Below are 56099 nucleotides of genomic sequence, written 5' to 3'. Positions count from 1 at the left end.
GGTGCGGATGGTCGCGCGGCTTTCCCAGGTGTCGGCGAAGGATTGGTAGTCGGCGGCATTCATGCGTTCACCTCCGCCACTGGTTCGCTCATGCTCAGGCGCAAGCCGTCCCACAGGGCGATACGGCTTTCCACGGCGGCGATGGCGCTGGCATACACGTCTTCTTGACGTTGCGGATCGCCATCGACCAGTCGCGCCAGCAGTTGTTCTGCGGCCGGGCCGTGGTCTTCGGAATCGACTTCGATGTGCCGCTCCAGGTAGTAACGGAAGGTTGGTGCCTGTTCAATGCCGATGCCCCAATCGTCGAGAATGCGCTGGAACATCTGCGGAATGACGCTCTCACGGCCATGCAGAAACGCCGCCGCAACGCTGTGGCCCGGCGCGTGCAGTGCGGTGTGCAAGGTGTGGCGCACGAATTGCGCGGCGGCCGGGTCGACGTCTACGCTTTGCAGCGCCACTTCAAAACTCACGCCTTCCTGCTGCAACGCCACGAAGCGCTCGACCGCGACTGTGCTGGCACCCACTTCGCGCATCGCATCCAGGTACAACTCGAAATGGCTGTAATGACCGTGAGGCGGGCGGTCATCGGATTCTTCACCCAGCACGATTTCATTGATCAACCTTGCAGCCTGCGGATCTCTTGGTGGCAGCCAGGGCAATTGAACGCACGTCAGTTCCTGTTGCAGGCGCTTGGTCAGCGACATGAAATCCCACACGGCAAAAACATGGGTTTCCATGAAGCGTTGGAGTACCGAAAGCGAATGTATTTCAGCGAAAATCGGATGAGCGCTAAGCGCTGCTTTCTTCTGATCAAGACGGTCTTTAGTCGATTTCATGTCGGGCCTATAAGTTGTCTGCAATAACGTGAAGTCAATAAGTAGCGGGAACATTTAGTTTGTCGAAGGTGAACGAATACCTCGAATGAACTGGGCGGCTCTGGTGTTGTTAAATTGTTTAGTAACGGCGTTGCAGCCTGTAATCATTGATGGCGAAGAAAAACTAATACACGAACAAAGCAATGAGCAAGTTAATTTTCGACTAATTTAAAGTCCAGTTTTTCACGGCGCGACAAGTTCCAATAAAACTTTTAACTTGAGTTTTATTCAGGCGTAGTTGCTCCTTCCGGCTTATATAAGTCGAAATTGGAATAAAGAGCGAATGCCTCACTCGAGCAACTTTCTTAGGGAGATCAGTAGTGTGATTTTAGGGGGTGGAAGTTGGCCGGGACGCCGATGCTTCCTTTCCCGTGGCAAGACTCCTTCCGTAGGTTCTTGATGCGGGGACTGCACCGCTCATGCGGTGTATCGCCCGTTTATTAGTTAGTGGCAGACCAAGAGTGAGCGTAAATCGAGGCAGCCGCTATCTCCGGCGCGGCATACGGTCGGTGCGTTGATCCAGCTCGGGGGAAAAGGCAGGCGTGCGCGGTCGCGGCAAGCGCCGACGAGCAGGTCAATCTGCTCGTTCAGGCCTGCAGCCACGAATTATTTCGAGGGTTTCCGGCTTTTTGCTTCCGGGCTTGCAAGGTAGCGGGTAATGACCTCGACGCCGCGATTGAGGTGATGTTCGAGCAGCTGGATCGTGAGCTCGACGTCTCGGTCTTGCGCCGCACGCAACAAAGCCCGGTGATCGTCCTGGGACAGTTGGCCCAAGCCCATGGCTTCCAGGTTAAAGCGCAAAAAGCGTTCTTCTTCGTTCAACCCGTCTTCGATCAGCCTCAACAGCCGGCGATTAGGCGCTTTGCTATAGAGCACCATGTGGAAGAGACGGTTGAGTCGGCCGATCTCGGTGTAATCGTGTTGCGTTTCCAGTTCGTCGATGTAGCGGGCTGCCTGCTCGAAATCTTCCTCAGTGAGCAAAGGGATCGACCGGCGCAGTGCTTCGGATTCCAGGAGGATCCGCAACTCGTACGTTTCAGCGGCATCTCCCTGAACCAGCGGCGCGACTACCGCACCTTTATGGGCGACCACATTGAGCAGTGTTTGCGCTTCGAGTTGGCGCAACGCTTCACGCACCGGCATGCGGCTGACCCCGAACAGGTCGGCCAGGTCTTGCTGCCGCAGGGCGGTACCGCAAGGAATTCGACCGTCGAGAATGGCGGCGCGCAGGGTTTCTTCGATGACCGAGCGAGCCAGGTGAGCGGGAATCGGCCCGTTGACCTTGATACTGCTGAGAGGGTTGGGCTTTTGTGTCACTACAACGCACCCTGATTGACTGAAGAAATTTGGATCCAAGAGGACACTAGTGACTGCCCGGCAGGTTGTCAAACGCGCCTGAAGGAGCGGCTTACACCTCAAAGTCTAGCGCGCTGCGGGTGATCTCACTGTGCCATTGTCTTTTAACCGGCTAACCTTCACCATCAATCGATTCCACCTGCCTGACTGGAAATCTCCCATTGGCGGTACGTTTCGCGATCCCTCGGACTTTGCGCTGGCTGTGCTGCGCGTTGCTGCTGGCCGGTACCTTGCCGGGCGGCCTGCATGCCGATTGGGATTTTTCCCAGATCAGCCGTAAGGCGCAGGCATTGTACGGGCCATTGGGCGCAGGGCAGCAGCGCATTGATGCCTGGCAGCATTTGCTGGCCACGCAGAAGCAGCTCAGCGAGCTGGAGCAGCTCAATGTGGTCAACCTGTTCTTCAATAAACAGGTGCGCTACGAAGAGGACATCGATCTGTGGCACCAGGTCGACTACTGGGAAACCCCGATTGAAGCCTTGTGGAAAGGCGCCGGTGACTGCGAAGACTACGCCATCGCCAAGTATTTCAGCCTGCGCCACCTCGGCGTTTCCAGCGATAAACTGCGCATCACGTACGTCAAGGCTTTGAGTCTGAACCGCGCCCACATGGTGCTGACGTATTACGCCAGCGCGGAAGCCGTGCCGCTGGTGCTCGACAGTTTGATCGACACAATCAAACCTGCGAGCCAACGAACCGATCTGCTGCCGGTCTACGCTTTTAATGCCGAAGGGGTTTGGTTGCCGGGCGCCAAGGGCAACAAGAAGGTCAGTGACACCAAACGCTTGTCCCGGTGGCAGGATGTGTTGAAAAAAATGCAGGCGGAAGGTTTTCCGATCGAGACGATTAACTAGGAGCACGCGCTCAGATGTCCTTGTTCAAACAACTGTTGCTCGCAATCTGTCTGTTCCTGGTGGTCGCCTTCACTGGCAGCTTCATGGTCAGCCTCGAGAGCTCCCGCACCCAGTACGTCAACCAGTTGCGCTCCCACGCGCAGGACGCCGCGACGGCGCTGGCGCTGTCGTTGACGCCGAACATCGACGACCCGGCGATGGTCGAATTGCTCGTCAGCTCGATTTTCGACAGCGGTTATTACGCGAGCATCCGCGTGGTAGACCTGTCGAACGACAAGACGCTGGTCGAGCGCAGCGGCATTCCTGCGGTGAACAATGTGCCCGACTGGTTCGTCAAACTGATCGGCCTCGAGCCGGCGGGCGGCGACGCGATTGTCAGCCGTGGCTGGGAACAGGCGGCTCGGGTCGAAGTGGTCAGCCATCCAATGTTTGCGCTGGCCAAGTTGTGGCAGAGCGCCTTGGGCAGCCTCGGCTGGTTGTTGCTGTGCGGCGCGGTGAGTGCGGCACTGGGCGCGATGCTGCTGCGCCGGCAGTTGAAACCGTTGGACTACATGGTCCAGCAATCCCACGCCATTGCCCGCCGCGAATTCCTCAGCCTGCCCGACCTGCCGCGCACCCCGGAATTACGCCGCGTGGTGCAGGCCATGAACCAGATGGTCGAGAAGCTTAAGGCGCTGTTTCAGGAACAGGCCGAGCGCAGTGAAAAATTGCGTGACGAGTCCTATCAGGACAGCTTGACCGGGTTGGCCAACCGACGTTATTTCGAGATGCAGCTGAATGCGCGGGTGAGCAATCCGGAACAGGCGAGTTCGGGTTATCTGTTGCTGTTGCGGGTCAAGGACCTCGCAGGTTTGAACCAGCGCCTGGGCGGTCAACACACCGACAATTTATTGATCGCGGTCGGTGAACAACTGTCCCGCGAGTGCGCCAAACACCCTGAAACGCTGAACCTGGTCACGCGGATCCGCGGTGGCGAGTTCGCCGTGCTGGCACCAGGATTGGTCCACGCTGAAGCGCTGCAACTGGCGCACAACCTCGACACATCCCTGACCAGCCTGCATGCAACCGGCGCCACCGATGTGGCTGCCGTGGCGTACATCGGGCTGGTGCCATTCGTGTTTGGCGACTCTGCGCAGGCGGTGCTCGGCCTGGCGGATCAGGCGCTGGCGCAAGCGGAAGGCCAGGGCGATACGCGGTGGGTGTGCCTGGATCGCATGGCGTCGACGAACGTCGGCGATGATCATCATGCCTGGCACAACCTGCTTGATCAGGCGCTGAATCAGCGGCGCTTCGAGCTGTATTTCCAGGCGGTCGTGGCCAGTCACGACCCGACGCTGGTGCTGCATTACAAAGTGCTGTCGCGCCTGATCGACGATCAAGGCCAAGCGATTCCTGCGGGACGCTTCCTGCCGTGGCTTGAGCGTTTCGGCTGGGCGGCGCGGCTCGATCGCCTGATGCTGGAGCGGGTGCTCGAGCAAATGGCTGGCCATGAAGCATCGCTTGCGCTGAACCTGTCGTCGGCGACACTGGCCAATCCGCAGGCACTGGGCAAAGTCTTCGATATTTTGCGCACGCACTCCAACCTCGGCCCGCGCCTGACCCTGGAAATCGGCGAGGAACAACTGCCCGAGCAAGCGAAGCTGGAAGACCTGACGCGGCGCCTGCGGGAAATCGGCTTCTCGCTGAGCCTGCAACATTTTGGCGGGCGTTTCAGCATGATCGGCAACCTGGCGCGGCTCGGGTTGGCGTATTTGAAGATAGACGGCGTGTACATCCGCGCGATTGATCAGGAGAGTGACAAGCGCCTGTTTATCGAGGCGATACAGCGGGCGGCGCACAGCATTGATCTGCCGCTGATTGCCGAGCGGGTCGAGACCGAAGGCGAATTGTCGGTCATTCGCGAGATGGGGATTTATGGCGTGCAAGGGCGGTTGTTTGGGGAGCCGAAGCCTTGGCAGTGATCGTTGTTTAGCCTGTGACGCCGCCATCGCTGGCAAGCCAGCTCCCACAAGAATCATTGTCGATCACAAATAAACGATCGACCAGAAACCTGTGGGAGCCAGCTTGCCGGCGATGGCGTTTGAACAGACGACAAAAACCAAACGCCTAGATCAACCCCGCATCATCGTCATCCACCAAATGACTCAACCCCCCCAAAGCCTCCCGGGCCTGTGACCGGTCCATCAGCTTGGCTTGCGCCGCCGCCGGCAAATCGGTCACGCGGATCACACCCTTGTCGGTCAGCACCTGAATCAAGTCGTCGAGTACCCGGATCATGTCCAGGTCGCTCTGTTTCAGTTGCTTGAGCTGTTTGATCTGCTGCAATTGTTTGTGACTGGTTTCCATCACTTCATTGGCAAACCATTCCTGCAGGTCCGGGTGATCGGCGTCCAGCGTATCGCTGGCCCCGGTGAATGCCTCGGCTTCCACGCGCATCAATTGGCCGTCTGCATTGCGTTGCACGTAGAACATGGAGCATCCCTCACGAGTTGAGCAGCGTCATCCTGTCAGCAGCATAGGCGAAATAAGCCATATGGTTATTCGCTAACGGTATTTAAATTTCAATTCTTATATCTATAAAGTCAACTCACTGCGTACTTGCCGACCATTCGGCACGTCGCACGAAACGAACCAACACGGGACCTCCGTGAGTTTCTGATCGACGCGTGCACCCTCGAGCGTGCCGTGCGTGGGAGTGATTAATGTCTGTTGTCTCTGCAAGCCAAAGCGTCGCGCCGCAAATTTTCGACATCCGCCCCTTCAGTGGCGCCGTCGGGGCCGAAATCGTCGGTCTCGACTTATCCCGCCCGATCAATGATCAGGACTTCGCCCGCATCCACCGCGCGCACCTGGATCATCACGTGGTGGTGTTCCGCAACCAGCGCATTACCCCTGAACAACAAATTGAATTCAGCCGCCGTTTCGGCGTGTTGCAGATCCACGTGCTCAAGCAGTTCCTGCTGGCCGGGCACCCGGAAATTCTCATCGTTTCCAACATCATTGAGAATGGCCAATCCATCGGCCTCGGTGACGCCGGCAAGTTCTGGCACTCCGACCTGTCCTATAAAGAGCTGCCAAGCCTGGGCTCGATGCTGCACGCTCAGGAATTGCCGTCCGAAGGCGGCGACACGCTGTTCGCCGACATGCACAAAGCCTGGGACAACCTGCCCGACGCGCTGCGCAAGGCCGTCGAAGGCCGCTCGGCGGCGCACTCCTACACGGCACGCTACAGCGAGACCAAATTCGAAGGCAACTGGCGCCCGACATTGACGCCGGAACAACTGGCGCAGGTCGCTGAAGTCGTTCATCCCATTGTGCGTACTCACCCGGAAAACGGCCGCAAGGCGATATTCGTCAGCGAAGGCTTTACGACCCGCATCGTCGGTTTACCGGACGACGAAAGCAAGCAACTGCTGGACGAACTCTACGCCCACAGCGTGTTGCCGCAAAACATCTACCGCCATCAGTGGCAGCCCCACGACCTGGTGTTCTGGGACAACCGCTCGCTGATCCACCTCGCCGCCGGATGCCCCAGCCATCTGCGCCGCAAGTTGTATCGCACCACCATCCAGGGCGACGCGCCTTTCTGATTTGTCGGAGAAACACCCATGTCCAGACGTCTTCCATTTGCCCCGCTGGCCGCGGCCATCGGCCTGGGTTTCAGCTTGCTCGCCGGCAGCCTGGCGGCGCCGACTGTGGCCCACGCCGAAGGTGAAATCCGTATCGCCGAACAATTCGGCATCGTTTATCTGTTGCTCAACGTGGTGCGCGATCAGAACCTGATCGAGAAGTACGGCAAACAGGAAGGCATCGACATCAAGGTTGACTGGACGCAGCTGTCCGGCGGCGCGGCGGTCAACGATGCGTTGCTCTCCGGTTCCATCGACATTGCCGGTGCCGGCGTCGGCCCGCTGCTGACTATCTGGGACCGTACCCACGGTAAACAAAACGTCAAAGCCGTCGCCTCCCTCGGCAATTTCCCGTACTACCTGGTGAGCAACAATCCCAAGGTCAAAACCATTGCCGACTTCACCGAGAAGGACCGCATTGCGGTGCCGGCGGTGGGCGTTTCGGTGCAGTCGCGCTTCCTGCAATACGCCGCTGCCAAGCAGTGGGGCGACAAGGAATTCGATCGCCTCGACAAGTACACCATTGCGCTCCCGCACCCGGACGCTACGGCGGCGCTGATTGCCGGCGGCACCGAGCTGACCGGGCACTTCTCAAATCCGCCGTTCCAGGATCAGGCGTTGGCCAACCCAAACGTACACGTGGTGCTCAACACGTACGACCTGCTCGGCCCGAACTCGCCGACGGTGCTGTTCGCCACCGAGAAATTCCGCAACGACAACCCGAAAACCTACAAGGCATTCGTCGAAGCGCTGACCGAAGCCGCGCAGTTTGCGCAGAACGATAAAGGCGCCGCCGCTGACACGTATATCCGCGTGACCAAGGCAAAAATCGACCGCGCCGAGTTGCTGAAAATCATCGACAACCCGCAGTTCGAATTCAGCGTCACGCCGAAAAATACCTACCCGCTCGCCGAGTTCCTCTACCGCGTCGGCGCGATCAAAAACAAACCGGACTCGTGGAAGGATTATTTCTTCCAGGATGCCAAACCGCTGCAAGGGAGCTGACCGACATGAATGCCCCTTTGCAAGGCCACACGGTCAGCAAACCGAACGCAGCAACCCAGGCGTTGCTGTCGGTCGACAATGTCAGCCTCGAATACCGCACGCCGCAGCGTGTGGTGCGAGCCACCCACCAAGTCAGTTTTGAAATCGATCCGGCGGACCGTTTTGTTTTGCTCGGGCCGTCCGGTTGCGGCAAGTCGACGTTGCTCAAGGCCGCCGCCGGATTCATCCAGCCGGTCGAAGGAGAAATCCGCCTGCTCGGCCAGCGTGTTGACGCGCCAGGGCCGGACCGGATCGTGGTGTTCCAGGAGTTCGATCAGCTGCCACCGTGGAAAACCGTCAAACAGAACGTGATGTTTCCGCTGCTGGCATCAAAAACCCTCAAGCGCAAAGAGGCCGAAGAACGCGCGCTGCACTACCTCGAAAAAGTCGGGCTGACGGCGTTTGCCGATGCGTATCCGCACACCTTGTCCGGCGGCATGAAAGCCCGGGTCGCCATTGCTCGCGCGTTGGCGATGCAGCCGAAAATCCTGCTGATGGACGAACCCTTCGCCGCCCTCGACGCGCTGACCCGACGCAAGATGCAGGAAGAATTGCTGCTGCTCTGGGAAGAGGTGCGCTTCACCCTGCTGTTCGTCACGCACTCCATCGAAGAAGCGCTGGTGGTGGGCAATCGCATCCTGTTGTTGTCGCCGCATCCGGGTCGGGTGCGCGCCGAAGTCCACAGCCATCAATATGATCTGCACAGTCTCGGCGGCGTGGCGTTTCAGGAATCGGCGCGGCGGATTCATCGCTTGCTGTTCGATGAAGGTCAGTCGCCGGAAACCGAGCGCGAGCTGGATTTCGCCGACATTCGCATCGCTTACTGAGCCGTTGAGAGGAGAGCCCCGATGAGCCAGTTATCATCCGCGCGTGAAGAATTTGAAACCGATTTGCAGCCGCTCACCAGCGTGCCGCTGGAACGTGAATTACCGCTCGGGCAGCGTCTGTGGCAACAGGGCTGGGTGCGCAAAAGCCTGATTCTGATTTTGCTCGCGGTGCTGTGGGAAGTGGTGGCGCGCATTCAGAACAACGACTTGCTGCTGCCGAGTTTTCTGCAAACCAGCAGCGCGCTTTACGACGGCCTGCTTAGCGGCGAATTGCTGAGCAAGGTGTGGATCTCTCTGGTGGTGCTGCTCAAGGGTTACCTGATTGGCATCGTTTTGGCATTCGCGCTGACCACCTTGGCAGTGTCAACGCAGTTCGGTCGCGATCTGCTGAGCACGTTGACCTCGATGTTCAACCCACTGCCGGCGATTGCCCTGCTGCCACTGGCGTTGTTGTGGTTTGGCCTGGGGCAGAACAGCCTTATTTTCGTGCTGGTGCATTCGGTGCTGTGGGCCTTGGCGTTGAACACCTATGCCGGGTTCCTCGGCGTCTCGGAAACCCTGCGCATGGCCGGGCGCAATTACGGGCTGAAGGGCATGCGCTTTGTGCTGTTCATCCTGATTCCGGCCGCACTGCCGTCGATTCTTGCCGGGCTGAAAATCGGCTGGGCGTTTGCCTGGCGTACGTTGATCGCGGCTGAATTGGTATTTGGCGCCACCAGTGGCAAGGGTGGGTTGGGCTGGTACATCTTTCAGAATCGTAATGAGCTGTACACCGACAAAGTGTTTGCCGGGTTGGCAGTGGTGATCCTGATCGGGTTGCTGGTGGAGAACCTGGTGTTCGACACGTTGGAGCGGATGACGGTGAAGCGGTGGGGGATGCAGCGCTAGTTCAGATAAATCGCGTGCATCTTTTGATCTGTTAGCATTGCGTCTGAATCAATCCAGTTCAGTCACGAGTGCTCAGCATGCAACTCCCGGACATGAATCTTCTGGTCGCCCTCGATGCCTTGCTCGACGAAGGCAGCGTGGTGGGTGCCGCGCGGCGAATGAACCTCAGTCCGGCGGCCATGAGTCGCACGCTAACGCGCATCCGCGAGGCAATCGGCGATCCGATTCTGGTGCGCGCCGGCCGCGGCCTGGTGCCAACGCCCAAGGCGCTGGCGCTGCGCGAGCAGGTGCGGGATGTGGTGGAGCAGGCCGCGTTGCTGTTCCGCTCCGCCGATGAAGTGGAGCTGGGCAGTTTGCGTCGACGCTTCAGCATTCGCGCCAATGATTTCTTTGTCGGCGTCTACGGCGGCAAGCTGTTCGCCGCCATGGAGCGCCTGGCACCGCACTGCGAATTGCGCTTTGTCCCGGAGGGCGATGGCGATGACGAAGCGTTGCGTGAAGGCCGCATCGATTTAAACGTGAGCAACAATCGGCCGGTGATGCCGGAAGTCAAAGTGCAGAACCTTTTCTCCACACACTTCGTCGGACTGGCTCGTGAAGATCACCCTTTGTTTGACCAGGAAATCACCGCCGAGCGCTACGCCGGGTTTTCCCATATCAGCATGTCTCGGCGCGGGATCGCTCGGGGGCCGATCGATGCCGCGCTCAACGCTCTGGGGCTGGAACGGCGGGTGGCGGTGATTGCGCCGAGTTTCCATGCGGCGATGTTCGCCTTGCCCGATTCCGACCTGATTCTACCGGTGCCCAAGGAAGCATTGCTGAGCGTGGGGCGACTGGGCTTGAAACTGCGTTCGTTCACGCTGCCGATCCCCTTGCCGACCCTGATGCTGACCCAAGCCTGGCACCCGCGATTCGACAAGGACCCGGCCCATCGTTGGATGCGCGAGACGCTCAAGGCGTGTTGCGATGAGACCTGGCAGGCCGCGCAACCTTTGCTCTGATAGTTGCGTTATACGCACTTATAAAATGTAAATAAGTTGATTTTCGTCAGGTATCACACTTTTTAAAATGTTCCGGTATTCAATCCCGGAGCTTGCACTTCATGACTTCCCTCACGGTCCCGGCACCTCTCGCCGCGGCCAGCCCAATCGCCGTGACACCACCGGTCTTCGGCCCGCGGATCATCATCGGTCTGGTGGGCGTGTTGCTGGCGGTGCTGGTGTCGGGCCTTAACGAAATGGTGACCAAAGTCGCCCTGGCCGATATTCGCGGTGCCTTCTCCATCGGCTACGACGAAGGCACCTGGCTGGTCGCGTGTTACGCGGCGACGTCGGTGGCGGCGGCGGCCTTCGCGCCGTGGTGCGCGGTGACCTTGTCGTTGCGGCGCTTCACCCTCTGCGCGATCAGCGTGTTTACTTTGCTGGGCGTGCTGTGCCCATTTGCCCCGAACTACGAAAGCCTGTTGCTGATGCGCACCGTGCAAGGTCTGGCGGGTGGCGCGTTGCCGCCGATGCTGATGACCGTCGCGCTGCGTTTTTTGCCGGCGAACGTGAAGGTGTATGGCCTCGCCGGTTATGCCCTGACGGCAACATTCGGCCCCGGCCTCGGCACGCCGCTGGCCGGGTTGTGGACCGAGCATGTCGGCTGGCAATGGACCTTCTGGCAAATCATCGCGCCGTGCCTGATCGCCATGGCGGCGGTGGCTTACGGCATACCTCAGGACCCATTGCGTCTGGAGCGTTTCAAGCACTTCAACTGGCGCGGACTGCTGTTGGGTTTCCCGGCGATCTGCATGCTGGTGATCGGCATCTTGCAGGGCAATCGCCTGGACTGGTTCGAGTCGAGCCTGATCTGCGGCTTGCTTGGCGGCGGGATGCTGTTGCTGGTGCTGTTCCTGATCAACGAGTGGTCGCAACCGATCCCGTTTTTCAAGATGCAGATGCTCGGCATCCGCAACCTGTCGTTCGCCTTGCTGACCCTCGCTGGCGTACTGGTGATCCTGCTGGCGGTGATCATTATTCCGTCCAGTTACCTCGCGCAGGTCCAGGGTTATCGGCCGGTGCAGACTGCGCCGATCACGCTGCTGGCGGCGCTGCCACAGTTGATCGCGTTGCCGCTGGTGGCGGCGCTGTGCAACCTGCGATGGGTCGATTGCCGTTGGGTGCTGGGCATCGGCCTGAGCCTGCTGGCGCTGTCGTGCATCGGCGGTTCGCTGCTGACGTCGGAGTGGATTCGCGACGATTTCTACGTGCTGCAATTGCTGCAAATCTTCGGGCAACCGATGGCGGTGTTGCCGCTGTTGATGCTGGCGACCGGCAGCATCCACCCGATGGAAGGGCCGTTCGCCTCGGCGTGGTTCAACACCGTCAAGGGCCTGTCGGCGGTGATCGCCACCGGGCTGATCGACGCACTGACCACGGCGCGGCTGCACTTCCATTCGACCATGTTGGTGGACCGCCTCGGCAACTCGCCGCTGGCCGACAGCGACGTCCAGGGTCTTGCCCACCGCTTGCATGAGCAGGCCGTGGTGCTCACCGCATCGGACCTTTATCTGTGCATGAGCGGCATCGCCCTGGCGCTGATTCTGCTGATTTTCTGGCTGCCAACGCGGATCTTCCCGCCGCGTGCACCGACATGAATGCTCCACTGACACTGAAGGTTTTTATGACGACTCAATCAACGAAAAAAATGGCCGTGGGCATTGCTGCCCTGGTGGCGGTCGGCGTGCTGGTTTATCTGCTCGCGCCTGGAATGTTCGGCAAGCGCACGCAACAGACCACCAATGATGCCTTTGTCAGCGCCGACTTCACCTTGGTGGTACCGCGGGTGGCCGGGTTCATCAAGGACGTGCTGGTGGAAGACAATCAGCAGGTCAAGGCCGGGCAATTGCTGGCGCTGATCGATGACCGCGATTTGCGCGCCGCCGCCCAGGCTGCCGACGCCGAAACACTGGTGGCGCGGGCGCAGTTGCAAAACGCTCGCGCCACCCTTGAGCGCCAAGCTTCGATGATTGCTCAGGCACAAGCTTCGGTCGTCTCGGCCAAGGCTGAACTGGCGTTCGCCGAGCATGAATTGGCTCGCTACGATCACCTCGCCGGTGTCGGCGCGGGCACCGTGCAAAACGCTCAGCAGGCGCGCACGCGCATTGATCAGGCCAGCGCCCGGTTGGCCAACGTCACGGCGGTGCTGGCGGCGGAACGCAAGCAAGTGGAGATTCTGACGGCACAGCGTGACGCTGCCGACGGTGGCTTGAAACGCGCACAAGCGGCGCTGGAAATCGCCAGCTTCGAGCTGTCCTACACGCGCATCACCGCGCCGCAGGACGGCATGGTCGGCGAGCGTGCGGTGCGCGTCGGCGCGTATGTCGTACCGGGCAGCAAGCTGCTGGCGGTGGTGCCACTGACACAGGCGTATGTGGTCGCCAACTTTCAGGAGACCCAACTCACCAACGTACACGCGGGGCAGAGCGTGCAGGTGCGTGTCGACAGCCTTGGCGGCGCAGCGTTGCGCGGTCGCGTCGAAAGCATTGCGCCGGCCACCGGAGTGACCTTCGCCTCGATCAAGCCGGACAATGCGACCGGTAACTTCACCAAGGTGGTGCAACGGGTTCCGGTGAAAATTGTGCTGGAGCCGGGGCAGCCTTTGGCTGAGCGGTTGCGGGTGGGGATGTCAGTGGAGGCGCGGATTGATACGGCTGATACCGCTGAACATGAGGTTGCGCAGCGATGAAGAGCTTCGTTGACTGCTCGCGAGAACGCCGTCTGCCTCGACTGACATTCGGTGCCTTGTTTGTCGTGAGTCTGACCGCCTGCACCGTCGGCCCGGACTTCCTCAAACCCCAGGCCCAACAAATCGCCGAATGGTCGAAACCCGAAAAGGCCGCCACCAGCCAAGCCGTTACCGAGCCCATGGACGAGCGCTGGTGGGAGGTTTTCCACGACCCAAAACTCTCAGCCCTGACCCAGCGTGCACTGACCGACAACCTCGACCTGAAACTCGCCAGCAGCCGCCTGCAGCAAAGTCGCGCCGCACGCCAGGTGATCACCGCCGATCGCCTTCCGCATACCGCCGCCACGGGCAGCTACGGGCGTGAACGCAACAGCGGCAAAGGCTTGAGCGACCCTTCGGGTAAAAATGGCGACTCCGCTTTCAACTTGTGGGACGCGGGCTTCTCGGCTTCCTGGGAACTGGATTTCTGGGGTCGCGTGCGCCGCGAAACCGAAGCAGCCGACGCCACTCTCGAAGTCGCGGAAAACGACCAGCGCGGTGTGTTGCTGTCTGTTCTCGCCGAGACCGCCCAGGACTACATTCAGCTGCGCGGCGTGCAAAGTACGCGAGCGGTCACCGAGCAGAACCTCGACGTCGCCCGCCACAGCCTGAAACTGTCGCAGCTTCGTTTGGCGGACGGAGTGGCCACGGACCTGGATGTCGCCGAAGCTGCCGCGCAAGTTGCCGCCATCGAGTCGCGCTTGCCGGCCCTGCAGCAGCGTCAATTGCAGCTGATCAATGCCCTGAGCCTGCTGATGGGCGAACCGCCGCAAGCGTTGCACGCCGAGTTATCCACCGACGCTCCGGTGCCGCAAACCCCGCGTCAGGTCGCCATCGGCCTGCCGTCAGAACTGGCCGAACGTCGCCCGGACATTCGCCAGGCCGAAGCGCGTCTGCATGCCGCCACGGCGAACATCGGGGTGGCCAAGGGCGATTTCTATCCGCGCATCACCCTGTCGGGCAACCTCAGTTCACAAGCGATGCAGCTGAGCGATTTTGGCTCCTGGGGCTCGCGGGCATTCGGTATCGGTCCGCAGTTCAGCCTGCCGTTGTTCGACGGTGGTCGCCTGCGCGGTGTCCTGAATTTGCGCGAGGCGCAACAGCGGGAAGCCGCGATTGCCTACCAGCAAACCGTGCTGCGTGCCTGGCATGAAATCGACGATCAACTGACCGCCTACAACGCCACTCAGCTGCGCCGCGACAGCCTCGCCGAAGCCGTGCGCCAGAACCAGATTGCCCTGAGTACCGCGCAACAGCAGTACGTGGAAGGCGTGGTGGATTTCGTCAACGTTCTTACCGTGCAAGGCGAGTTGCTGGCGACACAACAGCAGTGGGTCGAGAGTTCGACCGGGGTATCGCTGGCGATGGTCGGGTTGTACAAGGCACTGGGCGATGGCTGGAGTCGGTCTATCCGCTGACGGCGAAGCGCTGAACACAGCGATCCTTGACCCTGCAAAAGGTCATTGGTCGTAAAGCCAGCATCGACGACGAACGTGCTCCGCCCTACAGTGATCAACAGGCTTGGTGATCAGGCTTGTTTCGGGGGGAACAATGGAGGCGCACAGAGAAACACCGCTTGGCGAAACCCAGGAGCCGCACGCGGCGCCCGGCGTCTGGGCGATTGTGCAGCGCTGGTTGCGATGGGCGCACACGCACTGGCTGTTGCCGATCCTGGCGCTGGCGGCGTTGGTGCGTTTTTACGACCTGACGGCGGCCGCCATCTGGGGCGACGAAGGCTCGAGCCTGCTGCTGAGTCAGTATTCACTGGCCGGCATTTGGGCGCACGCGGCCCATGACGTCCATCCACCGCTGTATTTCCTTTTGCTGCATGGCTGGATCGAGCTGTTCGGCGATGGCATTTTTTCGATCCGCAGCCTCAGTGCATTGCCCGGCATCGCCACGGTCTGGCTCGGCGTGTGGCTGATGGATTTGCTTGCCACTCGCCGGGCCGCGCTGCTGGCCGGTGTCCTGCTGGCGCTGCTGCCGACGGCGGTGCGCTACAGCCAGGAAGTGCGCATGTATTCGTTGCTGGGGCTGTGGCTGATCGGCGCCACGATTGCCCTGGTCTACTGGATCAGGCACCCGCAGCGCACGCGGTTTCTGGTGGTGTACGTGCTGTTGATGTGCGCCGCGTTCTACACCCATTACTTCACCGCGTTGTGCGTACTCTGCCACTGGGTGTACCTGGGATTGATCCGCGTACAGCCGGGTTATCGCTCGCGGCACATTCAACGCCCCGGCTGGTGGCTGGCGAACGTGGCGATTGTGGTGTTGTTCCTGCCTTGGGTGCCGAGCCTGATCGATCTGATCCAGCACATGGGTCAGCTCAAGGCCAATGGCGACGTGGGCTGGGAAACACCGGTGACGCTGGACTCGTTGCCTTCGATGATCTGGTCGTTGCTGACTCAGGACGATGGCGAAACCCTGCCGACGCTGCTGTTCATCGCCCTGCCGCTGGCGTTGCTGGCCATTGCCGGCGTGGCGCTGGCGCGCGATCGCAGTGTCTTTCGGGGCAGCGCGCTGCTGGTGATTTACACGGCATTGCCATTGTTGCTGGTGTTTGCGGTGTCGTTCATCACGCCGGTGTTCATCGAGCGTTACCTGACGGCGTATGCGCTGGGGTTGCCGATGGTGGTCGCGCTGGCGATAGACCGCCTGTATTCAGGCTTTCGGGTGCTGGCGGTGACGGTGCTGGTGCTGTTTGTCGGCGTTGAGCTGGTGGGGCTGAAGAATAACGCCTCGGCAGACGTCAATGATCAGATCAGCATCATGGTCGATTACGTCAATCAGCACTTCGCGAACGGTGACCGTATCGTCACCAGCGACATGCTCTGGTACCTCAGCTACGTCTATTACAACCGGGCCGACACCCAGCCATTGCTGTACACCCCACCGTTGACCAACGGTGTTTCGAGCCGGCCGAACGCCTATGGCTTCGGCACACTGGTCACCCAGGACACCTACCTCGACCGCCTCGACGACTTGCCCAGGAACACGGGGCGGGTCTGGCTGATCGGCACCGTTGGCGGGCCGGACGAGTTCGCGCCGTTGCCCGCCGGCTGGCAGCGCGTTGGCGAGACCCAGGCGGGGGGCGCCTATGCGCACCTGTTCGTGCGCTCCGGGGCGGCGTCGAAACCTTGATGACTCAAGGTTTCGACGACAAATCCGCCATGCCCTTGAGCAATTCGATGGGCAGCGGAAAGACGATGGTCGAGGTCTTGTCCCCGGCAATCGAACTCAGGGTCTGCATGTAGCGAAGTTGCATGGCGCCCGGTTGGCGACCGAGCATTTCGGCGGCCTGCATGAGTTTTTCCGAGGCCTGCAACTCGCCTTCGGCGTGGATCACCTTGGCCCGGCGTTCGCGTTCGGCTTCGGCCTGTTTGGCGATGGCTCGGACCATCGATTCGTTGAGGTCCACGTGCTTGATCTCGACGTTGGCGACCTTGATGCCCCAGGCGTCGGTCTGGGCGTCGAGCACTTGCTGGATGTCGATGTTCAGCCGTTCGCGCTCAGCCAGAAGTTCATCGAGTTCATGCTTGCCGAGCACCGCGCGCAAGGTGGTCTGCGCCAGTTGGCTGGTGGCCATGAGGAAATCCTCGACCTGGATGATCGCCTTTTGCGGGTCGAGCACGCGGAAGTACAGCACGGCGTTGACCTTGACCGAGACGTTGTCGCGAGTGATCACGTCTTGCGGCGGCACGTCGAGCACCACGGTACGCAGGTCGACGCGGACCATTTGCTGCACCACCGGAATCAGCAGGATCAGGCCGGGACCCTTGACCTGCCAGAAACGCCCGAGCTGGAACACCACCCCGCGCTCGTATTCACGCAGGATGCGAAAGGTCGATCCCGCCAGCGCAATCACCAACAGCAGCAGCGCGGCAAAACCCAGTTGCAGGCCCATGATTATTCTCCACCCGGTGCCGCGTCAGCCGCGGCCACTTGCAGCAGTAATCCCTTGCGTGCCACCACCCGAACCCGCTGTCCGGGTTGCAGCGGCGTGGCGCTAAGCACTTGCCATTGTTCGCCTTGCAGGTGCACCCAGCCGTTGCAGGCATTGCCGGGTTGCAGCGACATCACCGACGTCACGCTGCCCACGAGCCCGGCATCGCCACTGACGGTGTGACGCGGTCGGGTTTTCAGGGCGCGGATCAGCAGGAAAATCAGCAGCAGTGCGCTGATCAGTCCGAGGCCGATGATCAACGGCACCGGCACATCGGTGTTGCTCACGATCACCGCGCCGATCACAAACATCACAATCCCGCCCAACCCGATGACGCCGTAATTGGGCAGCGCGGCCTCGGCAATCAGAAACGCGATGCCGAAGGTGATCAACCAGAGCCCGAGGGGATTGGGAATCAGCACAACAGTGTCCGCCGCGAACGCCGATCCGCTCAACGCCAACAGCAAAACCACCGCCCAGCCACGAGAATTCACGTCACCCTCCTGTAGGAGCGAGCTCGCTCGCGATGAACCCGAGAGCACTACGCCAATCCAGACAACCCGCGCACCGCTGACGCCCATCACTCCCTACAGTCTAGTCGAGCCACGGGTTGTACGAGTTTTACCCAGTTGTCGACCGCTCTCCAGCCAGCAGATTTCCCACACAATCACCCCCGCGGGCCTAGACTTTCAATGAACAGAAAAGGTTTAACCATCGCCCGCTCAGCGTATTGGCGGACACCGAGGTGCAGCATGCGTATGGCAAGAACGATACAGAGCAGCCTGGAAAAGGCGCATTGCGAATTTGACATCATCACCCACCCCCACTCGGCCAGCAGCCTTGAGACGGCGCGAGTCGCGGGCATTCCTGCCGAACGAGTGGCCAAGTCGGTGATCCTCGACGACCACCACGGTCACTACCTGATGGCCGTGCTGCCGGCGAGTCGTCATCTGGACCTGAGCAAAGTGCGCAGCAGCGGCGAATGGCAGGTCACCCGGGAAAGCACCCTGGCGCATCTGTTCCAGGATTGCGAACGCGGGGCGGTGCCGGCGCTGGGCGAGTCCTATGGCCTGGACATGGTCATCGACCCGATGCTGACCCGCCAGAAAGACATCTATCTGGAGGCCGGCAACCACAACAACCTGCTGCACATGAGCATGCCGGAGTTCCTGAAAATGGTGCCGCATGCGGAGGTGCGGGAGTTGAGTCATTGAGTGTTGTGGCGTCAGCTACAACGCCTTCGCGAGCAGGCTCGCTCCCACAGTTGACGCGTGTCCCTGTGGGAGCGAGCCTGCTCGCGAAGGCGGTATAACTGACACCCGATCATCTGCCATAAAAAAGGACCAGACATGCAATCCCCAACCCACAGCCTCCCTTCCCTGTTCAAACAACTCGGCCTGGAAAACGACCCCGTCAGCATCGACCAATTCATCGCCACCCACTCACCGCTCAAACCGGAACTGCACCTGGCGGACGCGTTTTTCTGGAGCAAAAGCCAGGCAGCATTCTTACGCGATGAGATTCTGGACGACGCGGATTGGGCGGAGGTGGTGGATCAGTTGAATGTGTTGCTCCGGAAGGGGCGGGGGGTGTGACGACCGCAAAACCTCGTCACAGGTTTTTTGCAGGTTTTTAACCTGACTGACGTAGCTTCCGTTGTACACACTCAACGATGAGAACGAATCATGCAGCGCGTTCTGGCAGAGAGAGCCATCGGGATCAATGAATTTGAGCAAAAGCTGGATGCCGTGATGCGTGAATCGCTTGAGGGACCGATAGCGGTGGTGGAAAACAATCGAATCAAAGCGTACCTGGTGTCGGCCGACTTATACGCCAAGATGGTTAAACGTCTTGAGGATGTTGATTGGGCGGAGCTTGATCATGTACGTCGTACTGAAATAGGCATTCCTGGCAGTCTTGATGATTTATAGAACCTGACGGTTAGCATGAGAATTGTTTCAAAACTTGACCACCTTTCCCCTCCAGTGCCATATTGATAGTTAGCAAACTAACAGTGTGTTTAACCCTGTGCCAAAAACCCTCGCCGTTCTCCAGATGAACATCAGCAGCTCCATGGTGGTGGCCGCCCGGCATTGGCGGAAGATCTGCCAGACCACGCTGGTCAATTATGGAATCTCCGAAGCCTGCGCCGTCCCGTTGTTGATGATCGGGCGGTTGGGGGAGGGTGTGCGGCAGGTGACGGTGGCGCAGGCGGCCGGGATGGAGAGTCCGTCGCTGGTGCGTCTGCTCGATCAGCTGTGCCACGCCGGTTATGTGCGTCGCACCGTGGATGCCCATGACCGCCGCGCCAAAGGCCTGAGCCTGACCGACACTGGCCGGGAATTGGTGCAAGCCGTCGAAATCGAATTGGTGCGCTTGCGCAATGAAGTCCTCGAAGGGATCGCCCCCAGCGATCTGGAAGCAGCGCTGCGGGTATTAAGAGCGTTTGAAGCGGCCAACGCGCCGTCGGTGGTGGGCCATTGAGCGGATTTTTTGCCGGCGTCCCCCCGGCCCGGGACTGGTTCTACGGCGTGCGCACTTTCGCGGCGTCGATGACCGCGCTGTACATCGCCATGCTCATGCAGATGCCACGTCCGTATTGGGCGATGGCCACGGTCTACATCGTCTCCAGCCCCTTTGTCGGCCCAACCAGCTCCAAAGCGTTGTACCGCGCCGTCGGCACGTTCATGGGCGCGGCGGCGGCGGTGTTTTTCGTGCCGATGTTCGTGCAGAGCCCCTATGTGCTGGTGGTGGTCATCGCGCTGTGGACCGGGATTCTATTGTTCCTCTCACTGCACCTGCGAACCGCCAACAGTTACGCGTTGATGCTCGCTGGTTACACCTTGCCGCTGATTGCCTTGCCCGTTGTCGATAACCCGTTGGGCGTATGGGATGTTGCAGAAGCGCGGACCGAAGAGATTTTCCTCGGCATCGCTGTCGCGGCGGTGTTCGGCGCGATGTTCTGGCCGCGCCGGTTGGCGCCGGTGTTCAACGATTCGGTGAAGAAATGGTTCGCCGATGCCTCGCTCTATAGCCTGCGCTTTCTCAGCCGTAACGTGCAGCCAGACGAAGTCAGTGCGCTGCGTTCGTCGATGGTCGCCACCTTCAACACCCTGGAATTGATGATCGGCCAACTGCCCCACGAGGGTTCGCGTCCGCAGACGGTGCGCAATACCAAGGAGCTGCGCGGGCGAATGATCCATCTGCTGCCAGTAATCGATGCTCTCGATGACGCGCTTTATGCGCTTGAGCGACGCACGCCGGAGCTGGTGGATAAATTCGCGCCCTTGCTGGCGGCGACCGCTGAATGGCTCAATCACAAGGACGCCGACCTGGCGCGCTGGCAAGCGCTGAAAGATCAACTCGAAGCCCGGCAACCGCCCGCCGAAGCGCTGGACGATCGCAGACAACTGCTGTTTTCCAACGCCTTGTATCGCCTCGGCGAATGGATCGATTTGTGGCAAGACTGCCGCAGCCTGCAATACGCCATTCAATGCGAGAGCCAGGACAGCTGGCGCGCGGTGTACCGGCACTGGCGCCTCGGTCGCCTCACGCCGTTTCTCGACCGTGGTTTGATGATGTACTCGGCGGCGTCCACGGTGTCTGCGATCATCGTCGCCTCGGTGCTGTGGATTCTGCTCGGCTGGACCGATGGCGGTGCCGCGGTGATCCTGGCGGCGGTGGCGTGCAGCTTCTTCGCGTCGATGGACGACCCGGCGCCGCAGATTTACCGTTTCTTTTTCTGGACTGCGATGTCGGTGTTGTTAGCCAGTCTTTACCTGTTTCTGGTGCTGCCCAACCTGCATGATTTCCCCATGCTGGTGCTGGCGTTCGCCGTGCCGTTCATTTGCATCGGCACCCTGACCGTCAAGCCACAGTTTTACCTGGGCATGCTGCTGACGCTGGTCAATACCTCGTCCTTCATTAGTATTCAGGGCGCTTACGACGCGGATTTCCTGGCTTTCGCCAACTCCAATCTGGCCGGCCCGGTCGGTTTGCTGTTTGCCTTTATCTGGACCCTGATAGCGCGCCCGTTTGGCGCGGAACTGGCGGCCAAGCGCCTGACCCGTTTCAGCTGGCGCGACATCGTCAGCCTCACCGAACCCGCTTCGCTGGCCGAACACCGGCAGTTGGGCGTGCAGGTCCTTGATCGATTGATGCAGCATCTGCCGCGTCTGGCCATGACCGGGCAAGACACCGGCATCGCGCTGCGCGAAGTGCGCGTCGCGCTGAATATGCTCGACCTGCTGGCCTACACACCGCGAGTGCTCGGCGTTCCGCGAGTGCTGCTGCACCAAGTGGTGGCCGAGGTCGGCGAGTATTTCAGGGCCTGCCTCAAGGCGGACGAGCGTTTGCCGGCGCCGAGTGCGCTGCTGATGACCATGGACCGCACGCGCCGCGCCCTCAATCACGAGTGTGATGACGGCGCGCGGCTACATTTGCTGCACGCCTTGAGCGGGTTGCGTCTGGCCTTGCTGCCCGGTGTGGAATTCCTCGGCACCGGTGACCTCGAAGAACCGTTGCCCCATGGCATTGATGGAGCGCCTTTATGATCGGTGATCTGGATATCAGCGGGGTGTTCCTGCCCACGCTGCTGGTGCTGATGGGCATTACGTATGTGATTTACCTGTTGGTGCACGGGTTGCTGACGCGCCTGCACTTTTACCGTCTGGTCTGGCACCGGGCATTGTTCAACGTGGCTCTCTACGCCTTGCTGCTCGGCGCCGTGAACTCACTCAGTCGATACCTGATGACATGAAAAAACCCTTTTTGACTCTCGGCCGTGTGGTCCTGACGCTATTGATCGTGACCTTTGCCGTTGTCGTGGTCTGGCGCATGGTGATGTATTACATGTTCGCCCCGTGGACGCGCGACGGGCACATCCGTGCCGACATCGTGCAGATCGCGCCGGATGTGTCCGGGCTGATCCAGCAAGTCGAGGTGCGCGACAACCAGTTGGTGAAACGCGGCCAGGTGTTGTTCAGCATCGACCAGGACCGTTTCAAACTCGCGCTGCGCCAAGCCAAAGCGGCAGTTGCCGACCGTCAGGAAACCCTGGCCCAGGCGCAGCGCGAAGCCAAGCGTAACCGAGGCTTGGGAAACCTGGTGCCGGGTGAGCAACTGGAAGAAAGCCAGTCCAAAGTCGCCCGCGCCGAAGTGGCCTTGATGGAAGCTCAAATCGCGGTGGACAGCGCCCAGCTCAACCTCGACCGCTCGACCATCCGCAGCCCGGTCGATGGCTACGTCAACGACCGTGCGCCGCGCGCGCAGGAATTCGTCACCGCCGGGCGCCCGGTGTTGTCGGTGGTGGACAGCAACTCTTTTCACATCGATGGCTATTTCGAAGAAACCAAACTGGACGGCATTCATGTCGGCCAGTCGGTGGATATCCGCGTGGTCGGCGACCGTGCGCGGTTGCGCGGCCATGTAGAAAGCATCGTCGCCGGCATCGAGGATCGCGATCGCACCAGCGGCAGCAACCTGTTGCCCAACGTCAATCCTGCGTTCAGCTGGGTGCGTCTGGCCCAACGGATTCCGGTGCGGATTGCCTTCGACGACGTGCCCGCTGACTTCCGCATGATTGCCGGGCGCACCGCGACGGTGTCGATTATCGACGACCTACCGCAGGAGCCGCCCAAATGAGCAGGGCTTCGGGTTTCGCGGTCGCCGGTTTAGGCCTGCTGCTGTCGGCGTGTCAGGCGGTCGGGCCGGATTATCACTTGCCGGACGAGGCCGCCGTACACCGCGAAGACTTGCAGGGTGATCTGGCGGTGAACGGCAAAAATGTCGTTTCGGCGCCGGTGCCGAGCGATTGGTGGCGATTGTATAAAGATCCGCGACTGGACCAGTTGGTGCAGCAAGCCATGGCCTCCAATACCGACTTGCGCGTGGCCGCAGCGAACCTGTCCCGCGCCCGCACTCAGGTCGAAGAAGCGCAGGCGGCCGGGGGCTGGAGCGGCGGCGTGAAAATCGGCGCCCAGCGTTTGCAGGAGTCCGGCGAAGCGTTCTTGCAGCCGGAAAAAGTGCCGGTTGCCAATGTTGGCGACATCGGCATCACCACCTCGTATCAGTTTGATCTATTCGGCACCCTGCAACGCGGCATCGAGGCGGCCAAGGCCAATGCCGATGCGACGCAAGCCGCCGCGGATACGGCGCGAATCACCCTGGTGGCGGACGTCGTTCGTGCTTACACCCAAGTCTGCGCGGCCAATGAAGAGCAGGAAATCGCCCAGCATTCCCTCGACCTGCAAGCTCAGGGCACCACGCTGATCCAGCGTTTGCGCGACGCCGGACGTGGCGATGAAACCCAGGTCACCCGCTCGCAAACCCAATTCAAATCCCTGCGCGCCGACATGCCGCGTTACGAGGCAGCACGTCAGGCCGGGTTGTTCCGCTTGTCGATGTTGCTGGCGAAACCGCTTGAGCAATTGCCGGCGGGCACTGCCACCTGCGCCGAATTGCCAAAAATCGCACAGTTGTTGCCGGTCGGTGACGGCGCCACGTTGCTCAAGCGTCGTCCCGATGTGCGTCAGGCCGAGCGCCGATTGGCCGCCGCCACTGCTGGCATCGGCGTTGCCACCGGCGAGTTGTACCCGGACATCAGCATTGGCGCGACCGTCGGCACCGTCGGCATTCTGGAAAACCTTGGAAAACCGGCGACCAATCGCTGGGGCTTCGGTCCGTTGTTGACCTGGACCGTGCCGTCCAACGGCTCCCGCGCGCGCATTCGCGAAGCTGAAGCGACGACGCAAGGCGCGCTGGCGCATTTCGATGGCGTGGTGCTCAACGCCATCCGCGAGACGCAAACCGGTCTGGCGCAATACTCCGCGTTGCTGCAACGCCGCGATGCCCTGGCGGATGCCGAGCAGTCGGCGCAACTGGCGGCGGATCAGACTCACCGCTTCTTCACCGCCGGTCGCGCCTCCTTCCTGGCCGACCTGCAAGCGACCCGCACCTACACCGATGTGCGCGCACAACTGGCCTCCGCCAACACGCAAGTCGCCATGAGCCAGATCGATTTGTTCCTGGCGTTGGGCGGCGGCTGGGAAAGCGGACGAACGCAAGGCTCGAATACCAGCAAACCCTGAGGCCGTTGCTATGCTTTGAATTGTTGGGCTGACGCGCCACGAGCCACGCCAGTCCGCAGATCAAGGCTCGCGTTGGTCATGGGGACTCTAATAATGAAAAACCCTTATGCTCCCGGCTTCTGGTGCGCTATTGCGGCATTGGTATTGCTGTCGGCCACTTACTTCTACGGCATCATGCTGGCCCACCAGATCGACAAGGCGCTGGTGTTCCTCGACAGCGCATCTGCGTTGATCGCGGTAATGGCTATCGCAGTGGTGGCCTGGGCTTCGTTCCAGGGCCAGCGCATCAAGAAAAGACAACTCGAACAAGGCAAGACCCGGGTGCTTATCTGGGACACCAAGGTCGCGTTGCGTCGGGTCGAGACGGTGTTCGACCGGTATTTCTGGGGCAGTTACTGGCAACCGGGGCGTACGTTCCAGGAAGTCATGGGCGAACTGACCGGCACGCCGCTGGAAAAAAGCCTGGAGACGCTGAAGAAGCAATGCCTTGAGCTGGACAAACAAATCGCCGAGGACGACTGGCACTGGCTGAACAATGCCCGTGAACTGTCCAACGTTGCCGCCGCCATGGCGCGCGAGCGCTATCAGCTGGATTTCTGCGACCCACGTGCGCAAGTGACGGGCGGGGCGGTGATCAACCGGGATTTTGAAGTGCTGGTGTATACGTGGACGGCGCGGCTAAAAAGCTTTGATCATCAGCTGGATGAGATGGAAGTCCAATATTCCTGAATTGATGTCGCGTGAGCAGACGCCATCGCTGGCAAGCCAGCTCCCACAGGTTCCCTGCAATCCATGTGGGAGCTGGCTTGCCAGCGATGGCGATTTCATGTGCACCGAAACTCTCGAACCCTCCGCACGGTCCATAGACACTCTTTCACCTTTAAACATTGGGCCACCCATCGCGCCCAGTGCTAATCTCCATCGCACTTTCGTCGCAGTCGCGCTCGTAACCCGTCATGGGTTCAGGGAAGACGACCACACCTCAAACAACGGACATTGAACGGGTCATTCATGAATAAATCAGCAGGCGTGCTTCTTGGAATTGTCGTGGCCATCGGTGTAATCAGCGCCGGCGGTGCCTGGTACACCGGCACCAAAATCGAGGGCGTGCTGAACACCTCGATCGCCGACGCCAACAAGGAACTGCAAGCTGCGCTGGCCGGCAACAAAGGCACTGCTACGCTGGAGCTCGTGTCGCTTGAGCGCCATGTGTTCAGCAGCACCGCGCACTACCGCCTCAAGGGTGAGGGCGAGATGTTCGGCGAGGCGCCGGTGGAATTGCTCTTCGTCGACCACATCGAACATGGCCCGCTGCCGTTCTCGCGCCTGATGTCGCTGAAGCTGCTGCCGGTCATGGCCACCAGTCATTACGAACTGGAAAAGACCCCGCTCACCGCGAAGTGGTTCGCCGCCGCCAAGGACAAGTCGCCGCTCACCGGCGTGGTCAACATCGGCTACGACAATGCCACCAACGGCACGCTTGAGTTGCTGCCGCTGGACGTGGCGCTGGATGACAAATCCAACCTGACCTTCTCCGGCCTCAACCTCGATGTCGCGGCCAGCGCCCAGGCGCAGAAAGTCAAAGCCAACGGTTACATGGACAGCTTCACGTTGACCACCGTGGCTGAAGACCAGACACCGGTCAAAGTCGAATTGAGCGGCCTGACCCTGGCCAGCAACCTGGTGAAAAGTACCTACGGTTATTACACCGGCGACAACACCGTCGAACTCACCGACAGCAAAACCACGTTCGGTGCGCAGAAGGCGGTATTGGGCATCAAGAAATTCGAAATGAAGAACCGGACTGAAGAGTCGGGCACCAGCGCTTCCGGGCGTGCCGATTACAAAATCGGTGAGGTCTCGCTGAACGGCAAGACCGTCGGCTCCGCGCAACTGGCCATGAGCCTGAAGAACCTCGACATTCCCGCGACGATGTCGTTGATGCAGATTTATCAAACCAAATTGCAACCGTACGAAAAGGCTGCGGCCGAAGCGACTGCCGCTGGCGAACCGGCACCCGAGCTGGTGTTGACCCCGGAAGAAGACGCCCAGGTTAAATCCGGCCTGGAAAAACTGCTGGCCGCCGGCCCGCAAGTGGCGCTGGAAAACCTGTCGTTCACCACGGCCAATGGTGAAAGCCGCGCCAACCTGGTGCTCGACCTGACCAAGCCGAAATCCATGGACCTGCCGCCCGACCAGTTGACCCAACAGCTGATCGCCTTGCTGGACATTAATCTGAAAGTGTCCAAGCCGATGCTGGTGGATTTGCTCAGCGTTCAGGGTCAAATCGACGGTCAGACTGACGCCAAGGTCATCGCGGACCAGGCCACAGCTACAGCGGACATGTTCGGCGCCATGGCGGTAGGCACCCAGTTCGCCAAACTGGACGGCAACGACATCGTCAGCAAGTTGCATTACGCCAACAACCAGGTGGAATTCAACGGCCAGAAAATGACCGTCGAAGAGTTTGTCGGCTTTGTGATGAGCAAACTCGGTGGCGTTGGCGCCGTCCAGTAAAATCACGCTACCTGTAGGCGCTGCCCCAGGCTGCGATCTTTTGATCTTGAAAGGCACAAGATCGCAGCTTGCGGCACCTCCTGAAGGTAGGTGCATCACCATTGCTAATTCCCACTGCCACCGCACGAACGGTCCAGCTATAGTTTGCACGCCGACCACGGCCCAACTGCACAAGGTGCTCCGGTATGACCCGATTGACCTCTCTGAACCCTTGGCTGGCGGCCATTGCCGTCGCCCTTTGCGTGCAGTTTCCGGCGCAGGCCGCGGAACGCTTCACCGTCAGCATTCCCGGTGTGACGGACAACCGTCTGTTTGACTCGGCGGCGGCGAGTGATGCGGCCGGTTGCGGCGGAAAAAACCAGTCTCCAGCCCTGAGCTGGAACGCTCCCCCTACCGGCACCTTGAGCTACGCCGTCGTCATGCACGACCCGGACGGTCAGAAAGGCCAGGGCGTCGATCACTGGATTCATTACGGCATCAAAGCCGCGACCCGGCAGATTCCGGCCGGTGTTGGCGCCAAATCTGCCTTTGAAGGCGTGGGCGGCAGCAACAGCAAAGGCTCCATCGGCTACATCGGACCTTGCCCGCCGGTTGGCGACAGCTCTCACCACTACATCCTCCAGCTCTACGCCCTGGACCTCGCCCCGGACGCTTTGCCCGCCGGCCTGACCCGCGCGCAGTTGCTGGAAAAAATCAAAGGCCATGTGCTGAAAAACAGCAGCGTGGTGCGGCGTTATCACCGCTGAAATTTATTGTCAGCGTGTTTAACCCGAACCGGTCGGGCTGCCCGTCTCAGAGGATGAATGGATCAATTTCCTCCTGAGGTCAGCCCCCATGTTCATCCCTCTGCTTTTTTTTCGCCCGGCCGCCCAGGGTTTTGCCGCCGGGTTGCTGCTGGCGATTGCCGGTTGCGGTGTTTCGTCCAAGCCTGAATCTGAAACGGTCGCTGTTTCGCCTCCGGCCCAGGGTGTGATGGTACGCAGTGAGGCGGTCATGGCCGATGTGACCGTGGCCAAACGCAGCGTACAGCTGGCCCCTGGTTTTGCGCCTGAGTCTTCCACGGCGGGTTATCAGGATGAACAGCGCGAGCAGTATCAAGCGCTGGCGGACAACCCGATTCACAGCGTGGCCGAGGCGCCGGTCTCGACCTTCAGCGCCGACGTCGATACTGGCGCGTATGCGAATGTGCGTCGCCTGCTCAATCAAGGGCGCTTGCCGCCCGACGGCGCGGTGCGGTTGGAGGAGATGGTCAATTACTTCCCCTACGATTACGCATTGCCCACCGATGGCTCGCCGTTCGGCGTGACCACTGAACTGGCGGCCTCACCGTGGAACCCGCACACCCGTTTGCTGCGTATCGGCATCAAGGCGTCGGACCGCGCGGTGACGGAACTGGCCCCGGCGAACCTGGTGTTTCTGGTGGACGTGTCCGGCTCGATGGACCGTCGCGAGGGCTTGCCGCTGGTCAAAAGCACCCTGAAATTACTGGTCGATCAATTGCGTGCGCAGGATCGAGTGTCGCTAGTGGTTTACGCCGGCGATTCACGCGTGGTGCTGGAGCCGACTTCCGGACGGGAAAAAGCGAAAATTCGTACAGCCATCGATCAACTGACTGCGGGCGGCTCCACTGCTGGCGCATCGGGCATCGAACTGGCCTATCAAATGGCGCAGCAGGCGTTTATCCCCAACGGGATCAACCGCATCCTCCTGGCCACCGACGGCGACTTCAACGTCGGCATCAGCGACTTCGACAGCCTCAAGCAAATGGCTGTGGATAAACGCAAGACTGGCGTATCCCTGACGACATTGGGGTTTGGTGTGGATAACTACAATGAACACCTGATGGAACAACTGGCCGACGCCGGCGACGGTAACTACGCCTATATCGACAACCTGCGCGAGGCGCGCAAGGTGTTGGTGGATCAGCTCGGCTCGACCCTTGCGGTGGTGGCGAAGAACGTCAAGCTGCAAGTGGAATTCAACCCGGCACAGGTCAGTGAATATCGGTTGTTGGGTTATGAAAATCGCGCGTTGAAACGTGAGGATTTCAGCAACGACAAGGTCGATGCGGGTGAGATCGGTGCAGGGCATACGGTAACGGCGTTGTACGAAATTGTGCCGAAGGGAGAGAAGGGCTGGTTGGAGCCGTTGCGCTATGGCGGTGATTCCGTTGTCTCTTCGAAGTCAGGAGAGTTGGCGATGCTGCGGGTGCGTTATCAGGTGCCGGAGGGTGGGAATAGTCGTCTGATCGAGCGCCCGATAGAGACTGCGTCGGAAGGCAAGGTCAGCGATGACCTGAGATTCGCGGCGGCGGTGGCGGCGTTCTCCCAACAACTCAAGGACGGGCGTTACACCGGTGATTTCAGTCTGAAGGACACCGAAGTGCTGGCTCGCGGCGCACGTGGCGAAGATCGATTCGGTCTGCGTTCAGAATTCGTACAGCTGGTGGAATTGGCCCAGAGCCTGCGAACCACCACCGCATCCAACAATGATTCGGTAAAAGGAGGCTACAACTGACATGTCTGCTCCCGAATCGAGCGACGAAACGCTGCTGGCCCGCTATCGCTCAGGCGACGGGCCCGCCTTCGAGATTCTGTACGCCCGTCACCGGCAAGGTCTTTATCGTTTCCTGCTCGGCCTCAGCGGCAAATCCGAACTCGCCGAAGAGGTTTACCAGGACACCTGGCTCAGCCTGATCCGCAGCACCAGTCAGCCACAAGGCCGGGCGAATTTTCGTACCTGGCTCTTCCAGATAGCCCGCAACCGCCTGATCGATCACTGGCGCAAACACGGAATCCACAATCCCTTGCACGACAGCTACGACGAACAAACCCACGCCTTGGCCGATGACGCCGCCGATCCCGAACAATTGCTCAGCCTTAGCCGCGACAGCCAGCGCCTCGAAGCCGCCCTGCAAACCCTGCCCGCCGACCAGCGCGAAGTATTCCTGCTGCGCGCTCACGGCGATCTCGACCTGCCGCAGATCGCCGCCCTCACCGAAACGCCGCTGGAAACCGTCAAAAGCCGCTTGCGCTACGCCCAGCAAAAACTGCGTCGGCTGCTGGCCGAGGAGGTACTGACATGACTGACGCCCGCAAATCATCCAAAGACCAAGTGCTTGAGCATTTCCGTAAGCATTCGAGCGGCGAGCCGCCGGCGCACCTTGACGCGTTCATTCTGGCCGCCGCACAGCGTGAAGCGCCTGCGCCGAAACTCAACCTTTGGCAGCGCTGGGTTCAGGCTTGCCAGAAACCGCGTTGGCAAGTGGCTTTCGCCAGTCTTGTTGGTGTCGCACTGATGCTGGCGCTGGTACAGCGAACGCCGGAGCAGGCGCCGGGTTACGACTTCGCGCCCAACGCGTCGGCCCCCGTAGCCAAAAAAGAAGTGGCACAAGCGCCGTCGTCAGTGGCGCGCTCGATGGCGGCTCCCGCTCCCGCTGCTCCGATGGCCGATCTTGCCGCCCCTGCACAAAGTGAATCCATCACCGGAGAAGTGGCCGAGGAAGCAAAAGTCAGCAAACGTTCCGCTGCGCCGATGAAAACCCTGGATGAGCAATTACTTGAAGTTGTACGCCTGCAAAATGCCGGTCAGACACAAGCGGCGGACACCTTGATGACGACATTGCACAAACGCTTTCCCAAGGAAAACCTCTCAGCGCGGCTTCAGGAATTGAAGAAAAACTGAGAAAACCAGTGCGCCGCAATTTGGCATCCACCCCCGAAAGCGCGCACTATCGCCCCATAGCCGATGCGTTGGAGGATGCCGTGGCAAAAAAAATCGACCGCATCGCCCAAATGCTCAACTGCTCGGAAAAGGGCGAGGAACTGAGGCGGGCCATTACCGAGAGTCGTAAGGAGTTTCTTCTGGCGAAGCAGGCAGAAGCCGCGCCGGAGGAAGCCGTTCTTGATGAGGAGGAAATCGAGGACGACGAGGATGATGAGTACGACGAGTTTGATTGGACGACAGAGTGATTTTTGGGTTGTTTAAAAGGGGCTTTGATTTTCTTCCTGCAAGCTACAAATTCTTGCGTCGTTGCCTACGGCTAAGCCAGAATCCGCCGGCTTGTGCGCTTGGGCGCGGATCGGTAGTTTGATTCGTGTCACTGGTTGTCAGTGATCGGGTTTAGCAGCCCGCCGTGGTTAGTGAAGTGCATAGCATCCTCTTCAGTCAGGTTATTAACCTGCACTTTATGGTAGCTGTGCGTGGGGCGCCCTCGGGCGCGCCGGTTTGCTAACTCCCCGGTCTGCTAACCCGCGCACAGCCGCCACCCATCGTTTAGCAGCGACGTGTGAACGGCTCCACTTCTGGAGTTAGTCAAATGTCCAAATTAGTCCCTGACCCATCAGCAACGGAAGTAGAGCAACCTGAACTCAAAGGCTCGCTCTTCACCGTCAGCCCCAACATCAACACCGAAACCCTGCTCGCCAATGCCTCGGAAGACCTGCTGTCGATCAGCGCCATCGCCGCCGACCTCGCCGACAATGTGGACGGTTCACGCCGCTCCAAAGCCCTGGCACTCAGCCGCATGGCCGATGGCGTGCAGTTGTTGGTCGAACGAGCGCTGGATCACCTGGATGAGCCAGAGATGGCGGCGATTTTCGCCAGACAGCAAAACCGCAGTGACCTGTAGGAGCGAGCCTGCTCCGGGCGGCGTTCCGACGATGGACGTTAACGATGACGCGGGCCGTCTGAATGCTCGCGTTGTCGAAATGCTCCGACGTTTCTCCCCAAACTCGTCGTATTCGCCACACCGACTACTGGTCAGAACGGTTTGACCGTTAGAGGTCAAATCGAGCACTATCAGGTACCTATTTAGGTACCTTGGAGTCTACTCGTGGAGCAACTACTCGCTAGCCGCTCAGTCAGCATCACAGAACTCAAGCGCAGTCCGAGCACTGTGATTGAGCAAGCCGGATCAGAGCCTGTGGCAGTGTTGAACCACAATCGCCCAGCCGCCTATCTTCTGCCGCAAGCGACTTATCAACGACTTCTAGACCGATTGCAGGCTGCTGAAATCCGCGAGGCAATTGCTGCTAGTAGAAACGACGCGCGGCCGCCTATTGACGCTGATACTGTTTTTGCAGAGCTGGACGCGATTATTGATATCGCCGCAACCGAACGAAATCGTAGATGAGGCAACTGAAATTCGCCGCAATGGCGCGTGATGACCTGCAGCAGATTGCTCGCTTTATTGCTAAGGACAATCCAGTCAGGGCGAGGTCTTTTGTTGGTGAAATCCGAACCCAGTGCGAGCTACTCGCTGATCAGCCAGAGATGGGTGTTTCTCAGGAGTATTACGCGAAGGGCTTGCGCAGAGTTACCCATGGCTTGTATTTGATATTTTATTCCCAGGTTCAAAACCACATTTTGATCGAGCGGGTACTGCACAGTGCCAGAGATATAGGTCGCCAGTTCGATTCTTCTGCTCAGGATTAATGAGTGTCACCGCTGCGTCACGCTTTCCCGCCACCCACAAAAAAGCCCCACACCCTACGGCCTGAGGCTTTCTCGTTTCTATCTATATGGTGCACCAGGCGGGATTCGAACCCACGACCACTGCCTTCGGAGGGCAGTACTCTATCCAGCTGAGCTACTGGTGCAAGCGGGCGCCATGATACTCATATGCACTGCGGGCGTCCATGCCGCTGAATCGACAGCGCTTTTTCAAAGCGTAACCTGCCATTGCTACGCTGATCTGAAATTTGTAGCAAATTCGACGTTTTCGTTCTTTTTTTCGAACAGCCTATTGTCCTTTACCCCCTTTGATCCTAGGATTCGTTTGAGATTTCAAACGCTCTTGTCTGGGTGCTGAACCGCACGAGTTCATTCCGTGCGCTATTTATGTGCTTCAGCCCGGTGAATGATTTCCCTGACGGCAGCCTTTTGAGGCGCCTTTCTACAATCATAATTTGCTCCGCGCGTGCCGCGGTGCTGTTAAGGAAAGCCGACATGCAGCTTAAAGACACCCAATTGTTCCGCCAGCAAGCCTTTATCGATGGCGCTTGGGTCGATGCGGACAATGGTCAGACGATCAAGGTCAACAACCCGGCAACGGGCGAAATTCTGGGCACTGTGCCGAAGATGGGCGCTGCCGAAACCCGCCGTGCGATCGAAGCTGCTGACAAAGCGCTGCCGGCCTGGCGTGCACTGACCGCCAAGGATCGCGCGAACAAGCTGCGTCGCTGGTTCGAGCTGATCATCGAGAACCAGGATGACCTGGCCCGCTTGATGACCCTGGAACAAGGCAAGCCATTGGCCGAAGCCAAGGGTGAAATCGTTTACGCCGCTTCCTTTATTGAGTGGTTCGCCGAAGAAGCCAAGCGCGTCTACGGAGATGTAATTCCGGGTCACCAGCCAGACAAGCGTCTGATCGTGATCAAGCAGCCGATCGGCGTGACCGCTGCGATCACCCCTTGGAACTTCCCGGCCGCAATGATCACCCGTAAAGCCGGCCCGGCGTTGGCCGCCGGTTGCACCATGGTGCTCAAGCCTGCTTCGCAAACGCCGTTCTCGGCCTTCGCTCTGGCCGAACTGGCTCAGCGTGCCGGCATTCCTGCGGGTGTGTTCAGTGTTGTTTCCGGCAGTGCCGGCGACATCGGTAGCGAGCTAACCAGCAACCCGATCGTGCGTAAGTTGTCCTTCACTGGCTCGACCGAAATCGGTCGTCAGCTGATGGCTGAATGCGCCAAGGACATCAAGAAAGTGTCTCTGGAACTGGGCGGCAACGCGCCGTTCATCGTGTTCGACGACGCGGACCTGGATAAGGCCGTCGAAGGCGCGATCATTTCCAAATACCGCAACAACGGCCAGACCTGCGTCTGCGCCAACCGTCTGTACATTCAGGATTCGGTCTACGACGCATTCGCCGAGAAGCTGAAAGTGGCGGTGTCGAAACTCAAGATCGGCAACGGTCTGGAAGATGGCACTACCACTGGCCCGCTGATCGACGAAAAAGCCGTGGCCAAGGTCAAAGAGCACATCGCTGATGCCGTTTCCAAAGGCGCCACCGTGCTGTCCGGCGGCAAGTCCATGGAAGGCAACTTCTTCGAGCCGACCATCCTGACTAACGTTCCGAATAACGCTGCCGTGGCCAAGGAAGAAACCTTCGGTCCATTGGCACCGCTGTTCCGCTTCAAAGACGAAGCCGAAGTGATCGCGATGTCGAACGACACCGAGTTCGGTCTGGCTTCGTACTTCTATGCGCGTGACCTGGGCCGTGTGTTCCGTGTGGCGGAAGCCCTGGAATACGGTATGGTCGGCGTCAACACCGGGTTGATCTCCAACGAAGTCGCGCCGTTCGGCGGCATCAAGGCGTCTGGCCTGGGCCGTGAAGGCTCCAAGTACGGCATCGAAGATTACCTGGAAATCAAATACCTCTGCCTGGGCATCTAATCTGTTAATACAGAGGCTCGGCAAGGCATTGCTATAAGCGGAAAGGGCACGAGAGCGCTGACCCTTTCTGCGTTACAAACGGAATTTTCTCTGTGGCCTGGAGCGCTGTGGCAGTCGATCATCGAATACTGCCGCCGTCATCTCCCGCCACATTTTCCTTGAGCTACGCCGCCCGATGAGCGGCGAATGAGGACTGTATGAGCAAGACTAACGCTTCCCTGATGAAACGCCGCGAAGCCGCTGTACCCCGCGGTGTTGGCCAAATTCACCCGATCTTCGCCGAGTCCGCGAAGAACGCCACCGTGACCGACGTTGAAGGTCGCGAGTTCATCGATTTCGCCGGCGGTATCGCCGTGCTGAACACCGGTCACGTACACCCGAAAATCATAGCCGCCGTGACCGAGCAGTTGAACAAGCTGACTCACACCTGCTTCCAGGTGCTGGCGTACGAACCGTACGTTGAAGTGTGCGAAAAAATCAACGCCAAGGTGCCAGGTGATTTCGAGAAGAAAACCCTGCTGGTCACTACCGGTTCCGAAGCCGTAGAAAACGCCGTGAAAATCGCCCGTGCCGCCACTGGCCGTGCCGGCGTGATCGCCTTCACCGGCGCTTATCACGGGCGCACCATGATGACCCTGGGCCTGACCGGTAAAGTCGTGCCTTACTCGGCCGGCATGGGCCTGATGCCAGGCGGTGTGTTCCGCGCGCTGTACCCGAACGAGCTGCACGGTGTGAGTATCGACGACTCCATCGCCAGCATCGAACGTATCTTCAAGAACGACGCAGAGCCGCGTGACATCGCTGCCATCATCATCGAACCCGTACAGGGCGAAGGCGGTTTCTACGTCGCGCCTAAAGAGTTCATGAAGCGTCTGCGCGCCTTGTGCGATCAGCACGGCATTCTGTTGATCGCTGACGAAGTGCAGACCGGCGCTGGCCGTACCGGCACTTTCTTTGCCATGGAACAGATGGGCGTTGCTGCCGACCTGACCACCTTCGCCAAATCCATCGCTGGCGGCTTCCCGTTGGCCGGTGTGTGCGGCAAGGCCGAATACATGGACGCCATTGCTCCAGGCGGCTTGGGCGGTACTTACGCCGGTAGCCCGATCGCTTGCGCCGCGGCCCTGGCCGTGATGGAAGTGTTCGAAGAAGAACACCTGCTGGACCGCTGCAAAGCAGTCGGCGAGCGTCTGGTGACTGGCCTTAAAGCCATCCAGGCCAAGTACCCGGTGATCGGAGAAGTCCGTGCCCTGGGCGCCATGATCGCGGTCGAGCTGTTCGTCGACGGCGATAGCCACAAGCCGAACGCTCCAGCGGTCGCTGCGGTGGTCGCCAAGGCTCGCGACAAGGGCCTGATCCTGCTGTCCTGCGGCACTTACGGCAACGTTTTGCGCGTCCTGGTACCGCTGACTTCGCCGGACGAGCAACTGGACAAAGGCTTGGCGATCATCGAAGAGTGCTTCTCCGAGCTCTGATACGGATGTGAGCTGCGCCACAAAAAAACCCGCCTCGGCGGGTTTTTTTATGTCGGTGTGTTGCATGTCGCTGTTAAACGACCAGCATTGGCTAAGGTTCAAGGAGTGCAAATGGAGTGTGCATATGAACGCCGTCGTTTTACCTGCTGTACCGCGCGTGCTGCTTGCCGAGGCCGATCCTTGGACCCGCGACCTGCTCAAGCAGGTGTTGTTGAGTGTGCGCTGCGATGCCCGGCTGGACCTGTGTGCTGACGGCCAGGAAGCGCTGCAGCTTTTGGCGGACATTCCTTACGACCTGGTGATCGTCGACTGGGAATTGCCCGGCGTCGATGGCTTGAACGTCTTGCGCAACGTCCGTCAGCGCAAACGCAATCCGCCCTTACCTTTCATTCTGATGAGCAGCCGCAACGACAGCGCTAGCGTGCGCGAGGCCCTGCCCCTGGCGCCCACGGCGTACCTGACCAAACCCCTGAACATGGAAATCCTGACCCAGCGTCTGCAAAGTTTGCTGCTCAATGCCGGTGAAGAGGTGTTCTGCGAGGTGCCGGCGCTTGCGTCGGGCATGAGGCTGTCGGTGTACCTGGAGCGTCGTCGTGAACTGGCCGATGGCGCGCCGTTGATGACCGACGTGCAACTGGCGGTCAAACGCAGCCTTAACCCCAACGGCCTCGACCTGACGCTGCTGGAGGAAGAAATCCGCACCGATCCGCAGATTACTGCCGTGCTGATCGCCGCCGCCAATAGCGCGGCCCAGCATCACGGCGCTGCGGTGCTCACCCTGGGTCAGGCGTTGCATCGTCTTGGAACAGGGCAGAGCATGAACCTGATTCTGGGGCTGGCGCTCAAGCGCAGCGCACAGCTCAGCGATCCGTTACTGGCGGACTATGCCGAGCGCTATTGGGGTCTGTCGCTGCACACCGCCGAATATGCCCGGACGTTGGCCCGTTTGCTCGATCTGGATCAGGAACGGTGCTATTGCGCGGGGATGTTGCATCGTTTGGGCGATCTGGCGTTGTTGCGCTGTTTGCAGGAATGGAAGCAAGCGGGTGGCGAGCTGGATGAATGGGAGGAGATCGGCGATGCGCTCGCCGAGTTCGGTGCGGCCTATGGGTCGGCGTTGCGCACTCGCTGGCGCTTGCCTCTCGAGCTGCGAGAGTTGATCGCGGCGGTCTATCAGCTCGGTGGCGGGGTTTACACTCGTGAGGCGCTGGTGATGAACATGGCGGCGCAGCTGGCACGCCTGACCGAGCATGAGGGCATCGAGGCGCTGGCTAATAGTCGCACAGCGCGGTTGCTGAAGATCGGGTTGCCGGAGTTGATGCGGTTGCGCAAAAAGTAACTGGGGCTGTCAGCCAGAGATTATCCGGTTCTTGCCCTGACGCTTCGCTTCATACATCGCCGCATCCGCCCGGGCGAACAGGCTGTCGATGCTTTCGTCCTCAGCGGTCATGCTGGTCAAGCCCTGGCTGACGGTGATGCCGAACGTCTTGTGCTCATGGCTGAAGCTCAATCGCTGAATCTCCTTTTGCAGGCGCTCGGCCACTTGCATGGCCATGTCTGGCGCGCAGCCGGGAAACACTGCGGCGAATTCCTCGCCACCAATTCGCCCGAACACATCACCGCGCCGCAACGTGCCGCGACCGGTCTCGGCGATGCGTTGCAGCACGTTGTCGCCTTCCGGATGCCCGTAGCTATCGTTGATCAACTTGAAATCATCAATGTCCAGCAGCAAAAACGCCATGGGCGTGCCTTGCTGGCGAGCCAGTTCGAATTCGCGGTGGGCGCAGTCAAAGAAATGCCGGCGATTGCTGCTTTGGGTCAGGCCGTCCGTGGTGGCCAGGCGATGCAGCTCGCTTTCCATCTGTTTCTTCTCGGTGATGTCTTCAGCAATGCCGACGATGATTACCGGACGGCCCGATTCGGCCTGTCGGTTAATAAAGCACTTGTCGCTTAGCCAGCGCACCTGACCTTCGCCATCGATGATGCGGTACTCACGGTCTTCTACGGCACCTTTGACCAGCACTTCGGCGAGGGTGCGCTCGGCGTATTCCAGATCGTCAGGGTAGATGCTGTCGCGCCACTGGTTGGAGTCGGACAGCAACAGCCCGGCGGATCGGCCGAAAATCCGTTCATAGGCCGGGCTGACGTAGAGCACTTGACGGGTTTCCCAGTTGAACGCCCAGAGTACTGCGTTAACACTCACCAGCAGCGAGCTGAACAGCTGTTCGCGTTCAGTCAGGCGCGCGACTTCGCCTTGGGCGTGCATCAGCGCCATCAGTGTTTGTGCGGCTTCAGGCCACTGGGGCAGGGATGTGTCTTGCAGGTTCTTGATGACCATCGGCACAAATCTCACAGGACGTGCCGCGAGTTCAACAGCGGCCACAACGAAGCCCGCCGTAGTGGCGAAGTGTCTTTGAGATAGGGGATCTGGAGCTAAGTTCCGAAGGGTGCGCCCGCGAACGGGGCGCACCGATCAACGGCGTCACGCAGAAGCGGCGGGGCGCAGGGAGTAGGTTTTCAGTTGATCGGCGAAGTCACGCAGGGATTGAATCCCGCTGGCTTCGGCTTCGTGTACCCAATCCTTGATGGCGGCCAGCATGTCGTGACCATTTGAGCTGGTCTTGACCCAGATCTGCTGCAGGGCCAGCCGTTTCTCGTAAATTACCTTCAGCGCCTGGCTGTGCTCGAGCATGGTCTGGATGCGCACGTGGTGTTTGTCATCGAGCAGGCTGGTTTCACGCGAGAGCAGACGTTTGGCCCGGTGGAACTGGTGGCGGACCGAGTGATCGACCTTTTCCAGTTCCTGCTTGACCAGCGGCGCGATCACCAATTTGCGGTACTGCGCCATGATCTGGAAGCGGTTGTTGAGGATGGCCATGGCGGTGTCCATGTCCAGGCTGCCTTTACCTTCGACCCGGTGGGCGATCGGCGCAACCCGCTGAACCTTGGCCAGTCGCAGGAAACTGAAGACCTGGATCCAGGCCCAGCCGAGGTCGAATTCCCACTTCTTGACCGACAGTTTTGCCGAATTAGGGTAGGTGTGATGGTTGTTATGCAGTTCTTCGCCGCCGATCAGAATGCCCCAAGGCACCAGATTGGTCGCCGCATCGCGGCATTCGAAGTTGCGGTAACCGACGGCATGACCCAGGCCATTGACCACGCCGGCAGCCCAGACCGGAATCCACATCATCTGGATGGCCCAGATGGTGATACCGATGGTGCCGAACAGCAGCAGGTCGATGACGCCCATGATTGCCACGCCCAGCAGCGGGAAGCGGCTGTACAGGTTACGTTCGATCCAGTCTTCGGGGCAGTTCTTGCCGTAGATGCGCAAGGTCTCGGGGTTTTCCGCTTCGCTGCGATACAGCTCGGCGCCCTTGCGCAGGACGGTGGACAAACCCTTGATGACCGGGCTGTGGGGGTCGTCGACGGTTTCGCATTTGGCGTGATGCTTGCGGTGGATGGCAGTCCACTCGCGGGTGTTCTGCGCCGTGGTCAGCCACAGCCAGAAGCGGAAGAAATGTTTCAGGCCGGCATTGAGCTCGAGCGAGCGATGGGCTGAATAACGATGCAGATAGACCGTCACGCCGATAATCGTGACGTGGGTCATCAGCAGGGTGACTGCCACCAGTGACCAAGGTGACAAGCCGAGAAAACCTTCGTACCACATAGGCTATAGGGCCCTCGATAAATAAAAAAACAGCCGTAGCATTATCACTAAGCCCGCAGATAAAACCAGTCACCCTTTCAGATAAGAGTGGCTGGATGTTTCTTTCACCTATAATTCCAACCCTTTTGTAGGGACATGGACGGCCGAATGTCTGCCACCTATCGCGACGCATTGCGCGCAGCGCTGCTTTACCTGTTGCTATCCGTAGTCTGGCTGCAGTTCAGTGGTTACTTATTGAACAGTTTCTTCGATAGCTCCGACGAGCTGTTGCGATGGCAACTGATCAACGGTTACGCGTGGGTCCTGTTGAGCGCCGGGTTGATTTTCATCGCGCGCGCACGATTGCTTCGGTGCCTGGGTCTCGGCGCGAAACTGCGTGAGCGCCACGAAGACCGCGAGCGTTTGCGCCAAGCGGCGGCGGTGTTCGATTGCACCCGCGAAGGCGTGTTGGTCACCAATGGCAAAGGCGTCATCGTCCACGTGAACCGGGCGTTCATAGAAATCACCGGCTATCAGCGTGAAGAAGTGCTGGGCCAGCAACCCAGCTTGTTCAAGTCCGGCCGGCATCCGGTGGCTTTCTACCAGGCGATGTTCGCGACGCTGAAAAATGGTGGCGAATGGAGCGGCGAGATCTGGAACCGGCGCAAGAGCGGCGAAATCTACCCGCAATGGCAGACGATCCGTGTGATTCACGACGATCAGGGCCGGCTCAGCCATTACGTTGCGGTGTTCTCCGACATCAGTGCGATCAAGGATTCCGAGCACGAACTCAAGTACCTGGCTCATCACGACCCGCTGACCGATCTGCCCAACCGCCTGCTGTTCACCGACCGTGCCCACCAGGCGCTGGCGTCGGCGCAGATCCACAAGCGCAGCTGCGCCTTGCTGATGATCGATCTGGATCACTTCAAGATGATCAATGACAGCCTCGGTCACACCATCGGCGACCAATTGCTCAAGGCCGTGGCCAAGCGCCTGAAAGCGATGTTTGGTCCGGGAATTACCCTGGCCCGGCTGGGTGGCGACGAATTCGCGGTGTTGGCGGAAAGTTGTCCACAGCTGGTACACGCCGCGGCGCTGGCCCAGCGCGTCGTCGAAGGCCTGAAGAAGCCGTTCGTAATCGACGGGCATCGGCTGTTTATCAATGCCAGCATCGGCATCAGCCTGTTTCCCGGCGACGCCGTGAGCGCCGAGCAGCTGTTGCGCAACGCCGATTCGGCGCTGTTCAAGGCCAAAAGCGCCGGCCGTGACGGCTACGCCCTCTACACCGAAGCGTTGACCGCACACGCTCAGCAGAGGGTCGAGACCGCATCCGAGTTGCGCCGTGCGCTGGAACACCAGGAGCTGCGGGTGTTTTACCAGCCGGTTCACGACCTAAAAAGCCGTGGCCTTGTGGGGGTCGAAGCGCTGGTGCGTTGGGACCATCCGCAGCGCGGGCTGGTGTCGCCGGCAGAGTTCATCCCGATTGCCGAGCGCACCGGATTGATCGCCGAGATCGATGCCTGGGTCATGCGCCAGGCCTGTCAGCAGATGTGCCAGTGGCAGCAGGCTGGCGTGGTGCTGTCGTTTGTCGCGGTGAATGTTTCATCACGCTTGTTCGCTCGCCGTGAGCTGTATGAGCAAGTGGCGCAGGTGCTGCACGAAACCGGGCTGGATCCGGCCTGTCTGGAACTGGAAGTCACTGAAAGCGCAGTGATGGACGATCCGGAAGTGGCGCTGGAACAGATGCATCACTTGCGTGAACTCGGCGTGCAACTGGCCATCGATGATTTCGGCACCGGGTATTCGTCGTTGTTGCGGCTCAAGCGTTTGCCGGTGCAGAAGCTCAAGATCGATCAGGGCTTTGTGGCCGGGTTGCCGTGGGATGAGGACGATGGGGCAATCGTGAGGGTGATCATCGCTCTCGCGCAGAGCATGGGCATGCAAGTGCATGCCGAGGGGATTGAACAGGTTGAGCAGGCGAGTTTCCTCCTCGAGCAAGGTTGCGATCTTGGGCAGGGTTACTGGTTTGGGCGGCCGGTGCCGGCCGAGCAGCTGGACTGGATGCACGCCCCGGGAATCCACTGACCACCAACAATGTGCGGCCGTCCCAAGCCCTGTGGGAGCTGGCTTGCCAGCGATAGCGGCCGCACATTCTGCGCCAGCCTCAACGTCCTCATCGCTGGCAAGCCAGCTCCCACAGGGTTCGTGTTGTAGATAGATCAAGCGTAAACCCTCGCGGCGGCAAAAAATTTCTTTTAGTTATATAAACATTCTTAAATAGTCTTTTTAAGAATATCTGCACCTATCTACTATTGGCCTCACGCCGCAAGCAGTGCCGCCCACTGCCAGGCAACCTCTCAGTCGAAGGAGCAGCACCATGAGCGCATCCCTACGTAGTGTTGACGGTCAAGACGAAGCCACCATTTTGCGCGAGATCCAGAGCGCCCTGCGTGACCTGCGATTTGGCGCCGTGGAAATCACCGTGCACAACGCTCAGGTGGTCCAGATCGAACGCAAAGAAAAATTCCGTTTGCAGAGCCCGAGCAACAAACCAAGCTAAAAGCACCGGCAAACCGCTTCCCGCAATCATAAAAAAAGCCAACACACCTAGAATTCCAGGAGCTTTCACCATGTCGTCGATTCGTCATTTCGCTTTGGCCGCTCTGGCCAGTGCCCTTTTTGCGGGCTCCGCGGTTGCCAAGGATTACGAACTGCTCAACGTGTCGTACGACCCGACCCGCGAGCTGTATCAGGATTACAACGCTGAATTCGTCAAGTTCTGGCAGGCGGACCACGCTGGCGACACCGTGAAAATCCAGCAGTCCCACGGTGGCTCGGGCAAACAGGGCCGTGCGGTCATCGACGGTCTGCGCGCTGACGTGGTGACCCTGGCTCTGGCCGGTGACATCGACGAAATTGCCAAACTGGGCAAAACCCTGCCGGCGGACTGGCAGACGCGTCTGCCGGATGCGAGTACTCCTTACACCTCGACCATCGTGTTCCTGGTCCGTAAAGGCAACCCTAAGGGCATCAAGGACTGGGGCGACCTGGTCAAGAATGACGTGTCGGTGATCACGCCAAACCCGAAAACCTCCGGCGGCGCTCGCTGGAACTTCCTCGCGGCGTGGGCTTATGGCCTGAAAGCCAATGGCGGCAATGAAGCCAAAGCCAAGGAATACGTACAGACCCTGTTCAAGCACGTACCCGTGCTGGACACCGGTGCTCGCGGTTCGACCATTACTTTCGTCAACAACGGTCAGGGTGACGTGCTGCTGGCCTGGGAAAACGAAGCGTTCCTGGCACTGAAAGAAGACGGCGGCGCTGACAAGTTCGAAATCGTCGTCCCTTCGCTGTCGATCCTGGCTGAGCCGCCCGTCGCTGTCGTCGACAAGAACGCCGAGAAGAAAGGCAACGAGCAAATCGCCGAGGCCTACCTCAAGCATCTGTACAGCCCGGCGGGTCAGGAAATTGCCGCGAAAAACTTCTACCGTCCACGTGACAAGGACGTTTCCGCCAAGTACGCCAAGCAGTTCCCGAAACTGGACCTGGTGACCATCGACAAAGACTTCGGCGGCTGGAAAACTGCCCAACCGAAATTCTTTAACGACGGTGGCGTGTTCGACCAGATTTACCAGGCGCAGTAACCTGCAATAAGCCATAAACGAGCCCCGGATTTACGTTCGGGGCTTTGTGCGTTCTCAACCAAGGACTTTTATGTCGCGTCGTATCTCCCCCGTCATACCCGGCTTCGGGCTGACGCTGGGCTACACCTTGGTGTACCTCAGCCTGATTGTGCTCATACCACTGGCGGCGATGTTCGTGCATGCCTCGCAACTGACCTGGGATCAGTTCTGGGCAATCATCTCGGCGCCTCGCGTGCTGGCGGCACTGAAGCTGAGCTTTGGCACCGCGCTGTACGCCGCGATCATCAACGGCATCATCGGTACGTTGCTGGCCTGGGTGCTGGTGCGCTACACCTTCCCCGGTCGCAAGATCATCGATGCGATGATCGACTTGCCCTTCGCGTTGCCCACGGCCGTGGCCGGTATCGCGTTGACCGCGCTGTATGCGCCGAACGGCTGGGTCGGTCAGTTTGCTGCGGACCTGGGCTTCAAGATCGCCTACACCCCCTTGGGCATCACGCTGGCGTTGACGTTCGTCACGCTGCCATTCGTGGTGCGTACCGTACAGCCAGTGTTGGCCGATATCCCCCGTGAAGTTGAAGAAGCGGCGGCGTGTCTGGGTGCAAAACCGTTACAGGTTTTCCGCCATATCCTGGTGCCCGCCCTGTTGCCTGCCTGGCTCACCGGATTTGCACTGGCTTTTGCCCGTGGGGTTGGCGAGTACGGTTCGGTGATTTTCATCGCTGGCAACATGCCGATGAAAACGGAAATCCTGCCGCTGCTGATCATGGTCAAGCTCGACCAGTATGATTACACCGGCGCTACGTCCATTGGCGTATTGATGCTGGTGGTTTCCTTCGTCCTGTTGCTGCTGATCAACTTGCTGCAACGCCGCATCGAAACCCCATAAGGAGGCGCAGAAATGTCCCAATCGTCTATTGCTGCTGCTTCCTCGAACGCTGCCCGCCGTGGCAGCGCCCATTCGCGGCGAATCCTGATCGGTCTCGGCTGGCTGGTGTTTGCGCTGTTCTTGTTGCTGCCGCTGGTGATCGTGGTGTCCCAGGGTTTGAAAAACGGACTGGGCGGGTTCTTCACCGCGGTCCTTGAACCCGACGCGTTGTCTGCGCTGAAACTCACGCTGATCGCCGTGTTGATTTCAGTGCCGCTGAACGTGGTGTTCGGCGTCAGCGCCGCGTGGTGCGTGAGCAAATACTCGTTCCGCGGCAAGAGCATCCTGGTCACCCTGATCGACCTGCCGTTCTCGGTGTCGCCGGTGATCGCCGGTCTGGTCTACGTATTGATGTTCGGCGCCCAGGGCCTGTTCGGGCCGTGGTTGCAGGATCACGATATCCAGATCGTCTTCGCGTTGCCAGGCATCGTGCTGGCGACAATTTTCGTCACCGTGCCGTTCGTGGCGCGCGAGCTGATCCCGCTGATGCAGGAACAAGGCACCCAGGAAGAAGAAGCCGCGCGCCTGCTGGGCGCCAATGGTTGGCAGATGTTCTGGCACGTCACCGTTCCCAATATCAAATGGGGCCTGATCTACGGCGTGGTGCTGTGCACGGCGCGGGCGATGGGTGAGTTCGGTGCGGTGTCGGTGGTTTCCGGGCATATTCGCGGGGTGACCAACACCTTGCCGTTGCACGTCGAGATCCTCTACAACGAATACAACCACGTGGCCGCGTTCGCGGTAGCGAGCCTGTTGCTGATCATGGCGCTCTTCATCCTGCTGCTTAAGCAGTGGAGCGAAAACCGTATTAACCGCCTGCGCGCCAGCGCCGCGGAGGAATAACTCATGTCGATCGAAGTGCGTAACGTCAGCAAGAATTTCAATGCGTTCAAGGCGCTGGACAACATCAGCCTGGATATTCACAGCGGCGAGCTCGTGGCGCTGCTGGGCCCGTCGGGTTGCGGCAAGACCACATTGCTGCGGATCATTGCCGGTCTGGAAACCCCGGACAAAGGCAACATCGTGTTCCACGGCGAAGACGTGTCCGGCCATGACGTGCGTGATCGCAACGTCGGTTTCGTGTTCCAGCATTACGCGTTGTTCCGCCACATGACGGTGTTCGATAACGTCGCCTTCGGCCTGCGGATGAAACCGAAAAACCAGCGCCCGAGCGAAAGCCAGATCGCGGTGAAGGTTCACGAATTGCTGAACATGGTGCAACTGGACTGGTTGTCGGATCGCTATCCAGAGCAACTGTCGGGTGGTCAGCGTCAGCGTATTGCGTTGGCCCGTGCCTTGGCGGTGGAACCGAAAGTTCTGCTGCTCGACGAACCGTTCGGCGCCCTCGACGCCAAGGTCCGCAAAGAGCTGCGTCGCTGGCTGGCGCGGCTGCATGAAGACATCAACCTGACTTCCGTTTTCGTAACCCACGACCAGGAAGAGGCGATGGAAGTCGCGGACCGCATCGTGGTGATGAACAAGGGCGTGATCGAGCAGATCGGCTCACCGGGCGACGTTTACGAAAACCCGGCCAGTGATTTCGTTTATCACTTCCTGGGTGATTCGAACCGTCTGCATTTGGGTGAGGACAACCACGTGCTGTTCCGTCCGCACGAAGTGTCCCTGTCGCGGCATGAGCTGGAAGACCACCACGCGGCCGAAGTGCGGGACATTCGTCCGCTGGGCGCGACGACCCGGGTGACGCTGAAGGTCGAAGGCCAGAGCGAGCTGATCGAAGCTGAAGTGGTCAAGGACCACGACAGCCTGACTGGGCTGGCGAAGGGTGAGACGCTGTTCTTCAAGCCGAAGGTCTGGCAGAAAATCGCCAACCTCTAAAAGCATCGCAAGCAGGCTCGCTCTCACAATGGATCGGTGTCGCATACAAATTGTGTGACCGACCGAAAACCCTGTGGGAGCGAGCCTGCTCCGGGCGGCGTTCCGACGAAGGCGTTTTACGCAGCAGCGCGCTTCGGATTGACCCGCACACCACCCGCCCGCGCCTCGATCTGCGCTTTCAACTCATTGCGCATCCCCAGCAAAAACGCCAGCTCCGCCACCACAAACAACGGACCGACAATCAACCCCGTCACGTCATCGACAAATGCCGGTTTGCGTCCTTCATAGTGATGGCCGACAAACTGAATCGCCCAGCCGACCACAAACATCCCGATCCCGCTCGACAGCCACACCATCGTGCTTTGCTGCGCCAGCTCGTGACCAGCCCAAACGCACAGCCCCAGCAACGCTGTCATCAACACCCCGAGGCGCAGTTCCAGGCGCAGGTAGAACCAGGCCGACGCCAGCGACGCCAGCACCGCCGGCGAAAGCCAGCCGCCGGCCCATTGCGGACGGGACAGCAACACCGCCACCGCGACGACAATCAGCGGGATGCCGATAAAGTGGCTGGCAATATTGCGTGGGTCACGGTGGTAGGCGGCGTATTGACTGAGATGGTCAACGAGGCTTTTCATTGTTATTCCTCCTGTAGGGTGACTGATCTTGCCCCGGGTTCCCCTTTCGCTCTGTCAGGCAGGCGACAATCTCCAGGAGTTTTAATGGATATGCAGGTTTGGCGTTCGCGCCTGATGACGGGCCAATGGTTCAGCCATCTGCCGGCTCCCTTACAGAATAGTCTGCTGGCCGCCGCCAGGGTGCGGCGCCTGTCGACGGGGCAGCGCCTGTTCAAGCGCGGCGATCCGCCGTGTGGCCTGTACGCGGTGCTCGAAGGTGCGGTGCGCATCGGCGCGGTGAGCGAGCAAGGCAAGGAAGCGCTGCTGAGCCTGGTGGAATCGCCGCACTGGTTCGGCGAAATCTGCCTGTTCGACGGCCAGCCGCGCACCCATGATGCCTTTGGCGTGGGCCAGTGCGTTCTGCTGCACATTCCGCAGTCAGCGTTGCTGGCCTTGCTCGACGAGCAGCCGCTGTACTGGCGGCAACTGGCGCTGCTGATGAGCCAGAAACTGCGCCTGACCTTCATCAACCTCGAACAACTAAGCCTGATGTCGGCGCCGGCGCGGTTGGCCCATCGGCTGCTGATGATCGCCGACGGTTACGGTGAAATCGACCCGCCCAAGCGGGTGCTGCAACTGCCGCAGGAACAACTGGCGTCGATGTTGTCGTTGTCGCGCCAGACCACCAATCAAATTCTCAAGGAGTTGCAGGGCTTGGGAATTCTTGATCTGAAGTACGGTGAGATCGAAATTCTCGATGCCGAGCGGTTGCGGGCATTGGCGATTTTTTAAAAGCGTCGGTAAAGGTGGGCTTTACTCGCGAAGGCGCTTAGCCTGTCACCACGACAAATGAGGTGTGCCATGCGTGTGCTGTTAGTGGAAGACGAACCGGAGATCGCCAAGCTCTTGGCGAACGGCCTGAACGAGGCGAGCTACACGGTGGATGTGGCGCTCAACGGCATGGACGGTCGCCGTTTTATCGAGTCTGGCGAATACGAGCTGATCATCCTCGACGTCATGCTGCCGGGGTTGAATGGCTGGCAGTTGCAGCAACAGGTGCGCAAGCTCGGCGAGACGCCGGTGCTGTTCCTCACCACCCGGGATGGCATTGAGGATCGGCTGCGCGGGCTGGAGCTGCATGAAGACGATTACCTGCTCAAGCCGTTTACTGTGAGTGAGCTGGTGGCGCGGGTGCGCAAGTTGTTGCGGCGGGATCGGGGGCGCTAGGATCTACCGGGGTGTTCGGGCTTGGCGTGAAGAAGCCGGAACTGGCAACACACCTCTACCGCAACCCATCCCGAAACTGCCCCGGCGTCATCCCCGTCCAGCGCTTGAACGCGCGGCTGAAACTGCTGGTATCGGCAAACCCCAACAGATAACTGATCTCGCTCAACGAGCATTGCGGGTCGCGCAGGTGCAGCAGCGCAAGATTCTCGCGGCTTTCATTGAGCAGCGTATCGAACCGGCAGCCCTCGTCCGCCAGATGCCGTTGCAGGCTGCGCAAACTCAGGTGCAAGGCCTGGGCGATATGCTCGGCGCTGGGCTCGCCTTCGGGCAATTGCTCTTCGATGGCATCGCGCACCTTGCGTTCCCAGGTCAGCAACTTGAGCTGCGCCAACGTGCGTTTGAGCACGGTTTCGTTGTGTTCGGCCAGTTCCGGATTGGCGTCGTCCAGGTGACTGTCGAAATCCGCCAGGGAAAACTCCAGCCGGTCTTCACCGGCCGAAAAATACACCGGAGCGCGGAAGACCTTGTGCCATTGATGCGCGTCCGCCGGTTCCGGGCGGCGCAGGTACACCGCCAGCGGCGCATAGTCGCGGCCGAGACGGTTACGGCAGGTGCGCACGTAAATCGCGGTGAAGGCGTCGATGGCTTCGAACGCGGGGGCCGGGTTGCCGGGCGGGATCTTCAGGCAGAAGCGGTAGCGATCTTCTGCGCGAGTCAGTTCAAGCTCCAGGGCATCGCTGACCACTTGGTGATAACGCACGATGCGCTCGAACACTTCGCGCAGACTGCCGCTGGCCACCAGCGCATAACCGAGCGCGTGAAAGGTGGTCGGGCTGACGAACCTTGACACCCGCAGGCCGATCGCCGGATCACCGCTGACCTGCACGGCGATTTGCCACAGGCGCGTGGTGCCGGACAACGGGTAACGGGCGTTCGGGTCGTCCATCAGTTGCGGGTCGAGCCCCGCCTGTTGGCACAGGGCGGTGCTGTCGAGGCCCAGCGCATCGAGTTGCTTGCGCAGGGCGCGGGTCCAGCTGGCGAGGGAGGTCGGTTCAGTCATGCTGATTGGCGCTTCCGGTCAACAGGTTGGCGTCCACGGCTACCGCGTTGCGAGGGTTCACAAGGCAGGATGCGAACATCAATAACCAGAGGATGGAAGCATGGACGGTACTTCTGCAAGTCCCCAGCGACTGAATGCAGCCCAGCGATCAGCACATATTCGCGAAGTGGTGCTGGCCAAAGGCGTCGAACTGCGTAAACGCTACCCGATTCTCAACCATCAGGACGCTTTGGGCGCGGGCATTCTCGCCTTTGCGCTGGCCGGAATGATCGGCTCGGCGGCGCTCTACATCACCGGGCACATGGCGGGGTGGGTGTGCCTGCTGCTCAACGCATTTTTTGCTTCGCTGACCCACGAGCTGGAACACGACCTGATTCACAGCATGTACTTCCGCAAGCAGCGCGTGCCGCACAATCTGATGATGGGCCTGGTGTGGCTGGCGCGGCCGAGCACGATCAATCCGTGGATTCGTCGGCTTCTGCACCTCAACCACCACAAGGTGTCCGGCACGGAAACCGACATGGAAGAGCGCGCAATCACCAACGGCGAACCTTGGGGTTTCGCGCGGTTATTGATGGTGGGCGACAACGTGATGTCGGCATTTATTCGCATGCTGCGGGCCAAAACCTGGGCCCACAAGTCCAGCATCATCAAGCGCACGCTGAAAGTTTATGCGCCGCTGGCGCTGGTGCATTGGGGCGCGTGGTACGTCTTTCTCGGTTTTCATGCAGCGAATGGCATCGCCCATTTGCTCGGGACGCCAATTGAATGGTCCGCGACCACCCTGCAATTGATGCAGGTGATCGATATCGCGGCGGTGGTGATCATCGGCCCGAACGTGTTGCGCACCTTCTGCCTGCACTTTGTCAGTTCCAACATGCACTACTACGGTGATGTCGAACTGGGCAATGTGATGCAACAGTGCCAGGTCTTGAACCCTTGGTGGATGTGGCCGTTGCAGGCGTTCTGCTTCAACTTCGGCAGCAGCCACGGAATCCATCATTTTGTGGTGAAGGAGCCGTTTTACATTCGCCAGATGACCGTGCCAACGGCGCATAAAGTGATGCGTGAGATGGGGGTTCGCTTTAATGATTTCGGGACGTTTGGAAGGGCGAACCGGTTTGTGCGCAATGACGAGGTTCAGGGGCAAGCCGTAGAGGGTGTGCGCGTCTGATGGCCCCATCGCGAGCAGGCTCACTCCCACATTGGATCTCCAGTTGACACAACATTTTTGAACAACCGCGATCTCTGTAGGAGTGAGCCTGCTCGCGATGACGATGTTGCGGGCACACTCAATCAGGCTGAAACGGCGACTCGCTCAAGATCACCCCGGTCTCCTCCACATACCGCTGCCAATGCTCGATCAACGCAGTCAGCTTCTCCGGTTGGTTCACCGCCAAATCATGAATCTCCCCCGGATCACTGCCCAGGTCATACAGCTGCCAGGTCGCCGGCCCCACCGGCCCGGGAATGTAAACCGCCTTCCACTGGCCCTGCCGAATCGCCCGGCGCCCGAACAACTCCCAGATTCAGCCTACTTTCAGCTCCACACCGCCGTCGCCACCAGGCGCTGCACCCATGAGCCTTCCCTTCAAACGTGTTTTTAGTCTGTTCGCCGTTCCGGCATTGGCGGGTCTGCTGGCGTTCAGCGCCCACGCCGACGAACTCAAGGAAATCAGGATTGCCGTGCCCGACCTCAGTGCCGGTACCCAGCACAGCGGTGGCGGGGTGGTGGACGTGCTGCGTAATAACAGATCTACGAAAAAGCGTTCGCCGACCAGGGCATCACGATTCAGTGGAATTTCTTCAAGGGTGCCGGGCCGGTGATCAACGAAGCCTTCGCCAACGGTCAGGTCGACCTCGCTTACCTGGGGGATCTGGCGGCGATCATCGGCAAGTCGAACGGTCTCGACACACGACTGCTGGGCGCCTCGGCGCGGGGCGTGAAACATTACCTCGGCGTGGTGCCGGGTTCCGGGATCAAGACGCTGCAGGACCTCAAAGGCAAACGCGTGGCGATCTTTCGCGGCACTGCCACCCAACTGTCTTTCGACGCCGCGCTGGCTAGCCAGGGTTTGAGCGAGAAAGACTTGAAGGTGATCAACCTGGACTTCAGCGGTGCCGTTGCAGCGCTGGCAGCAAAGCAGATTGATGCTTCGTGGGGCAGCACCGGTTTGACCGCGCTGCAAGCCAAAGGGCTGGCCGAGTTGCCGCTGAACACCAAGGACCTGGGCGGCGCGGGCAGCGTTCAGAGTGTGCTGGTCGGTACGGGCAAATTTGTCGACGAGCATCCCGAGGTGGTCGCGAAATTGCTCAAGGCGCAACAGCAGGCCGTGGACTGGTTGACCCAGGACAGCAACAAGGACGCGTACATCCAGCTGGTTTCTGGGTTGGCGAGTTATCCGCCGGTGATTTTGACGCAGGACCTGCAGGACCAGAAATTGAGCGAGGTGTTCCCGTCGACGCTGGACCCGGTGTTCCTCGGCAAATTGCAGGACTCGGTGGATCTGGTGGCACAGCAGAAGCTGATTCGCAAGCCGTTCAAGGTGAGCGAATGGGTGGCACCGGAACTGGCGGCGGCCAAGCTCTGAATCTCTAGTGCCAATTGCGGCGCTGTCGCGAGCAGGCTCACTCCTACAGGGAATGCAGTCCAATTGTAGGAGTGAACCTGCTCGCGAAGGGGCCCTAAACCGCGACGGCGATCTGCTGCTTATCCACCGCCACCAGCGTCTCGATCATCGCCCGAGCCGCCGGCGACAACCGAAACCCGGTGCGGCTGACAATCCCGCATCGGGCACTCATGCTTTCGATGTTTTGCGGCAAATTACGCCAGTGCAGCAACGCCAGCGAACCCTTGGCAATGTCCTCGACAAACGCTTCCTCGGTTCCGATGCCAATCGCATTCGACTGCAACACGATCTTCACCAGCGCCGGAAAATGCTCGGTCTCGATGCTCGGGGAAAAATCCATTCGCCCGCTGAGGTTCGCCAACAGTTTGCGAATGCCCGGCGGAATCAGCGTGGTCGCCAGCGGGTAATCGAACATGTCGTTGGTCGACAGGCTTTCCTTGGCCAGCAACGGGTGCCCCGGGCGGCAGAAAAACACCCCACGCTTGGGCGTCAACGCCTGGGTCTGGAAGTTCGGGTCGGCCTCGAAGTGGCGGATGTCGGCGATGAAAAATTCGATCTCTTCACGGCTTAACGCGCGGCTGAGTTTTTCCCAGTTATCCACCTGAAAACAGGTGCGGACTTTCGGGTGCGCGTTGATGAATTGGGCGACCGCATCCGGCACCAGTTTCACCGCCGGGGCCGGCCCGCAACCGAAGCGCAACTCACCGGCATCGAGCTTGGTCATCTGCGTCACTTCGGCACTGAGCAGCGCGGCGCCCTGTACCAGCGTCAGCGCATGTTGCAGCACCACCTGGCCTTCGGGCGTGGGGCGCAAATCTTTATTGGCGCGGTCCACCAGCACGCAACCAAACTCTTGCTCCAGCCCTTGAATACTGCGGCTGAACGCCGGTTGAGTGATGCCCATGGCGTCAGCCGCACGAACGAAACTGCGGTGCTCGTTGAGGGCGATGAAGTAACGCAACTGACGAAGATCCATATGCTTTTCCGGCATCCTAAAAATAGCTCGAAGGCATTTGCGACGAGGGTTGCATGAGGTTTTAAATGCAAGCTCTTATTCCGTCAACGAAGCATGTGAATATCTATTAGATCTAAATTGAATATAGATAGAGCGTTGTTTCGCTGCCGCTCAACCGTAAGCCGTCCGATGAGGGTCTACCCATGAGCAATGCCGCTTTAGCTGTTGAACCCGCTGTCCACGCGCTTGAAATCCATCCGGTGGCCGGCCGGATTGGTGCCGAGATTCGTGGCGTGCAACTGTCCGGCGAGCTCTGGGGCCTGAGCTGCGTGAACTGGCAGACAAACTGGTGGCCGTGCACAGCAACGAATACGAATACGAATACGAATACGCTGGCGCCAAGCCTGACGTCTCGGCGGAGAAGCTGGAGCGCTACCGCAAAATCTTCACTTCGACCGTTTATGAAACCGAGCACCCGGTCGTCCGCGTGCACCCGATCAGCGGCGAGAAGAGTTTGTTGCCGGGGCATTTCGTCAAGCGCATCAAGGGTTATTCGCAGGCAGATTCGGCGCACTTGTGCGGGCTGTTGCAAAGCCATGTCACCCGTTTGGAAAACACTGTGCGCTGGCGCTGGAAGGCCGGTGATGTGGCGATCTGGGACAACCGCTCGACCCAGCATTACGCGGTGAATGACTATGGCACCGAAGCATTCAGGCGCTGGAACACAGCGTCGCGACGTGAACCGCGTGCAGTACCTGACCAACGCCGGCTCGGTACGTTCGCGCGGCGTCGAGTTCGAAAGCACGCTGATCCCGTTCCGCCGCCTGACCCTGAACATCAACGGCTCCTACAACGACGTCAGCTACCTCTCGTACAAAGATGCGCCATGCCCGCCGGAAGTCAGCCTGGCGCCGGGCGCTCCGGCCTCATGCGACCTCAGTGGCCATCAAATGGTCGGCGCCTCGAAATGGATTGGCAACGCCAACGGCGAATACAAATGGAACCTGAGTAACGGTTTCGAAGAATACGTCACCGCCAGCTACGCATTCCGCTCCAAGGCCGTGGGCACTGTGGAAGATTCCGACTATGGCCTGATCCCGAGTTACGCGGTGGTGAACCTGTCCACCGGCCTGCGCGGCAACTTCAACCAGGGCCAGTGGGACGTCTCGTTTTGGCTGAAAAACGCCTTCGACAAAACCTATTACTCGACCCTCTGGACCGGCGGCAACGGCGGTTATGAAGGCCTGCTCGGCACGCCCCGGACGCTGGGCCTGACCGGTCGTTACGATTTCTGACGGGCATTGGAGGAGCAAGAGCGCCGAAAACCATGCTTCTGAGGAATATTTTCAATGCCTGGAAAGCATGCGGTTTCGGCGTCGGGCGTAGACCCCTTGTAAATCAGGGCCTGCAGAGGGTTAAGCGTTTTATATATTCGATTACGATCTAAACATAACTTTAAAAATTACTTTAAGTGATAAGCGTCTGGCCCAATGATTTACCCATCGATTCGTCGGCGGGGGATGTCTGGTACGGCGTTTCGGTTATCCGCAAAAGAGACCGCAGGGAGTTAATCAATGGGCAAAGTCCAGACCGCCGCCAGCGCACATGAGGCGCTGTGGCGCCAAGCGCCAGGTGGCGAGTTGGTCGATCTCGGCCGGGTGCACCGCGTGCCTTTAGGGCAGCTGCGTTTGCAGCGTGCCCCCAAGGGCATTCTGAGTCGCCGGGAAACGATCCTGCTCGGTGTGCTGGCGTTGCTGGTGCATGGCGCAGTGATCTACTGGGTCAATCAGCAACCGACCACGGTCTTGCCGATCGTGCCGCCGGAAATTCCGCCGATGACGATTGAGTTCTCGCAACCGGCGCCACCTGTGGTCGAGCCGCCACCTCCGCCGCCACCACCACCTCCTCCGGTGGTCGAGCCACCACCGCCGGTGGAAGATGAACTGGCGGCAAAACCGCCACCACCGAAACCGATCCCGAAACCAAAACCGGTCGTCAAGCCCGTGCCGAAACCGGTGCAGAAAGTCGTTCCGCAAACGCCAGCGCCGCCACAACCGACGGCACCTGTCGCGGCCCCGGCGCCGCCCGCACCACCTACACCCGCGCCGGTGACACCGGCCTCGGCCAACGCCGCGTACCTGAAAAACCCGGCGCCGGAATACCCGTCGCTGGCGGTCCGTCGCGGCTGGGAAGGCACGGTGTTGTTGCGGGTGAAGGTTTTGGCCAACGGCAAGCCTGGCGACATTCAGATCCAGAAAGGCAGCGGTCGTGAGGCTCTTGACGAGGCGGCGATCAACGCCGTGAAGCGTTGGAGTTTCGTGCCTGCCAAGCAAGGTGAAGTCGCCCAGGAAGGCTGGGTCAGCGTGCCCATCGATTTCAAGCTGCACTAATTCATTAAACAGAAACCAAATTCGCGCGAAACGTTTACACGAGGAATTCACCATGACGTTATTGGCATCTCCACTTGAATCCATCGAAGGCGCGGTGATCTGGCTGCTGGTGGTTTTTTCCGTCGCCACTTGGGGCCTGGCGCTGCTCAAGGGCGTGCAGTTCGGCCGCCTGAAGGCGCAGGACCGAAGGTTTCATAAACAGTTTTGGGCGGCGTCGAGCCTGGATTCGGCAGCGGAACTGGCCGAGACTCAGCCCGGCGCAGCGGCCCGTGTGGCCCAGGCCGGTTACGCGGCGATTCAGGTGGGAGAAGCGCCACCGGCGGCGGATTTGAGCCAGGCGATCAATCATCAGGATCGTCTGGAGCGCGCTTTGCGTCAGCAGATCGTGCGTGAACGGCGCTCGCTGGAAACCGGATTGGCAGTGGTCGCGAGTATTGGCAGCACGTCGCCGTTCATTGGTTTGTTCGGCACCGTTTGGGGAATCATGGAAGCGTTGAAAGGCATCAGCGCGGCAGGTTCCGCCAGCCTGGAAACGGTGGCCGGACCGATCGGTGCGGCGCTGGTGGCGACGGGCGTGGGTATCGCCGTCGCGGTGCCGGCGGTGCTGGTTTACAACTACTTTTTACGGCGTCTGAAACTGACGGCGGCGGACCTGGACGACTTCGCCCATGACTTCTACAGCTTGGCGCAGAAGAGTTCGTTCCGCGTACTGATCCACCCGACGGCGCACAAAGCCGCCGCCACGGGCAACGCGCAGAAAGTGAAGGAGGCGTCCTGATATGGCCTTCTCCACGCAAGACAGCGATGAGGTGCTGAGCGAGATCAACGTGACACCGCTGGTGGACGTGATGCTGGTGCTGTTGGTGGTGTTTATCGTCACCGCGCCGCTGCTGACCAACGCGATACCGATCAACCTGCCCAAGACCGAGGCCGTGGCCCCGGTGGAGCAGAAAGACCCGCTGATGGTGAGCATCGACGGTGCCGGGAAGCTGTTTATCAACAAGGATGAAATCAAGCCGGACTTGCTGGAATTCAACCTCAAGTCGGCGAAGGCCAAGGACCCGGATGTGCGCGTGCAATTGCAGGCGGATGACGGGGTGAATTACGGCGAAGTGGCGCGCGCCATGGCGTCGATCGAACGGGCCGGGATTACCAAATTGTCGGTGATCACCGCGCGTTAACAGATTTCGTTTTTCCGGGGCCGTCTCCTTGGCAGGGTGCGGCCCTTTTTTTATTCCCAGGAAAACACCCGTCTCTCATATTCTTTATGGGTCTTAATAAATAGCTTCTTATTCCTTAACGAATATAACTCTCCTCCCTATACTTGACCGGGAACAGACATGCAGCAGGAGAGCTCCCCATGCGCAACGAATCAATTCGCTACCTGATTGTGCCGGGCTGGCAAGGATCGCCAGATGATCATTGGCAAAGCCACTGGCAGAACAGTTTGCCGAACAGCGCACGGGTCGAGCAGGCCGATTGGCTGACACCGCGTCGCGAAGACTGG

55 protein-coding genes, 1 tRNA gene and 5 pseudogenes (2 of these 61 cut by a window edge) are annotated in these 56099 nt (G+C 59.8%); 48 read left to right on the top strand and 13 right to left on the bottom strand.

The features are described from left to right. The 3 genes from ACYZT4_RS20355 to ACYZT4_RS20345 all read right to left on the bottom strand — a co-directional run. On the bottom strand, positions 1–63 hold the 5' end (the start) of the coding sequence (locus ACYZT4_RS20355; RefSeq protein WP_461982666.1) for a diiron oxygenase. The gene continues 867 nt to the left of window position 1, outside the view; the window shows 63 of its 930 coding nt (coding positions 1–63); its start codon is at positions 61–63; its stop codon lies off the left edge, out of view. Next, positions 60–836, bottom strand: coding sequence for a DUF3050 domain-containing protein (locus ACYZT4_RS20350; RefSeq protein WP_461982665.1), 777 nt, complete (start codon positions 834–836; stop codon positions 60–62). The genes ACYZT4_RS20355 and ACYZT4_RS20350 overlap by 4 nt, the downstream gene beginning before the upstream one ends. A gap of 645 nt (positions 837–1481) precedes the next feature. Then, the gene (locus ACYZT4_RS20345) at positions 1482–2192 is read right to left on the bottom strand and encodes a GntR family transcriptional regulator (protein WP_461982664.1); all 711 of its coding nucleotides are present in this window, start codon (positions 2190–2192) and stop codon (positions 1482–1484) included. 200 nt (positions 2193–2392) lie between these two features. Between ACYZT4_RS20345 and lapG the strand changes: the two genes are divergently transcribed. Together lapG and lapD are read left to right on the top strand one after the other, a co-directional pair. Then, on the top strand, positions 2393–3085 hold the full coding sequence (lapG, locus tag ACYZT4_RS20340; RefSeq protein WP_461982663.1) for a cysteine protease LapG: 693 nt from the start codon (positions 2393–2395) through the stop codon (positions 3083–3085). Between the two features lie 14 nt (positions 3086–3099). After that, positions 3100–5046 (top strand): cyclic di-GMP receptor LapD, encoded by a 1947-nt coding sequence (gene lapD, locus ACYZT4_RS20335; protein WP_461982662.1) that lies wholly within the window; start codon positions 3100–3102, stop codon positions 5044–5046. 145 nt (positions 5047–5191) lie between these two features. Here lapD and ACYZT4_RS20330 read toward each other — a convergent pair whose 3' ends face one another. Further along, positions 5192–5557, bottom strand: a complete 366-nt coding sequence (locus tag ACYZT4_RS20330) for a tryptophan synthase subunit beta (RefSeq protein WP_461982661.1) — start codon at positions 5555–5557, stop codon at positions 5192–5194. A 230-nt stretch (positions 5558–5787) separates the two neighbouring features. Between ACYZT4_RS20330 and ACYZT4_RS20325 the strand changes: the two genes are divergently transcribed. From ACYZT4_RS20325 to ACYZT4_RS20285, 9 genes and pseudogenes are all read left to right on the top strand, one after another. Then, positions 5788–6675 (top strand): TauD/TfdA dioxygenase family protein, encoded by an 888-nt coding sequence (locus ACYZT4_RS20325; RefSeq protein ID WP_461982659.1) that lies wholly within the window; start codon positions 5788–5790, stop codon positions 6673–6675. 18 nt (positions 6676–6693) lie between these two features. After that, positions 6694–7719: an ABC transporter substrate-binding protein gene (locus ACYZT4_RS20320; protein ID WP_461982658.1), complete on the top strand. Its 1026-nt coding sequence runs from the start codon at positions 6694–6696 to the stop codon at positions 7717–7719. 5 nt (positions 7720–7724) lie between these two features. Then, on the top strand, positions 7725–8585 hold the full coding sequence (locus tag ACYZT4_RS20315) for an ABC transporter ATP-binding protein (protein WP_461982656.1): 861 nt from the start codon (positions 7725–7727) through the stop codon (positions 8583–8585). 21 nt (positions 8586–8606) lie between these two features. Then, entirely contained in the window at positions 8607–9473 is an 867-nt protein-coding gene (locus tag ACYZT4_RS20310) for an ABC transporter permease (RefSeq protein ID WP_461982654.1), read from the top strand. A 77-nt stretch (positions 9474–9550) separates the two neighbouring features. Beyond that, positions 9551–10474 carry a LysR family transcriptional regulator gene (locus ACYZT4_RS20305; protein ID WP_461982652.1) on the top strand — a complete coding sequence of 308 codons (924 nt, stop codon included), beginning with the start codon at positions 9551–9553 and terminating at the stop codon, positions 10472–10474. Between the two features lie 101 nt (positions 10475–10575). Then, positions 10576–12111, top strand: a complete 1536-nt coding sequence (locus tag ACYZT4_RS20300) for an MFS transporter (protein WP_461982650.1) — start codon at positions 10576–10578, stop codon at positions 12109–12111. Between the two features lie 26 nt (positions 12112–12137). Next, positions 12138–13202 (top strand): HlyD family secretion protein, encoded by a 1065-nt coding sequence (locus tag ACYZT4_RS20295; protein ID WP_461982648.1) that lies wholly within the window; start codon positions 12138–12140, stop codon positions 13200–13202. Next, positions 13199–14673 (top strand): annotated as a pseudogene (locus tag ACYZT4_RS20290) (efflux transporter outer membrane subunit). The gene ACYZT4_RS20295 and the pseudogene ACYZT4_RS20290 overlap by 4 nt, the downstream one beginning before the upstream one ends. A gap of 119 nt (positions 14674–14792) precedes the next feature. Beyond that, on the top strand, positions 14793–16382 hold the full coding sequence (locus ACYZT4_RS20285) for a glycosyltransferase family 39 protein (RefSeq protein WP_461982646.1): 1590 nt from the start codon (positions 14793–14795) through the stop codon (positions 16380–16382). A 4-nt stretch (positions 16383–16386) separates the two neighbouring features. On the opposite strand, the gene ACYZT4_RS20280 is transcribed toward ACYZT4_RS20285, so the two are convergent. Both ACYZT4_RS20280 and ACYZT4_RS20275 read right to left on the bottom strand, forming a co-directional pair. Continuing rightward, a complete protein-coding gene (locus ACYZT4_RS20280; protein WP_283182445.1) occupies positions 16387–17145 on the bottom strand; it encodes a slipin family protein in 759 nt (252 codons plus the stop codon). Positions 17146–17147: 2 nt separating this feature from the next. Further along, positions 17148–17678 (bottom strand): NfeD family protein, encoded by a 531-nt coding sequence (locus tag ACYZT4_RS20275; protein WP_461982644.1) that lies wholly within the window; start codon positions 17676–17678, stop codon positions 17148–17150. A gap of 258 nt (positions 17679–17936) precedes the next feature. On the opposite strand from ACYZT4_RS20275, the gene ACYZT4_RS20270 reads away from it, so the two are divergent. From ACYZT4_RS20270 to ACYZT4_RS20185, 18 genes are all read left to right on the top strand, one after another. Continuing rightward, positions 17937–18398 carry an aminoacyl-tRNA deacylase gene (locus tag ACYZT4_RS20270; RefSeq protein ID WP_461982642.1) on the top strand — a complete coding sequence of 154 codons (462 nt, stop codon included), beginning with the start codon at positions 17937–17939 and terminating at the stop codon, positions 18396–18398. 135 nt (positions 18399–18533) lie between these two features. Then, a complete protein-coding gene (locus ACYZT4_RS20265) occupies positions 18534–18779 on the top strand; it encodes a DUF2789 domain-containing protein (RefSeq protein WP_461982640.1) in 246 nt (81 codons plus the stop codon). Between the two features lie 90 nt (positions 18780–18869). Then, positions 18870–19115: a type II toxin-antitoxin system prevent-host-death family antitoxin gene (locus tag ACYZT4_RS20260; protein ID WP_461982639.1), complete on the top strand. Its 246-nt coding sequence runs from the start codon at positions 18870–18872 to the stop codon at positions 19113–19115. Positions 19116–19239: 124 nt separating this feature from the next. Continuing rightward, positions 19240–19668 (top strand): MarR family winged helix-turn-helix transcriptional regulator, encoded by a 429-nt coding sequence (locus tag ACYZT4_RS20255; RefSeq protein ID WP_461982637.1) that lies wholly within the window; start codon positions 19240–19242, stop codon positions 19666–19668. Then, the gene (locus tag ACYZT4_RS20250; RefSeq protein WP_461982635.1) at positions 19665–21737 is read left to right on the top strand and encodes an FUSC family protein; all 2073 of its coding nucleotides are present in this window, start codon (positions 19665–19667) and stop codon (positions 21735–21737) included. The genes ACYZT4_RS20255 and ACYZT4_RS20250 overlap by 4 nt, the downstream gene beginning before the upstream one ends. Then, positions 21734–21943 carry a DUF1656 domain-containing protein gene (locus ACYZT4_RS20245; RefSeq protein WP_461982633.1) on the top strand — a complete coding sequence of 70 codons (210 nt, stop codon included), beginning with the start codon at positions 21734–21736 and terminating at the stop codon, positions 21941–21943. Before ACYZT4_RS20250 ends, ACYZT4_RS20245 begins: the two co-directional genes overlap by 4 nt. Continuing rightward, positions 21940–22827 carry an efflux RND transporter periplasmic adaptor subunit gene (locus ACYZT4_RS20240; RefSeq protein ID WP_461982631.1) on the top strand — a complete coding sequence of 296 codons (888 nt, stop codon included), beginning with the start codon at positions 21940–21942 and terminating at the stop codon, positions 22825–22827. Before ACYZT4_RS20245 ends, ACYZT4_RS20240 begins: the two co-directional genes overlap by 4 nt. Continuing rightward, positions 22824–24272, top strand: a complete 1449-nt coding sequence (locus tag ACYZT4_RS20235; RefSeq protein WP_461982629.1) for an efflux transporter outer membrane subunit — start codon at positions 22824–22826, stop codon at positions 24270–24272. The genes ACYZT4_RS20240 and ACYZT4_RS20235 overlap by 4 nt, the downstream gene beginning before the upstream one ends. A gap of 93 nt (positions 24273–24365) precedes the next feature. Then, entirely contained in the window at positions 24366–25001 is a 636-nt protein-coding gene (locus tag ACYZT4_RS20230) for an NADH:ubiquinone oxidoreductase subunit N (protein ID WP_461982627.1), read from the top strand. Between the two features lie 282 nt (positions 25002–25283). Beyond that, a complete protein-coding gene (locus ACYZT4_RS20225) occupies positions 25284–26789 on the top strand; it encodes a YdgA family protein (RefSeq protein WP_461982625.1) in 1506 nt (501 codons plus the stop codon). Positions 26790–26974: 185 nt separating this feature from the next. Further along, positions 26975–27535 (top strand): YbhB/YbcL family Raf kinase inhibitor-like protein, encoded by a 561-nt coding sequence (locus tag ACYZT4_RS20220; RefSeq protein ID WP_461982623.1) that lies wholly within the window; start codon positions 26975–26977, stop codon positions 27533–27535. An 88-nt stretch (positions 27536–27623) separates the two neighbouring features. Continuing rightward, positions 27624–29306 carry a vWA domain-containing protein gene (locus tag ACYZT4_RS20215; protein WP_461982621.1) on the top strand — a complete coding sequence of 561 codons (1683 nt, stop codon included), beginning with the start codon at positions 27624–27626 and terminating at the stop codon, positions 29304–29306. 1 nt (position 29307) lies between these two features. After that, positions 29308–29874, top strand: coding sequence for an RNA polymerase sigma factor (locus ACYZT4_RS20210; protein WP_461982619.1), 567 nt, complete (start codon positions 29308–29310; stop codon positions 29872–29874). Beyond that, positions 29871–30473: a hypothetical protein gene (locus tag ACYZT4_RS20205; protein ID WP_461982617.1), complete on the top strand. Its 603-nt coding sequence runs from the start codon at positions 29871–29873 to the stop codon at positions 30471–30473. Before ACYZT4_RS20210 ends, ACYZT4_RS20205 begins: the two co-directional genes overlap by 4 nt. 20 nt (positions 30474–30493) lie before the next feature. Next, positions 30494–30760: a hypothetical protein gene (locus tag ACYZT4_RS20200; RefSeq protein ID WP_461988749.1), complete on the top strand. Its 267-nt coding sequence runs from the start codon at positions 30494–30496 to the stop codon at positions 30758–30760. A gap of 347 nt (positions 30761–31107) precedes the next feature. Further along, positions 31108–31419 (top strand): DUF6124 family protein, encoded by a 312-nt coding sequence (locus tag ACYZT4_RS20195; protein WP_461982615.1) that lies wholly within the window; start codon positions 31108–31110, stop codon positions 31417–31419. A gap of 204 nt (positions 31420–31623) precedes the next feature. After that, positions 31624–31923 carry a type II toxin-antitoxin system Phd/YefM family antitoxin gene (locus tag ACYZT4_RS20190; RefSeq protein WP_461982613.1) on the top strand — a complete coding sequence of 100 codons (300 nt, stop codon included), beginning with the start codon at positions 31624–31626 and terminating at the stop codon, positions 31921–31923. Then, positions 31920–32225, top strand: a complete 306-nt coding sequence (locus tag ACYZT4_RS20185) for a type II toxin-antitoxin system RelE/ParE family toxin (RefSeq protein ID WP_461982611.1) — start codon at positions 31920–31922, stop codon at positions 32223–32225. The genes ACYZT4_RS20190 and ACYZT4_RS20185 overlap by 4 nt, the downstream gene beginning before the upstream one ends. A gap of 87 nt (positions 32226–32312) precedes the next feature. On the opposite strand, the gene ACYZT4_RS20180 is transcribed toward ACYZT4_RS20185, so the two are convergent. Next, positions 32313–32389: transfer RNA gene (locus tag ACYZT4_RS20180), tRNA-Arg, on the bottom strand. 349 nt (positions 32390–32738) lie between these two features. Here ACYZT4_RS20180 and gabD point away from each other — a divergent pair. The 3 genes from gabD (at position 32739) to ACYZT4_RS20165 (ending at position 36995) form a co-directional block, all read left to right on the top strand. Beyond that, positions 32739–34181, top strand: a complete 1443-nt coding sequence (gabD, locus tag ACYZT4_RS20175) for an NADP-dependent succinate-semialdehyde dehydrogenase (protein ID WP_461982609.1) — start codon at positions 32739–32741, stop codon at positions 34179–34181. A 197-nt stretch (positions 34182–34378) separates the two neighbouring features. Next, positions 34379–35656 (top strand): 4-aminobutyrate--2-oxoglutarate transaminase, encoded by a 1278-nt coding sequence (gene gabT / locus ACYZT4_RS20170; RefSeq protein WP_461982608.1) that lies wholly within the window; start codon positions 34379–34381, stop codon positions 35654–35656. Between the two features lie 124 nt (positions 35657–35780). Continuing rightward, on the top strand, positions 35781–36995 hold the full coding sequence (locus ACYZT4_RS20165) for an HDOD domain-containing protein (protein ID WP_461982606.1): 1215 nt from the start codon (positions 35781–35783) through the stop codon (positions 36993–36995). A gap of 9 nt (positions 36996–37004) precedes the next feature. Here the strand turns inward: ACYZT4_RS20165 and ACYZT4_RS20160 are convergent, their stop codons facing one another. Both ACYZT4_RS20160 and desA read right to left on the bottom strand, forming a co-directional pair. Then, a complete protein-coding gene (locus tag ACYZT4_RS20160; RefSeq protein WP_461982604.1) occupies positions 37005–37994 on the bottom strand; it encodes a GGDEF domain-containing protein in 990 nt (329 codons plus the stop codon). A gap of 144 nt (positions 37995–38138) precedes the next feature. Continuing rightward, on the bottom strand, positions 38139–39326 hold the full coding sequence (gene desA, locus ACYZT4_RS20155; protein WP_461982602.1) for a delta-9 fatty acid desaturase DesA: 1188 nt from the start codon (positions 39324–39326) through the stop codon (positions 38139–38141). Positions 39327–39473: 147 nt separating this feature from the next. Between desA and dibA the strand changes: the two genes are divergently transcribed. From dibA to ACYZT4_RS20125, 6 genes are all read left to right on the top strand, one after another. Further along, a complete protein-coding gene (dibA, locus tag ACYZT4_RS20150; protein WP_461982600.1) occupies positions 39474–41393 on the top strand; it encodes a phosphodiesterase DibA in 1920 nt (639 codons plus the stop codon). Positions 41394–41685: 292 nt separating this feature from the next. Beyond that, positions 41686–41868, top strand: a complete 183-nt coding sequence (oscA, locus tag ACYZT4_RS20145) for a sulfur starvation response protein OscA (RefSeq protein ID WP_134419279.1) — start codon at positions 41686–41688, stop codon at positions 41866–41868. Between the two features lie 70 nt (positions 41869–41938). Further along, positions 41939–42952 (top strand): sulfate ABC transporter substrate-binding protein, encoded by a 1014-nt coding sequence (locus tag ACYZT4_RS20140; protein WP_461982598.1) that lies wholly within the window; start codon positions 41939–41941, stop codon positions 42950–42952. Positions 42953–43022: 70 nt separating this feature from the next. Then, positions 43023–43841 (top strand): sulfate ABC transporter permease subunit CysT, encoded by an 819-nt coding sequence (gene cysT, locus ACYZT4_RS20135; protein ID WP_150633164.1) that lies wholly within the window; start codon positions 43023–43025, stop codon positions 43839–43841. A 12-nt stretch (positions 43842–43853) separates the two neighbouring features. Continuing rightward, positions 43854–44723: a sulfate ABC transporter permease subunit CysW gene (gene cysW / locus ACYZT4_RS20130; protein ID WP_461982595.1), complete on the top strand. Its 870-nt coding sequence runs from the start codon at positions 43854–43856 to the stop codon at positions 44721–44723. 3 nt (positions 44724–44726) lie between these two features. Then, positions 44727–45716, top strand: a complete 990-nt coding sequence (locus tag ACYZT4_RS20125; RefSeq protein ID WP_461982593.1) for a sulfate/molybdate ABC transporter ATP-binding protein — start codon at positions 44727–44729, stop codon at positions 45714–45716. Positions 45717–45832: 116 nt separating this feature from the next. On the opposite strand, the gene ACYZT4_RS20120 is transcribed toward ACYZT4_RS20125, so the two are convergent. Continuing rightward, on the bottom strand, positions 45833–46351 hold the full coding sequence (locus ACYZT4_RS20120; protein ID WP_461982591.1) for an Mpo1 family 2-hydroxy fatty acid dioxygenase: 519 nt from the start codon (positions 46349–46351) through the stop codon (positions 45833–45835). 84 nt (positions 46352–46435) lie between these two features. Between ACYZT4_RS20120 and ACYZT4_RS20115 the strand changes: the two genes are divergently transcribed. Both ACYZT4_RS20115 and ACYZT4_RS20110 read left to right on the top strand, forming a co-directional pair. Beyond that, entirely contained in the window at positions 46436–47122 is a 687-nt protein-coding gene (locus ACYZT4_RS20115) for a Crp/Fnr family transcriptional regulator (RefSeq protein ID WP_461982589.1), read from the top strand. 69 nt (positions 47123–47191) lie between these two features. Further along, positions 47192–47557 carry a response regulator gene (locus tag ACYZT4_RS20110; RefSeq protein WP_461982587.1) on the top strand — a complete coding sequence of 122 codons (366 nt, stop codon included), beginning with the start codon at positions 47192–47194 and terminating at the stop codon, positions 47555–47557. A gap of 55 nt (positions 47558–47612) precedes the next feature. Here ACYZT4_RS20110 and ACYZT4_RS20105 read toward each other — a convergent pair whose 3' ends face one another. Continuing rightward, positions 47613–48617, bottom strand: a complete 1005-nt coding sequence (locus ACYZT4_RS20105; protein WP_461982585.1) for an AraC family transcriptional regulator — start codon at positions 48615–48617, stop codon at positions 47613–47615. A gap of 100 nt (positions 48618–48717) precedes the next feature. Between ACYZT4_RS20105 and ACYZT4_RS20100 the strand changes: the two genes are divergently transcribed. Continuing rightward, the gene (locus ACYZT4_RS20100) at positions 48718–49791 is read left to right on the top strand and encodes a fatty acid desaturase (RefSeq protein WP_461982583.1); all 1074 of its coding nucleotides are present in this window, start codon (positions 48718–48720) and stop codon (positions 49789–49791) included. A 118-nt stretch (positions 49792–49909) separates the two neighbouring features. On the opposite strand, the pseudogene ACYZT4_RS20095 reads toward ACYZT4_RS20100, so the two are convergent. Then, a pseudogene (locus tag ACYZT4_RS20095) lies at positions 49910–50143 on the bottom strand (arylsulfatase); the annotation flags it as partial. A gap of 52 nt (positions 50144–50195) precedes the next feature. On the opposite strand from ACYZT4_RS20095, the pseudogene ACYZT4_RS20090 reads away from it, so the two are divergent. After that, positions 50196–51208: pseudogene (locus ACYZT4_RS20090) on the top strand (ABC transporter substrate-binding protein). 94 nt (positions 51209–51302) lie between these two features. On the opposite strand, the gene ACYZT4_RS20085 reads toward ACYZT4_RS20090, so the two are convergent. Beyond that, positions 51303–52223 (bottom strand): LysR family transcriptional regulator, encoded by a 921-nt coding sequence (locus tag ACYZT4_RS20085; RefSeq protein ID WP_461982582.1) that lies wholly within the window; start codon positions 52221–52223, stop codon positions 51303–51305. A gap of 182 nt (positions 52224–52405) precedes the next feature. Here ACYZT4_RS20085 and ACYZT4_RS20080 point away from each other — a divergent pair. From ACYZT4_RS20080 to ACYZT4_RS20055, 6 genes and pseudogenes are all read left to right on the top strand, one after another. Then, positions 52406–52908, top strand: a pseudogene (locus tag ACYZT4_RS20080) (TauD/TfdA dioxygenase family protein); the annotation flags it as partial. Positions 52909–52936: 28 nt separating this feature from the next. Then, positions 52937–53497, top strand: a pseudogene (locus ACYZT4_RS20075) (TonB-dependent receptor); the annotation flags it as partial. A gap of 279 nt (positions 53498–53776) precedes the next feature. After that, complete coding sequence (locus ACYZT4_RS20070) at positions 53777–54592, top strand: energy transducer TonB (protein WP_461982580.1); 816 nt, start codon at positions 53777–53779, stop codon at positions 54590–54592. 52 nt (positions 54593–54644) lie between these two features. After that, complete coding sequence (locus ACYZT4_RS20065; protein WP_461982578.1) at positions 54645–55370, top strand: MotA/TolQ/ExbB proton channel family protein; 726 nt, start codon at positions 54645–54647, stop codon at positions 55368–55370. 1 nt (position 55371) lies between these two features. After that, complete coding sequence (locus ACYZT4_RS20060; RefSeq protein ID WP_461982576.1) at positions 55372–55773, top strand: ExbD/TolR family protein; 402 nt, start codon at positions 55372–55374, stop codon at positions 55771–55773. A gap of 179 nt (positions 55774–55952) precedes the next feature. After that, positions 55953–56099, top strand: the 5' portion of a protein-coding gene (locus tag ACYZT4_RS20055; RefSeq protein WP_461982574.1) for an alpha/beta hydrolase. Its footprint extends 435 nt past the window's final position; the window shows 147 of its 582 coding nt (coding positions 1–147); the start codon lies at positions 55953–55955; the stop codon falls past the right edge of the window.

The sequence above is a fragment of the Pseudomonas sp. GB2N2 genome, assembly GCF_054897705.1.
The sequence above is the reverse complement of the archived record's forward strand: the minus strand, read 5'-3'. Positions and strand labels throughout refer to the sequence as shown.

Coding starts and splice junctions, on each gene's coding strand:
- ACYZT4_RS20350 (WP_461982665.1), bottom strand. CDS start 836: ATGAAATCGACTAAAGACCGTCTTGATCAGAAGAAAGCAGCGCTTAGC.
- lapD (WP_461982662.1), top strand. CDS start 3,100: ATGTCCTTGTTCAAACAACTGTTGCTCGCAATCTGTCTGTTCCTGGTG.
- ACYZT4_RS20330 (WP_461982661.1), bottom strand. CDS start 5,557: ATGTTCTACGTGCAACGCAATGCAGACGGCCAATTGATGCGCGTGGAA.
- ACYZT4_RS20325 (WP_461982659.1), top strand. CDS start 5,788: ATGTCTGTTGTCTCTGCAAGCCAAAGCGTCGCGCCGCAAATTTTCGAC.
- ACYZT4_RS20320 (WP_461982658.1), top strand. CDS start 6,694: ATGTCCAGACGTCTTCCATTTGCCCCGCTGGCCGCGGCCATCGGCCTG.
- ACYZT4_RS20315 (WP_461982656.1), top strand. CDS start 7,725: ATGAATGCCCCTTTGCAAGGCCACACGGTCAGCAAACCGAACGCAGCA.
- ACYZT4_RS20310 (WP_461982654.1), top strand. CDS start 8,607: ATGAGCCAGTTATCATCCGCGCGTGAAGAATTTGAAACCGATTTGCAG.
- ACYZT4_RS20305 (WP_461982652.1), top strand. CDS start 9,551: ATGCAACTCCCGGACATGAATCTTCTGGTCGCCCTCGATGCCTTGCTC.
- ACYZT4_RS20300 (WP_461982650.1), top strand. CDS start 10,576: ATGACTTCCCTCACGGTCCCGGCACCTCTCGCCGCGGCCAGCCCAATC.
- ACYZT4_RS20295 (WP_461982648.1), top strand. CDS start 12,138: ATGACGACTCAATCAACGAAAAAAATGGCCGTGGGCATTGCTGCCCTG.
- ACYZT4_RS20285 (WP_461982646.1), top strand. CDS start 14,793: ATGGAGGCGCACAGAGAAACACCGCTTGGCGAAACCCAGGAGCCGCAC.
- ACYZT4_RS20280 (WP_283182445.1), bottom strand. CDS start 17,145: ATGGGCCTGCAACTGGGTTTTGCCGCGCTGCTGCTGTTGGTGATTGCG.
- ACYZT4_RS20270 (WP_461982642.1), top strand. CDS start 17,937: ATGCGTATGGCAAGAACGATACAGAGCAGCCTGGAAAAGGCGCATTGC.
- ACYZT4_RS20265 (WP_461982640.1), top strand. CDS start 18,534: ATGCAATCCCCAACCCACAGCCTCCCTTCCCTGTTCAAACAACTCGGC.
- ACYZT4_RS20260 (WP_461982639.1), top strand. CDS start 18,870: ATGCAGCGCGTTCTGGCAGAGAGAGCCATCGGGATCAATGAATTTGAG.
- ACYZT4_RS20255 (WP_461982637.1), top strand. CDS start 19,240: ATGAACATCAGCAGCTCCATGGTGGTGGCCGCCCGGCATTGGCGGAAG.
- ACYZT4_RS20245 (WP_461982633.1), top strand. CDS start 21,734: ATGATCGGTGATCTGGATATCAGCGGGGTGTTCCTGCCCACGCTGCTG.
- ACYZT4_RS20240 (WP_461982631.1), top strand. CDS start 21,940: ATGAAAAAACCCTTTTTGACTCTCGGCCGTGTGGTCCTGACGCTATTG.
- ACYZT4_RS20235 (WP_461982629.1), top strand. CDS start 22,824: ATGAGCAGGGCTTCGGGTTTCGCGGTCGCCGGTTTAGGCCTGCTGCTG.
- ACYZT4_RS20230 (WP_461982627.1), top strand. CDS start 24,366: ATGAAAAACCCTTATGCTCCCGGCTTCTGGTGCGCTATTGCGGCATTG.
- ACYZT4_RS20225 (WP_461982625.1), top strand. CDS start 25,284: ATGAATAAATCAGCAGGCGTGCTTCTTGGAATTGTCGTGGCCATCGGT.
- ACYZT4_RS20220 (WP_461982623.1), top strand. CDS start 26,975: ATGACCCGATTGACCTCTCTGAACCCTTGGCTGGCGGCCATTGCCGTC.
- ACYZT4_RS20215 (WP_461982621.1), top strand. CDS start 27,624: ATGTTCATCCCTCTGCTTTTTTTTCGCCCGGCCGCCCAGGGTTTTGCC.
- ACYZT4_RS20210 (WP_461982619.1), top strand. CDS start 29,308: ATGTCTGCTCCCGAATCGAGCGACGAAACGCTGCTGGCCCGCTATCGC.
- ACYZT4_RS20205 (WP_461982617.1), top strand. CDS start 29,871: ATGACTGACGCCCGCAAATCATCCAAAGACCAAGTGCTTGAGCATTTC.
- ACYZT4_RS20195 (WP_461982615.1), top strand. CDS start 31,108: ATGTCCAAATTAGTCCCTGACCCATCAGCAACGGAAGTAGAGCAACCT.
- ACYZT4_RS20185 (WP_461982611.1), top strand. CDS start 31,920: ATGAGGCAACTGAAATTCGCCGCAATGGCGCGTGATGACCTGCAGCAG.
- gabD (WP_461982609.1), top strand. CDS start 32,739: ATGCAGCTTAAAGACACCCAATTGTTCCGCCAGCAAGCCTTTATCGAT.
- gabT (WP_461982608.1), top strand. CDS start 34,379: ATGAGCAAGACTAACGCTTCCCTGATGAAACGCCGCGAAGCCGCTGTA.
- ACYZT4_RS20165 (WP_461982606.1), top strand. CDS start 35,781: ATGAACGCCGTCGTTTTACCTGCTGTACCGCGCGTGCTGCTTGCCGAG.
- ACYZT4_RS20160 (WP_461982604.1), bottom strand. CDS start 37,994: ATGGTCATCAAGAACCTGCAAGACACATCCCTGCCCCAGTGGCCTGAA.
- desA (WP_461982602.1), bottom strand. CDS start 39,326: ATGTGGTACGAAGGTTTTCTCGGCTTGTCACCTTGGTCACTGGTGGCA.
- dibA (WP_461982600.1), top strand. CDS start 39,474: ATGTCTGCCACCTATCGCGACGCATTGCGCGCAGCGCTGCTTTACCTG.
- oscA (WP_134419279.1), top strand. CDS start 41,686: ATGAGCGCATCCCTACGTAGTGTTGACGGTCAAGACGAAGCCACCATT.
- ACYZT4_RS20140 (WP_461982598.1), top strand. CDS start 41,939: ATGTCGTCGATTCGTCATTTCGCTTTGGCCGCTCTGGCCAGTGCCCTT.
- cysT (WP_150633164.1), top strand. CDS start 43,023: ATGTCGCGTCGTATCTCCCCCGTCATACCCGGCTTCGGGCTGACGCTG.
- cysW (WP_461982595.1), top strand. CDS start 43,854: ATGTCCCAATCGTCTATTGCTGCTGCTTCCTCGAACGCTGCCCGCCGT.
- ACYZT4_RS20125 (WP_461982593.1), top strand. CDS start 44,727: ATGTCGATCGAAGTGCGTAACGTCAGCAAGAATTTCAATGCGTTCAAG.
- ACYZT4_RS20120 (WP_461982591.1), bottom strand. CDS start 46,351: ATGAAAAGCCTCGTTGACCATCTCAGTCAATACGCCGCCTACCACCGT.
- ACYZT4_RS20115 (WP_461982589.1), top strand. CDS start 46,436: ATGGATATGCAGGTTTGGCGTTCGCGCCTGATGACGGGCCAATGGTTC.
- ACYZT4_RS20110 (WP_461982587.1), top strand. CDS start 47,192: ATGCGTGTGCTGTTAGTGGAAGACGAACCGGAGATCGCCAAGCTCTTG.
- ACYZT4_RS20105 (WP_461982585.1), bottom strand. CDS start 48,617: ATGACTGAACCGACCTCCCTCGCCAGCTGGACCCGCGCCCTGCGCAAG.
- ACYZT4_RS20100 (WP_461982583.1), top strand. CDS start 48,718: ATGGACGGTACTTCTGCAAGTCCCCAGCGACTGAATGCAGCCCAGCGA.
- ACYZT4_RS20085 (WP_461982582.1), bottom strand. CDS start 52,223: ATGGATCTTCGTCAGTTGCGTTACTTCATCGCCCTCAACGAGCACCGC.
- ACYZT4_RS20070 (WP_461982580.1), top strand. CDS start 53,777: ATGGGCAAAGTCCAGACCGCCGCCAGCGCACATGAGGCGCTGTGGCGC.
- ACYZT4_RS20065 (WP_461982578.1), top strand. CDS start 54,645: ATGACGTTATTGGCATCTCCACTTGAATCCATCGAAGGCGCGGTGATC.
- ACYZT4_RS20060 (WP_461982576.1), top strand. CDS start 55,372: ATGGCCTTCTCCACGCAAGACAGCGATGAGGTGCTGAGCGAGATCAAC.